Genomic DNA, 57671 nt, shown 5'->3' with positions numbered 1-57671 from the left:
ACAGGAGCCTGCGCTTCTCTAGTAGCAGGAGTGTTGACTGAGCAATGCGATCGCACCGCCACCGTCGAACTGCCTGGTGGACCCCTGTTGATCGAGTGGTCTGCTCAAAACAATCGGGTCTATATGACCGGCCCTGCTGAGAAAGTATTTTCTGGACAAATGGAGCAATAAGGGGCTCAGTTGAGAGAAAAGCCAAGGGAGAAGGCAATACAAGCAATCTCTTGCTTTTTCATACGGTCTTGCTTTTCAGATCGGCACAAAAGGTGCAGGGAACACAAATGTTTGAAGTTCATATAGCGGCTGCATTTGAGTCAAGTACCCCCATTTCCTGCTCCCTATTCCCTATTTCCCATTCCTACTCTCTATTCTCTCTATTCCTCATTCCCTGCCCCCTTAAGACACTGAAACGGACTTAACCAAGCTGCACGGGCTACAAATCCTGAATTAATCTGAGCTTTTTGCTATGGCACTGATGATATTGCTAGGCCATTATCAAGACATCCTGTAGACTCGCGTGTGATTCTGAGCGACGGGTTGAAGTTACTGACAGGTTGCTTCAGCCCGACTTTTTTTGTTCAGCTGTTGCGAGGGCAATTGCTTTCAATAGCTTCACGCCTGCTCACTTCACAGGCTTATGACTTGTGCGGCGAAGTCTTACCGTAATGCCAGTTTTTACTTTTGAAGCTTTACTCAAGGCAACACGCCTCTGTAAGGCTGGTATTGAGCAATCACATTCGCCGGCCATCATCGTCAATCAGGCGTAATGGTTTCTACCTCAATGATGTATCCCGAAGAACTTACCCCGTGGCAAGCGCTTAGACATAGTGTGCGTATGGTGGCAAGGGCTGCCCCCAAGGAGCTAAGACGGTTAGCCTACATTAACTTATTAACTGGTGTTGGTCCCTCTGTTTCTTTGTTACTCGGCAAGATTGTTATCGATGAAGTGACGGCTGTTTTTGAGCAAGGAGGAGTGGATAATCCCTTTGAACTCATTGTTAGTAATGAAAAGCTATTGTGGAGCGTTGTCATCGCGCTAACGCTCAACTTAGTTGTCGATTCAGTGGATGCTGTCGGGACTAATCTGTTTGCTTCTTTACGCGATCGCGTCGAAGGTTTTGTGAGAGGCAAAGTTCTGGACAAAGTATCCCATTTCGATGATATTGCTCTCTTTGAAATGCCGGAACTTCTGAATCTGCTGGAATTGACCGAAAAAGGACTTGGCCGAATTCAGCGCTTGTCCTTCATCATCGCGGCGACCTTCGTTGGCGTTTTCACGTTTATTCCATCTGTCGTTGTTTCTGCTTCCATTGGTTGGTGGGTACCTTTTATTTTGATTGCTTCGGCTGCACCTTCCATCTTTGTAGAGATGCGTCACCATCGGAAAAGCTGGCGAGTGGAGGAGACTCAGTCTGGTGTGAGTCGCAAGATGGGAATTTACAGCAAGGCAATTACCAGCCCCGATTTTGCCAAAGAGATTCGTCTGTTCTCTTTACAGGAGGTGATTTTAGGTCGATGGCAGGGGCTATTTCAGACACTATTTAGCAATATGGAACAGGTGCGACGAGAGGGCACTGCCACTGTGATGCTGTGGTCCCTGGTGGGTGGTTTGGGGGTAGCAGCTCCCTACGTCTATGTGGTGGCAGGCGTTTTAGAGCGGACCTTTACGGTGGGTGACTTGGCGCTTTACACGGGCATTATTCTGCAGCTGCGTCGTAGTTTGTTTATTCTGATTGCTCACACAGGTGATTTGTATGACGTTTCTTTGGCGACAGCTCCCATCTTTCAGTTGTTGAATCTGAAACCTCAGCTGCATACTGGGACTCAGCGAATAATGCCTGCGTCAAGTTGCGATCGCCTCCAGCAGGGCATTATTTTTGATGAGGTTTCTTTCCAGTATCCAGGAGCTGATCAACGGCCTGTTCTGCAAAACTTGACTTTTCAGATTCAACCTCAGGAAATGGTTGCTCTCGTAGGAGAAAACGGTGCTGGCAAAACGACGCTAGCAAAGCTTTTGGTGCGCTTGTATGATCCAACATCGGGACACATCGTTTGGAACGGTCAAGATTTACGATCAATTGATCTAACTGCTTTGCGATCGCAGATTGCTGTCGTAATGCAGGACTACGCGCGTTTTCCGGCTACTCTACGGGAAAACATTGGTTGGGGAGAGTTGTCTAACCTCCACGACGACAGGGCCATCCAAACCGTGCTGGAAGAAACCGGTATTGACTATTTGCCAGACTCTCTGACTGAAGGGTTGGAAACGCCTTTGGGACGGCAACTTGAAAATGGTCTTGATCTTTCTGGTGGGCAATGGCAACGGGTGGCGATCTCCCGTGCTCTAATGCGACTGAAAAACGCAGAGCTGCTGGTCTTTGACGAACCAACTGCTGCTCTGGACCCGAAAAACGAGCAGGACATCTATCGTATCTTTCGCAAGATTGCCCAAGGACGAATGACAGTAGTAGTAAGTCATCGGCTAGCTTTAGCAAAATTGTGCGATCGCATTATTGTTCTAGAGCACGGGCAAATTTTGGAATCGGGTACTCACGATGAGCTAATGACGTTGAAGGGGCGCTATCATGATATGTTCACTCGCCAAGCAAGTAGCTATCACGATGAACTAGCCTACGCTGAAGCTTGAGCAAATAGCACCTGATTTCAGACAGCTTGCTGGCCGTTTTGTGGAAATGCTTGATGTCGTCTAATGCGATTTCGGCACCAGATAGAACGGTCAGCGATCTGGCTATGCCTTAGGTTACCGACCTCTTTCTCTGAAAATGGCGATCAGCAATATCCAATTCAAAAGGAATCTCCAAACTAGAGCAAACATTATTTCTTTTGACAGAACATTTCAAATGTAAAGAACGTTAAGTTATTAACATCATTTACAGAGAGGGAAAACTGATATGCAAGACCAAAACATCGAACAAAAATTTGGCTTTACTCGTAGTGCAGAGCTTCTAAATGGTCGCCTCGCAATGATCGGCTTTATCTCTGGCATTATTGTTGAGTATTTGACTGGTCACGGTATCTTGCAGCAGCTAGGTATCATGTAGTTTGTGTTGCGGTATTAATGTCTCTGACACGTAGCCTGAGCGATCTGTATCGGATGCATTAATAACAGGTTTCCCCGAGCAGATTAATGGTTTGCTTGGGGAAAGTTTTGACAACTCAAAGTTTCTGAAACTGACATCTTACATTCAGTGCAATATTCCGCATTTGCCGTCTAAATTCACTGAAGCCGGGAAGTTTGACCTTGAAATTTTCTGAATCTGGAAGGCAAGAGGCAAAGCAGGTAGCACAGGCTAGACTGCAATATCTAGATGAAATAGATTTTTTTCAATGCCAACGCTAGATTTTTTTGAAAAGAGCTAAGCGCATGAATCTCCCTATTAATGTCTTGCCTTAACTATTTTTCCAAGTTCCATCATGGCAAACATCTATCTTTTTCAATGGCTGAAAAAATCATTCCGTGCATTGAAAGGTGCAAAAGTCTGAATATCTCTTTAAGTGGCTTAGCGGTAGCCGTTTTTATTATCTTTTCTTGGGGTGCAACCCTAGCCGTAAGTCTCAAAATTGATGTTTCTCATACTTCCGTAGTGCTTGTTGGTTTTACAGTGCTTTTAAGAACCTTCTTGCATACGGGTTTGTTTGTTACGGCCCATGAGGCTATCCACGGCGTTATTACTCGAAATCGCTCGATTGATGATGTTATTGGTAGCGTTACGGCGATTCTTTATGCGTTTCTCTTATATCAAAAACTTGCAAAGAACCATCGGTTACATCACCGATTTCCAACATCAGAAGGCGATCCTGACTTTTGCCAAGACAATCCCCAAAATCCCTTCTTATGGTATGTCAGCTTTATGAGACGCTATCAGGATGGGAAGCAATTTTCTATTTTATTTTGGGGAATGACAGTTGTGTTTTGGGGACTAATGCTGCTGCATGTTCCAACCGAAAATCTGATTCTCTTTCTGGTATTACCTATCTTCTTGAGTTCTCTTCAACTCTTTTGGTTCGGTATCTATTTACCACATCGACCCTTAAGCCAAGGATACCGCGATCGCCACTGCGCTAGAAGCATTCCCTATCCCCCTTTCTGGTCGCTGCTCAGCTGTTACAACTTTGGCTATCACTGGGAACATCATCAATATCCTAATCTTGCTTGGTATCAGCTAGCGTCCGTGCGGGCAGAAAACACTAATTCTTTTCTGCGTGAAGTTCGGTAAAGGTAGACTCTTAGACTTGCGATTGCCTGAGAATGAAGCACTTTTAGGAGGTATCTATAATTAGATACACTTATGCTTTCTAAAAGTGCCTTTAAGTTGTAGCTTTGGCCATTTAGTCGTCGGTCAAACTTGAATTTTTAGGTTCGATTCCTGTCAAAAAAACTAACGTATTCCTTGCTGACATCGGTTTACTCTGCAAGAAGGCCCACTGCATCATGGCAAAGATATGTTCACCATTCAGAATGTTGGGAAAGCCCATCTGTCTTAGTTTTGTAGAGCTTTGCTATTCTCGCAAAGTATTCTGAATTTTGTAGGGCTTTGCCCTTCCCGTTCGCCTTTGGCGTTCTTGAATAGTAGGGTATTTTGAATTCCGCGTAGCGGTTAGCGGTACTAGCCAAATAGTTCGCCGTCTTGTCTTAACAGAACTAACGACGGCTATACGGTGAATTAAGACCTGCTGGTTTCCAACGCGGCTTTTTCTAGACGGCAGTTAAGTAACCCCGAAGCTGCCCACGATAGTGTTTGAGCCGATTGAGGGCCTGTTGCTGAATTTGCCTGACTCGTTCACGGCTGATATTAAGGCGCTTACCAACTTTGGCTAAAGATAGCTCCTTGCCATCTTCCAGCCCAAATCTCAAGGTCAAGACTTCTTGTTGCTGAGGTGTGAGATGTCCAAGCAGTCCCTTCAATTCAGACTGTAGGAAGCTTTTTGTCGTAAAGTCTTCTGGTGATTCACCGTCGGCCTCCAAGATGTCAGCCAACTCAGTGTCTTGATTGTCTCCAACCCGGACTTCGAGAGAGAGCGTCTTGCGGGCATGTTGTAGACAGTCCCGTACTTGCTCAGGGGTGATGCCTAACTGCTCTGCAATTTCTTCGGTTGTTGCTGTACGACCTAGCGTTTGCGTTAGCTTCCGCTGGGTCTTCTTGATCTTATTAAGGGTCTCGGTAACATGAATTGGGAGGCGAACAACCCGACTTTTTTCAGCGATCGCCCGTGTCATCGCTTGACGAATCCACCAGTAGGCATAAGTGCTAAACCGATACCCTTTATAAGGATCAAATTTTTCGACACCCCGACTTAGGCCAATGGAACCTTCTTGAATAAGATCTAAGAGGTCAAGGCCACGCTCAGTGTATTTCTTAGCGATAGAGACGACCAAGCGCAGATTGGCCTGCACCATTTTGGCTTTGGCTCTTTTTCCTATGTGAATCGCCTTCTTTAGGTCGGCAGGAGTAAGCTCGGTCCGTTCAGCCCACTCTTCCCAATTTGGCTCTCGACCTAATTCCTCAGCTAAAGAAGCTTTCAACGTCTGTAGCGCCATCATTGTTTTGACCTGTTTACCCAGGCTGATCTCTTCTTCGTGAGTCAAAAGAGGAATTCGACCAATAGATTTTAGGTAAGATCGCACTGCATCAGAGGATTGGGTAATTGGCATGAGGAAGTATCTCTCGGGAATAAACGAGGTGTCATACTAAAATCTAAAAAACTTTAGATTCGCGAATCTTTCTGATGGAAGATATCGTTGACTTGAAGCGATATCAAGACATAAACCATTTGTCTAAACAAGTTTAAGGCCATGATTTTCAATACGTCGAAAATAACCCTATAGAGGACTGTTCACCGGAAAATTCTTTCCCGAAAATTTGGAAAAGCCTTTTGGGTTCCTGTTTTCAGATGTTTAGGGAAAACCGCTGCGAAATTCTTCCATGAAGGAATTAGGGCAATTCTTTAAAGAGTGTATTGCTGAAGAATACTCAGTTATTGCAAGGGGTTTGGTATCCTACACATCGAAACTGAAATTCTGCTTCGTCTCTTCAGCGGCTGATTGAGTTGCTTTCAAATTAAGCTATTTTTTTAATCGTATCTATAGTTCTCTTCGCCAAAAATACTCTTCTCATAGGTTGGCGAAAAGATATCAAATTCAACATCCTAGAACAGAAGATGCCATTCATTGAGGGATGTTTAGAAGCTGCATCCCTCAATGAATGGCTGTGCCGGTAGGTTTTGGGATCCGTCTACGCCCTTCCGGTGTTGTTCACGGCATGGCGGAAATCCCGTTTGTGATGGGGTGTTTCAATCCAGAAGGCGATGGAAAGAAGAAACCCGCATGTTAAGGCGATCGCTAAACCAACTCAGTTACACCCATTAAGTAGCGATCGCACTCACGAGCAACTCCACGACCCTCGTTGATAGCCCAAACGACGAGGCTTTGACCGCGACGACAGTCTCCAGCGGCAAATACACCTGGAATAGACGTGGTGTATTGATCATGGTCGGCTTTGATATTGCTGCGACCGTCTTGCTCCAGACTTAAAGCGTCAATGATCGGCTGCTCGGGACCGAGGAAACCCATCGCCAGGAGCACAAGTTGGGCCGGAATTATTTTTTCGGTGTCGGGAATGTGTTGGGGAGTGAAGCGTCCTTTTTCATCCCGCATCCATTGAACTTGAACGGTATGGACGGCGGTGAGTTGACCGTGATCATCCCCTTCAAATTTGGTGGCGGTAGTGGTGTAAGCGCGAGGATCGTTGCCGAACATGGCTGCGGCTTCTTCTTGTCCGTAGTCCACGCGATAGATTTTGGGCCATTCCGGCCAGGGATTGCTGGGAGCACGGGTTTCTGCGGGCTTGGGCATAATCTCTAACTGAGTGACGCTGGTGCAACCGTGACGGATGGAGGTTCCCACACAATCGGTTCCGGTATCACCGCCGCCGATGATGACAACATCTTTACCCGCAGCAGAAATGTAGTTGCTGCTTGGGGTGCCATCGAGTACAGCCTGAGTGTTTGCCCCCAAGAACTCCATCGCAAAGTGAATGCCTTTGAACTCACGTCCTTCAATCGGCAAGTCACGGGGACGAGTGGAGCCAGTACAAAGAACAACTGCGTCGTAGTCGTTGACCAATTTCTCTACGGGCAAGTCTTTGCCAATTTCGGTATTGCAGACAAAGGTGACGCCCTCGGCCTCCAGCATGTTTAGGCGGCGCATGACGACCTGTTTTTTATCCAGCTTCATGTTGGGAATGCCATACATAAGCAGACCACCAGGGCGATCGCTGCGTTCATAGACGGTCACCCAATGTCCGGCAGAATTAAGCTGTGCTGCCGCAGATAGTCCTGCTGGTCCTGATCCGACGACCGCCACTTTCTTCCCTGTACGCTTGCTAGGAATCTGAGGCGAGATCCAGCCTTCTTCCCATCCTTTCTCTACAATCGAGTATTCGATGTTTTTGATGGTCACTGCTGGCTCGATCAATCCCAGCACACAGGCGCCTTCACAGGGGGCAGGACAAACCCGTCCGGTGAATTCTGGGAAATTGTTGGTCTTATGGAGGCGATCCAGTGCGTCTTGCCAACGTCCTCGGTAAACCAAGTCGTTCCATTCAGGAATCAGATTGTTGATCGGGCAACCGCTGGCCGCACGGTTCATTTCCATCCCGGTGTGGCAGAAGGGAGTGCCGCAGTCCATACAGCGAGCACCCTGCGTTTGCAGGCGATCGTCGGACATCGGCAGGTGAAATTCGTCCCAGTTGCGGATGCGATCAGCAGGGGCAATTTCGGTTGCCACCTCGCGCAGAAATTCCATGAAGCCAGTTGCTTTTCCCATGATGTTTGTGGTTGGTTGGTGGTTATGAGTTATTGGAAGAGAGGAGTATGGACTCTAAAATTTCTGGGGTTGAGCCTTGAGACTGAGCGTATGCGCTCATAGAATCCATTAATTTTTTCGAGCGATTGCTTCGGCGTAGTCGGTTCGCCTAACTGTAGGCTCAACAACGCTTCGAGTCTGCATCGTTCTTCTTCCAATGCAGCAAACAATTGTTCTGCAACATTTTCACTGACTTGAATTTGAAGTGTTTTCATCATCATGGTTTGGCATCTCTGTCCAAAGGTAATGGGAATACTTGGTTAGAATTTGTTCATATGCATATCGGGGAGCACCATGCAGATACCTGATAATCCGAGTAATAGCGATATTCGTGATGCACTTGTTCAGTTACGAGAGGGTATTGACATCGTTCGCCACGAACTAAGTGCAGAAATTAGCAGTGTCCGTGAGGATCTAGGCAAAGACATCAAAGCGCTTTCTGAAAAAGTGGATCGTCAAGATTACAAGTTTGATGCCTTTCAGCGCGGTACTGACAATAGGGTGCGTATGGCGATCACGATTATTATTGCTACAGCTACTGTGGTTGTCCTCCCTAGTTTGAGTCCTGCGATTGTGGCTTTGATGGAGGCTTTTGCCCAGTAGCCACGCGGTTAAGGTGGGCACTGCCCACCCTACCAGTGACGACCCATTAACTGCCGCTGATGCGGGCGATGTCGCGGGCGTTTTCTTCGAAAGCGGCGGTGAGGGCGTCGTCGCCGCTGAGGCCATCGGCCAGGGCTTTTTGAATGTGCTGGAGCACCCGCTTATAGTCACGGGGCATGACCTTGACGAATTTGTGGATAAGGGTATCCCAGTCAGCGAGGATGCGATCGCCCTTGTCGCTCCCTGTCAGCTTTACATGGGTCTGAATGAGGTCATGAATTTCCCGAATCTCCTCCGGATTGTCTAACGGTTCTAAGTCCACCATTTCTCGATTGCACCGAGTGGCGAAGTCCCCTGCTTCATCTAAGACATAGGCAATGCCGCCGCTCATGCCGGCTGCAAAATTGCGTCCGGTAGGACCAATAATGATGGCTTTGCCGCCAGTCATGTATTCGCAGGCATGGTCACCAACGCCCTCTACCACTGCGTGGACGCCGGAGTTGCGGACGCAAAAGCGCTCTCCTGCCAACCCCCGAATATAAGCTTCACCGCTGGTTGCACCGTAGAAGGCGACGTTGCCTGTGATGATATTTTCCTCAGCAATAAAGTCTGAGTCAGTGGGGGGATAAAGGATGATCTTGCCACCGCTTAACCCTTTACCCATGTAGTCGTTGGCATCTCCTTCTAACTCCAGCGTGACGCCCTTGGGAACGAAGGCTCCAAAGCTCTGTCCGGCGCTGCCTTGGAAATGGAGATGCACGGTGTCTTCTGGCAGTCCATCCCAATGGCGTTGGGTGATCTCGTTGCCCAAGATGGTGCCGACAACGCGGTGGATGTTGCGGATGGGCAGCTGAGCGCGAACGGGGTCGCCGTTTTCAATGGCAGGACGACAGAGGTTAAGCAGGGCCGTCATATCCAGAGACTTCTCCAACCCGTGATTCTGAGGAATCTGGCAGTAACGTCCGACTTCAGGCCCAACTTCTGGCTGATGGAGAATTTTGGAGAGGTCAATGCCCTTGGCTTTCCAGTGATCGATGGCCTTCTTCGGCTCCAGCACATCCGTCCGTCCGACCATCTCATTAATAGTCCGGAAGCCCAGTTGCGCCATGATCTCTCGCAGTTCCTGAGCGATAAAGGTCATGAAGTTGACCGTGTGTTGAGGATCGCCCGTGAAGTTTTTCCGCAGGTCAGGATTTTGGGTCGCCACGCCAACGGGGCAGGTGTTTTTGTGGCAAACCCGCATCATGATGCAGCCCAGGGAAACGAGCGGCGCGGTGGAGAAGCCGTATTCCTCTGCCCCAAGGAGGGTGGCGATCGCCACATCCCGCCCGGTCTTCATCTGACCGTCTGTCTCTAGGGCAATGCGACTCCGCAAGTTGTTCAGCACCAAGGTTTGGTGAGTCTCTGCAACCCCCAGTTCCCACGGTAAACCCGCGTGCTTAATGGAGGTCTGAGGCGATGCACCCGTGCCGCCATCAAAGCCGGAAACGAGGACAACATCTGCATGAGCCTTGGCAACCCCTGCTGCAACGGTTCCGACGCCTACTTCCGATACCAGCTTGACACTGACCCGAGCTTTGCGGTTAGCGTTCTTCAGGTCGTGAATCAGCTGTGCTAGGTCTTCAATGGAATAGATGTCATGGTGGGGCGGTGGCGAAATTAGACCCACGCCAGGGGTGGAGTGTCGCACCTTGGCAATCCAGGGATAGACTTTCTTGCCGGGAAGCTGACCGCCCTCACCTGGTTTTGCACCCTGGGCCATCTTGATTTGAATCTCCCTGGCCTGAGACAGATACAAACTGGTGACGCCGAAGCGCCCAGAGGCCACCTGTTTAATGGCGCTGTTCTTAGAGTCGCCCTGTTCGTTTGTCCAGGTATAGCGTTCGGGATCTTCGCCACCCTCGCCAGTGTTGGATTTGCCGCCGATGCGATTCATGGCGATCGCCAACGCCTCGTGGGTTTCCTTAGAGATGGAACCATAGCTCATTGCCCCCGTTTTAAAGCGGCTCATGATCGCTTCAACGGGTTCCACTTCCTCTAAGGGCACAGAATTACGGTCTCTAAACTCCAAAAGGTCGCGTATGCGGAAGAACTGCTGGCCGTGGGTGTTAATCTTGGCAGCGTACTTTTTATACAGTTCGTAATCTCCAGCCCGCACGGCCTGTTGCAGCAGGTGAATGGTTTCGGGGCTAAATAGGTGGGCTTCGCCTTCCTTGCGCCATTGATAGTCACCCCCCACGTCTAGAGTTTGATCAGGCGTATCGCGATCTGGGAAGGCATGGCGATGACGCAGTACAGCCTCCTGAGCTAGCACCGCTAAATCTGCCCCTTCTAACCGTGATGCTGTCCAAGTGAAGTAGCGATCAATGACTGAGGAGTCTAGTCCGATCGCTTCAAAAATCTGTGCGCCTCGATAGCTCTGGATGGTTGAAATACCAATCTTAGAACCAATCTTAATGACGCCCTTAGTCACCGATTTAACGTAGTTCTTGCAAGCTGTCGCATAATCAACCCCATTCAAGACGCCCTCATCGATCAGGCTTTCAATCGTCTCGAAGGCTAAGTAGGGATTAATCGCACAACAGCCGTAGCCCAACAGCACAGCAAAGTGGTGCACCTCACGGGGTTCGCCAGACTCCAAAATCAGGCCGACGCGGGTACGGGTGCCGTTGCGAATGAGGTGATGGTGTAGTCCCGAGACGGCCAGGAGAGCCGGAATGGCTGCGTGGTTCGCATCGATATCGCGATCGCTCAGCACGATTAGATTAGTACCGGATGCGATCGCCTTGTCTGCTTGACGACAAATGTCATCAATGGCAGACCGCAAGCCTGCTTCGCCAGCGCCGGGATCAAACAACATCGGCAAAGTGATAGTCGCAAAGTAGGGACTGTCGATGTCCTTCAGCTTTGCCAGTTCTTCATTACTGATGACGGGCGTTTTGAGCTTGATGAGCCGGCAGCTTTCTGGCTCAGGTTTCAGCAGGTTACGTTCGCTGCCGATCGTGGTAATAGGTGAGGTGATAATCGCTTCTCGAATGGAGTCAATGGGAGGATTGGTGACCTGAGCAAAGAGCTGTTGGAAGTAGTCGTACAGCAGTTTGGGTCGATTGGAGAGGACTGCCAGTGGTGTATCGGTCCCCATTGCGCCGATCGCCTCAACTCCGTTTTCTGCCATCGGCGAAAGCAATAAGCGGAGTTCTTCGAAGGTGTAACCAAAGGCTCGCTGTCGCTGGATAAATGGCGATTGGGACTGGGGCGAGCCGCTATGTGCCCCTACAGGAAGTTGGGTAAGGTCTACTAAATTTTGATCGAGCCAATCGCGATAGGGCTGTTCGGTGGCAATGGTCTGCTTAATTTCCTCGTCGGCGATAATGCGGCCCTCGCTCATGTCTACGAGGAACATACGACCGGGTTCTAAGCGACCTTTTTTCAGGATATTTTCAGGAGCGACAGGAAGGACCCCGGCTTCTGAGGCCATAATGACGCGATCGTCCTTGGTGACGTAGTAGCGGGAGGGACGCAGACCATTACGGTCCAACACGGCTCCCATCATGGTGCCGTCGGTGAAAGCGATGGAGGCGGGACCATCCCATGGCTCCATCAAACAGGAATGGTATTCATAGAACGCCTGCTTCTCGGGACTCATGGATTCATGTCCGGCCCAAGGTTCAGGAATCATCATCATGACCGCATGGGGTAACGAACGGCCAGACAGGGTGAGCATCTCCAGAGTGTTGTCGAAAATGGTGGAGTCGCTACCTTCGACATTGATGATGGGTTGAGCTTTCTTTAAATCTTCGCCAAATAGGTCAGACTCGAACATCGACTGGCGGGCATGCATCCAGTTGATGTTACCGCGTAGGGTATTGATCTCGCCGTTGTGAGCAATGTAGCGGTAGGGGTGCGATCGCTCCCAGCTGGGAAAGGTATTGGTGCTGAAGCGGGAATGTACCAGTCCTAAAGCGCTCTCCATATCGGGATCACTGAGGTCAGGATAGTACTGCTTCACCTGCACAGGCATTAGCATGCCCTTGTAGACAATCGTACGGCAGGAAATGCTGGCAGGATACCAGTGTTGATCAATGCCCGGATGGCGAATTGCCATGTGGGCCTGCTTGCGGATGATATACAGTTTGCGCTCAAAAGCCAGGTCGTCTGCCAAATCAGCACTGCGACGAATGAAGACCTGCTCCATGAATGGTTCGCTGGCTTGTGCAGTGGCCCCCAGTGAAGTGTTGTCAGTTGGAACATCACGCCACCCAATGACCGACTGCCCTGCACTTTTGACAATGTCCTCAAAAATCTGCCGACTCTGCTGCCGAATCTCTGCAACAGGCGACGAATAGATCATGCCAACGCCATACTGCCCTGCTTCCGGCAAAGTGAACCCTTCAGTCATTGCCACCTTTTGCATAAACCGATGGGGCAGCTGCATTAAAATGCCGGCTCCGTCTCCGGTATTAGGTTCCGCACCGACTGCGCCGCGATGATCCAAATTGAAGAGAATGGTCAGCGCCTGTTCAACAATGTCGTGGGAGGCATCCCCTTTCATCTGCACGACAAAGCCGACTCCACAAGCGTCGTGCTCAAATTGCGGATCATAAAGACCTTGCTTAGATGGCGAAGTTCTACGGGTCATTCTGTTTATTGGCCTGAAAACATCACAGGAAAAAACACCACGATGATGAATTTTAGTGTTCGTGGTTTACGCAGCGATCGCTAACGTTTGCGTGGATTATCTGTCGAAAAAAATGCTTTTTACGCTGCCCTTAAGAAAATCGTCAGATATTCCCCAGAAGCTTGAATTATTTCTTAGTAAAGCCATGACTTCTTGAGATTTATCGTCAATTTTTAGGCAAAGATAGGCAAGGATTTGATATGACGTTCATGAAAATTCATCAAAATTCAGAAGCCATTTACTGTTAGACAGGGGTATTCGCTTCACGGTGCAGCTAACAATCGGAATAAGACGAGGTTAAAGAAATTGAGCAGTGTTCTTAACAATTCAACCGATAACGCTTCAAAAATTCTCAAGCGCCGTGAACAAACCCATCAATTTTTTCGCAACTGTGACGGTTCGTCTCCGTAGCCAGCCTCAGGATCAAAACTGAAAGACAATAGCGCAGACCCTAAACGGGTCTGAATAATTAGCCAGTCTGAGTGAATTTCATGCAAAGAGACTTCGGATGGGAACACTCAAGGCATCTTCGCACTCTAGAATGCAGGCTAGCTATTAGCGACCTCTGTTCCCTGGCTAAATTTACTCCAAACGATAGAGGACAATCTTATGACTCACACTCATCTCTCTCCAGATGAAGTCTATGAGAACTTGAAAAAGTTAGATCAGGCCGATACGACTCATAGTGCTGAATATCGGCAGAGTGCTGTTGAAGTCCTTGCGGACTTAGATATCGATGTTGAGGTTAGACAAGCGATCGCTGATCGCCTTGATGATGCTAACCATTTGATGACCTTGAAGAATGTCGATTCTGACGATAGCTATTAAGCAGCTGGTCGATTATCAACAACTGCCTTTTCTGACCATAAAGAACACCGCAGCGTTGAAGTACGATGCTGCGGTGTTCTTTTATCTGTGAATGAACGGGCCTGTCATCATTTAGATCTGCAATGCTTCAGCACCAAGGGTTTCAGTCCCCAGTTTATGAATCTGAGGCAGGCGCGGTGATGCTTATTCCACAAGGCTCTTGGCATCAATTGACGATCCGCCCTAGAACAAGACAGGTTCGCGAGTTTCCTGAACTGTCGGAATCCGTCGTCCGATGGCTGTAGCAATGGGATGCAGACTATCTACCAAAGCTGCCATGTCTTCCAATGACAGCGCTTGGCGGGCATCCGACACTGATTCCTCAGGAACAGGATGGCACTCAATCATGAGGCCATCGGCACCTGCCGCGATCGCCGCCCGCGCTAAATCGGGTACCAACTCTCGCTTTCCAGCCGCATGACTAGGATCAACAATGACGGGCAGATGAGTGAGCTGTTTCAGAGCTACCACCGCTCCCAAATCCAACACGTTGCGGGTATAGCTATCGAAGCTGCGGATACCTCGTTCGCATAGAATCACATTTGAGTTGCCATGGCTCATGATGTATTCAGCCGCCATGATGAACTCCTGGATTGTTGCAGCAAGCCCACGCTTCAGAACAACAGGCTTATCGACTTGTCCTACCGCTTTGAGCAGATCGAAGTTTTGCATGTTGCGGCTACCAATTTGCAGCACATCAGCATGGGCTGCGATCGCCTCAATTTGATGAATAGCCATCACCTCAGTAATGACGGGAATAGAGTAGAGACGCCGGATGCGGTCCAAAATGGCAAGCCCCGCCTCTCCAAGTCCCTGAAATGCATAGGGGGAGGTGCGGGGCTTGTAAACGCCGCCTCGGAGAGCCTGAATAGTTGTGTTCCCGAGACGAGTTGCTATAGTCTCCATCTGTTCTAGGCTTTCGACGGAGCAAGGCCCGCCAATCATCAAGAGATCGTCACCGCCCACAGTGACGCGATCGGACAAAGCGATGACAGATCGATGAGCGGTATGTGATTTGACGGTGAGCTTTGCATCTTGCATGGATTCGGTTCCTTATTAATTAGTGTGGAATGATGTTGGGTAATCCAGAATGAACTTTGGTGTTACGGCTGTCGCCAGTTTCGTTAGGGCAAGCCGGCGAGCCATCTGGCCATGGGGCAAACACCCGGATGCTGTTGGGCGCCTATTAAAAACCCCCCGGTCGCTTTGGCGCTCCGGGGGGTTGCAGGGCCATATCAGCCTAGTCACCCGGAGCGTGTCCCAGTGAAAAAGTAAAAGCTAAAAAACCAGTAGGCCAAGGCGGAGAAACACATGATGATGACCAAAATTGCCATGAAAACGAAAAAACCGCAGAGCGTTGTCTGCGGTTCACCAGAGGATTTCAGCAAAAGCTAACTCACCACTGGTGAACCTCCTCAAAAAACCAAAAGTAAAACTGCTCTGCGCTGAAAAGCATATAGCTATCAAATTAAATGTGTGTTACTTAAGGCTAGCAGGTGAATTTGAAGGCGTCAACGTCTGGAGTCTAGTACACGACGGCAGAAATAGGCTCACCATTCAAAACACTAGGAAAGCTGATCTGCCTTATAGCCCTGTGCAGCTGGGTTCAAGTACATCTCAGTGTCTTAAGGGAGCAGGGAATAGGGTGTGCTTGATGCAAGTGCATGCCGCTATAGTTTTGAATTCTCAATTTTGTAGGGCTTTGCCCTTCCCAAAGGGTATTTTGAATTCTGCGTAGCGGTACTAGTTAGACCTAGCGGTAGTCCACAAACCAATGATATGGCTGTCGCCAATTCCATTAGGCCAAGGTAACCAACCATCTGGCTGTGAAATTCAGGGGACTATATGTAAGTTGTAGAACGTCCTACACCCATCCTCTCAGATGAAGTGTGGAGTTTATTTAGCGGAATTTTGAGTGGCAAGAGGGGCTAGTACTGTTAGGGCTTTAGGTAAGCATTCAAGTTCAACTGAGGGGGCAGTCAAGATCTCTCCATCAACAACAAGCTTTTGCGGTGGTTCAGTCGTGATCTTAAGACGTCGGGTCCGGAGACGGATGATGTCATCTCGCTGAGTGGGCGTATTCACTAAGGCAGAGGCAAATAGGCTAGTGATTGCGTTGAGTCCTTGAAGTCGTGTTTTCAGCGTAGCGATAGTGACATCTAACAGACCATCATCGAAGACAACCTCTCCAAAGCCTTGAGCCAAAACAGATGTTGCAGGTGCAGCATTGGCAACGGTGATAGTTCCTGTTTCTACTTCGGTTAGCTCGCCTTCAATATCAATGACTGCCTTGAAAGCTGTCTGCTCTTGAAACTGTTGAACGCCGGCAAACAGATAGGCGAGAACACCGAGTCGATTCTTCAGTTCTCGATTGGCGCGATCTACCATTTCAGCTTCGAAACCAATACCGGCCAACAAAACATAGGGTTTGCCGTTGCAGCGAGCGGCATCGACGATGAGAGTATTACCTGCAAGAATGGTGCCACAGGCCGAGCGAATATCAGTAGGAATGCCCAGTGCATTGGCAAAGGCATTAGCTGTGCCACGCGGAATCAGGCCTAAAGGAATGTCGGTTTCGGTTAAAGCTGCGGCTACCGCAGAAACTGTGCCATCTCCTCCAGAGGCAACAATCAGTTCGGCTCCTTTCGCGATCGCAGCTTTGGCTTGCTCAGCGGGATCTTCATTTTCGTTCGTTAATACGACACTAAGCTGTACTTGAGGTTCCAGCAATCGCCGAATGACGGTTAAATCCTGATCAGGATTTCCTTGGCCTGATACCGGGTTGAAAATCAGAGCACCTCTGCGGAATTTCTGTAATTGTGTAAGAACGGCCTCTGCTGTCGCTATGTTAGTTGCCAGAGGAACGTTGTAGACTTCACACACTCTCAGCAGAGCCTGAATATCTGGCTCGTGGGGCTGAGCATTAAGCGGATCAAGGAGAAAGATGACCGCAGCTACATCTCCGTCCACAACTTTGGCAGAAACCTGAATATCCCCACCTAATGGCCCTGAAACCATTTGCTCAACGTCTAGCTCAGTTGCTTTATGAATGCGCTGCCCAGTTGTTCCCGTCGCAATTAGACGATAGTTGGCAAAAGTGCTGTAGCGTCGATGTACCAAAGCCACCATGTCATCTTTCTTGCTGTCATGGGCGATGAGGGCAATGTAGTTAGACATACGAAAATGCTCGACATATAGGAGGTGTAAAGCTTCCCAAAATCATAGCGACCTATTGATTGCGATCGCCCATACGGGGGTTAGCAATCTTCGTCTACCCATAGACATATATGGGCATATGCATAGGGATCATAGCTTTAACCCTCTAAGCTCATGCATCCGCTGCATCCAAGTGCCTAGCGCATCACCAGATGGTTCGCCGTCTGACCTAACGGAACCGGCATGTGATGTAATGTTCCGTTCACAACCATCAGTTCAATCAGCTGAAGGGAGCTTACGGATTAGGCATCTATCCATAACCTGAAAAAATTCCTATGGAACGGAAACAGCCTGAACATTCCTGGCTAGAATCAACCAGCGACGCACCCTTTGAGGATCTCCTATGAATGACAGACCTCCGCTTTCTCGCTCTAATCGAATGTTGCTGACTACGCTGGAGGGTGTTCCCGGTCATACGATTGTGAAGCATTTAGGGCTGGTGCAGGGAAGCACCGTTCGCGCCAAAAACGTGGGGCGTGACATTGCAGCAGGGCTTAAAAACCTGGTTGGGGGTGAACTGAAGGGCTATACCGAACTGCTGCAAGAGGCGCGTAACGAAGCAACTCAGCGCATGATGCAGGATGCTAGCAAAAAAGGGGCTAATGCGATCGTCAATATTCGATTTGCAACGTCTTCTTTAACTCAGGGCGCAGCAGAACTCTTTGTTTATGGCACCGCCGTGCAGATTGATTAGCGCTCATGGATACTTTATTAATCTTCTCTGTGCTGTTAGTGGTTGGTTTTTTTGCTGGTACCTACGTCGAGAAGAAGCATTTCGATGATTTGAGCGATCGCGAATATCGTACCCGACAGCTGCCCGTTATTAGTATTGGCGCCAAGACCCCGATGCCTGAAGCGGATCGGGCTAAGTTATTTGTTGGTAGCGTCGTCGTATCGTCTGACTATTTCAAAAACTTCGTAGCCTTCTGGCTCAATCTCTTTGGGGGACGTATTAGTGTTTACGAGACGCTAATGGAGCGAGGGCGCAGAGAAGCCGTTTTACGAATGAAGGAAGACGCCATGAAGTGGGGAGCTAGCCAAGTGGTCAATGTTCGTCTAGAAACCTCAGAACTCGGAGGTCAAACGGCGAATGGAATCGTAGCGTTTGAAGTCATTGCGTATGGGACTGGCATTCAATAGTTCACTATTCTTCTAAGAGGCATTTGTTTGTCCGCGTTTACTGAATTGTGCTTACTGTTCCAAAACGTGACTGGAAAAAGACTCGCGTGGTAGGGAGAACTCGTCAAGACGCTCCTAGCGCCGATTTCTAGATTCTTAGCCATAGCTCAAATTTCAATAAGTCTTACTCGATAAGACTTGCAAAACTTAAATTCAGCACTAAGAAATTGGTCCAAAGAGAATGTGTGAAACTCAAATCATCTACAGAGAACTGTGACTATTGAGGTCGTTGTTCGTCGATGTCTAGAAGTGTTTGCTTAACGAGCAACGATGCTACTAAACCGTCATCACTCTGTGAAATATAGAGCGTAGATACTTACGACCTCTGGAAAAGCGTTGGCGAAGCGTCGCTTCGGAAATGTCTTGTCCCCCATTTTCGCGGGTATAAATAGACTGGATTTCCTGCCATGACAATTCCTCAACCACTCGCTGATGAATCAGCCGGTAGATATCTGGCTTTTCCTCCTGAAGCTGGTGAACAGCTTGAAAGACAGCTAAGATCTCTTCCTCCAAAATGGCTCGTTCCATTGGGCTATCATCCTCATCAGAGAACATAACCTCCATCAATTCAGGAGCATAGGCATAAGTCTTTTTCCGCTTACGGTGCTTCTCACGTGCTAGGTTATAGGCTGTGCCTTTTAGCCAAGCTTTGGGGTTGCGAATTTCTTTACCCTGCTGCAAAGCTTTTTTGCCGTGGAGATAAGCATCAAACAACAGCCCGTGGGGCTCAACGTCGAGCTTAAATTGTCGGATTGTTCGTTTGATGGCTGTAAATACTGAATAAGCCGCTGGGTTTTCCTTTCCCAAAATTGATTCGATCGCCTGGTCAAAGCAATCTTGCTCCTCTTCAAAACCAGGAAGACGATGCTCCCTATCGTCATTAGAGTTTCCAGAGTGGGACATAGTATTTTCCGATGCTAGATTCCTACCAACTAAGTGGTACTCATCTGAGATATGTGACAGTTCTTCATCAAATTGATGGCACGCATTTACAAACAACAAGAACTGCTCAAGTTACGGAAATTCCCCTAGGAAGGTTTGAGATTATCCGAGATAGTAATAACAAACCATAGAAATCATGTGGATTTTATAAAGACAGTCTTCAATGCGATCGCGCCTACAACCCGTGATTGGCAACGGAATTCAAGTCTGTTGTCCACAAGTCCATACCGGATTGTTGGTTTTCTATAACTTATCCATTATTTCGGTATGACTTTTTTGTCACAAACTTCTTCTGGAAGACACAACTACACAGCGAGTTGTGCCTTCACAACCCAAGAAGACGGGAACGCACCTAGGAATTTAACAATGACGAACACTACAGATATTTACTCAGAGGCTTTTGATGATGACATTGCGGATCCAAGCCTGTCTGCTTTATTAACTGAATCCGACCTACACAAGGATGTTGTTTTAGAGTATTGCCAATTAGCGCTTAAGCCGACCTTGACTGATGCTGATCAGGATCGGATGGCCGAGATCCTTGACATGGGAGCTGAAAATGCAGTCTTAAACTTCTGGCTAGAGGAGGGAGACCATTTGGTTGCTCACCGTTTGGGACTCATTGATGAAAGTTTCATCAAAAATCAACAGGACGAATTTCGACGCTCGGTTCGTCACGGTTTGATTAAGAGTTTTTGGAATGATTTGCAGAGCAGAAACAAGGTCTTACAAGCTTATCTGCATCGCCAAGGGGTTTATCACGGTTCCATTGATGGCATCGTCGGACCATCAACGAAGGAAGCCTTGCGCCAGCTTCAAGAACAACAGCCCAGTGCTTTGAATGCCCTAACCGAGTTCAGCTTCACCTAGTCTTGCTGGGATTATCGGCAGTTTGCGTATTGCTCGCAGACCTACCTAAAAGCCCTACAAGGCTACGTTGAAAAGCAGTCTTGTAGGGCTTTTACAGGGCTTATATCGCTAAGAGAAAGGTTTTCTCAATAGCAAGTGTTTAGCGGAAAGGCGGCGAGTAGAGCAGGCCCCCTTCAGTCCACAGTGCATTCTGACCGCGATCCAGGTTGAATTGAGATTCTTGGCCTAGATTACGCTCGTAAATCTCACCGTAGTTACCAACGTTGGTAATGGCTCGCTTCATGAAGTCGTTGGGAAGACCCATGTCCTCACCCAAGGTGCCTTCTTCGCCCAAGAATCGAGCGATGTTGGGATCTTCGCTGCCTTCAAATTCGGCAATGTTTCCAGAGGTGATGCCCATCTCCTCAGCTTGAATGAGGCCGTAGGTAACCCACTTCACAACATCAAACCAAGCAGAATCGTTGTTGACAGTCAAAGGTCCTAGAGGCTCTTTCGACATAGTGACTTCTAGAAGGACGTGATCGTCTGGAGCTGGGAGCGTACTACGACGAGCAATCAGCTGAGACTTGTCAGAGGTCATTCCTTCGCAACGGCCTTCATCATAAGCAGCATAGGCTGCGTCTGCATCTTGGAAGACAACCGGCTCAAAATCAACGCCTAGCTTTCTCATTTGGTCGGTCAGGTTCAGCTCAGTGGTTGTTCCTGTCTCCACACAAACTGCTTTGCCTGCAAAGTCCTCAAGACCAGCGATGCCGCTATCTTGGCGGACCATCATACCCTGACCATCATAGAAAGTCGTGGGCCCGAATTCCATGCCGACTTGGGTGTCTCGGCTTAGAGTCCAAGTGGTGTTTCGGGAGAGCATGTCAACCTCACCACCCGATAGAGCGGTGAAACGCTCAGTAGAATCTAGACGACGATACTCAACTGCTTCCGGGTCATCAAAAAGTGCAGCAGCAACAGCGCGGCAAACATCTACATCCAGGCCAGAATAGTTTCCACCTTCGTCTACGAAACTGAAGCCGGGAATACCACCATCTACACCGCAGACAAGTTGTCCACGCTCTAGAACGGCATTCAGGCGGCTGCCTCCTGCGGCTGTTTCGCTACCCGCATCAGCACCATCGCCACTATCGGCAGCAGTATCGGTTGTTGTCCCTCCGCTACAGGCAGCGGTCAGGGTAAGGGCCAATGCTAGCCCAAGGAAACCCCATTTCTTCATTGGTTACACGCCTTAATAACTCATCACAATCACAGTTTTCATCAGACCGCCTCTAGAGGCAGTCCCCCTACCACGGGAAAGTAGGTCGATCTTCGCCTTACATTCCAATGCATAAGGAAATATTTTTGTATCACAAAACACACTTCGATGGCTATATTGGTGATTAATCCTAAACAATAAGGATTTGGGGCATCATCTATCGTGAAAATAGACGTTTGAAAGACGTTTGCCGAAGACAAGTGAATGGAAGTAGTTGTAGGTCTACAGTCACCGTATGACGGCCTATTGGCGATCGCAGGACCGCACTCCATCCTTAAAGCCTGCTCTTTATAGTGGTGATACAGGACCGTTGGATAGGTGGTGAATTAATGAAGAGAGATGCCATCCCGGGCAAATTAATGTGGTCTGTTGTCGAGACTAGCCAAGAGATTCGTTCAACATCGTCCGAACACACATTATCCGAGCACTACGCACAACTTCGAAGCGTAGGTCAACCTTAGTAGCCCAGACAGCTTTGCGGCGATCAAGGAAAATATCACTCAAGCTCCCTAGAGGATTTCTGAGGACGACTAGGGTTTGCGTTGAAAGGATGTAAGACAAGCACGACTTTAATTCTGAGCGATGTCTCGAATCAGGGGAATACGGCTTCGAATATAGCCGTTGAGATAATCTGTCTCCGCAGGATTGAGTATTCTTTCACCGGAAATTTGCTCAACCAAACATTGAACAAGGCTATTGTCATCTAAACTCAGGATCCAGTTGTCTTGAGAGCCTTCGATTAGCGACCACAGCTGACGCAGCAGATGAGGGTTCATACGCTCCAAACTCTTAATCTTTACTTTATGTTTCGCTGATTACACATTACTGCATACGTTGACAAGCTGCAGGAGAAAGCGGTGTTTGTTCATCTTTGTCGGCAAAGCGTAACGTTTCGATAGGCTTGGGGAGGCGACAGAGATGAGCAGAAATTGAGCCGCAAAAAAGAGTATGGAGCGATCGCTCCATACTCTCTCTCAAACTTAATTGGCCTAAAGCCGATCTAGGACTCTGGGACGAGCTGAACAATTAGCGACTTGGTATCTAGAGACTGAACCTTGGAGACGGTGTCTAAGTCTTGAACAATCCGCTCTAGTAGTTCACGTGCCCGATCTCTATGCTGGTGTTCACGCCCTCGCAAACGAATCTGAAACTTAACGTGATTACCTTTATCAAGCCACTGAGTTGCCCGCTGAATCCGAATGTTGTAATCAGAGTCGTCAACATTTGGACGCAGCTTCACCTCTTTCATCGTAGGCTTGGAACCCTGCTTTTGGCGTTTCTTCTGCTGATACTGATGCTTACCGTAGTCGAGAATCTTTGCAACTGGCGTCTCTTTGCCCTCTGAGACAACAACCAAATCAAGTCCGACTTCTTCAGCAAGACTAATCGCATCCCTGGTATCAGTTACGCCACGATTTTCATTCTCGTGATCAATTAATAGCACCTGCTGTGCTTTGATATTGCGATTAATATTTGGCTGCTCGGGACGACCACGACGGTTATCAAACCTCTTTCTAATAATGGCGGTTTCCTCCGGAACTCAATAGAGAGATAATATCTTGGTGACAATAGGATAGCTCAAGCTTCATACTGTCGCCATCCTGCACTAGATGGATGAATCCAAGCTTGTTCAGTAACTCTAGTCTGCGACACCTTTGATGTTTGTCTTAAGAAGATGAATTGAAACGTTACCTTTCTTTGGCTGATGTTGCGTTGGTTTTGCCAAAAACACTTTGAGGACAGACAGTACTGCGTTTACATCGCGAACTTAGGTAGAGACGACCTCACGGAACTGGCAACGGCTACAACGAAACTGACGACGGACTATACCGTTGAAGCCTGAGTTGGCTGCATCTTGGTATCCTAATGAGGCTTTCTGTCAGTTTCTGAGCTTAGATAGGGAAACAGATGGATGTCACTCAAAAAACAGCGCTCATGGAGTATCTAGAAACATTTGTGACTCCGGAGCGACGGGCGAAAATTGACGCTGTGTTAGCACAGAGAACTCGCCATATCACGGTCGTTGCTGAGGACTTCCATAACGCCCACAATGCCAGTGCTATCCTGCGAACCTGTGAGGGGTTTGGCATTCAAGATATTCATGTTGTCGAGAATTTTAATACGTTTAAAGCGCGACGCGGGGCTGCTTCGGGTTCCGAAAAATGGGTGGCAATTTCTCGTTATGGCAGTGACCAGGAAGACAACACTCGTCAGTGTTTGAGCAAGTTGCGATCGCTGGGCTACCTCATCGCTGCCACCAGCCCTCACGAAGGAGCGGTCGCTCCAGCAGCCATTCCTCTTGATCAGAAGCTGGCCGTTTGGTTTGGCAGCGAGCGGTATGGCGTTTCGCAAACCGCCCTTCAAGCAGCTGACTTCAAGCTCAAGATTCCGATGGTGGGATTTATTGAGAGTTTGAATGTCTCTGTTAGCGTGGCACTTTGTTTGTATGTTCTTACTCAGCGGCTATATCAAATGGAGATCGATTGGCATCTTAGCGATCGCGAGCAACGGGATTTGCGCCTAGAATGGCTGCGGCAATCTGCTCGACATGGCGATCGTCTAGAGCAGCATTTTCTAGCCCAACAGGGGTGGTAGTGCTTGATGACTAAAGCGTTCTTGATTGCTCTCATGCGGCAGATGAGTGTTGTGCCGCTCCTCCCCTTCTCGGTGAAACTGAGCTTAGCTCAGCGATACCGCCACTTGCGATTTTTTCTGCCGTCTGGAGAGCAGTTCGTCTATGATGCGTATCTCGACCGTTTTAAGGTCAATATCGATACGACTTATCCGATTGAAGTTGAGATGGCAACAGGACACTACGACCTCACAACCAGTGCCATCATTCGTCAATTTGTTCATCAAAAAGATACGGTTATTGACGTAGGCGCAAATGTGGGCGCATTAACTCTGCTCATGGCCTCTGTTGCTAGTAGCGGTCGGGTTTTGGCAATCGAACCAGGACCCAGCACATTCACCCGACTGAAAGACAACCTAGAGTTGAATCCTCAGCTCAAAGCCATTGTGCAAATTTTTTCTCTGGGGTTAGCTGACAAGGCGGGAGAGCTTTTCTGGCAGGAAGATCCGAATGTGCCGGGCAATGCCGGTCTTCTCAATGAAGGTGGGTTCCGGGTCAGTGTCAAAACGCTTGATCAATTTGCTGAAGAACAACGGCTCAAACGATTGGACTTCGTCAAGATTGATGTTGAAGGCATGGAATACGAGGTGATTTGTGGAGGCTTGGAGGCGATCGCTCGTTTTCGTCCAGTGCTGTACTATGAGACGCTTGAATCGTTTCGCCAGCACCGGGGTTTCGATATTTACAATGCCATCTTCGACCAACTTTGCCAGATGAACTATCGGCAGTTCTATGTGCTGCCAGACGGCAAGCTTTCTGAAGCCAAAGATTTGACTACCCTAAAATCGCCCAACACCTTGGCTGTCCCTGCCGAAAAATGCAGTGGACGTTTCTAATTCTGAGCGGGAAAATCGACCAAAGTTAGGAACGGGAACTTATTTAAGTATCAACTTTGAGCTTTGGATTCGCTGATAACTCAATCATTCAAAACTCAAAACTGAGAACTTAAAATTCATTCATTCCTTAGTCAAAGCCAGAAGTGACTACTTGCCCGTTTTCCAACTCATATCTTTCAAGTAGCTTTCTAGAAAGGGCAGTCCGCCAACGGCAGGCAGAAAATAGCGTGAAGTACACAATAACCCCAGAGCAGCTCCGGTCGCGGCGTCAAAGTAGGGTGCATAGAGGAAAACAAGGGCTGCGTCTCGTGTTCCAACGCCAGCAAAGGTGAGAGGCAGCAGTCCAGCCAAAATCGCCAGCGGAGACAGCGCCAAATTGGTGATGAAGGGTGTCCAGGCGTTCAGCGCTAGGATAAAAAACCAGATCTGCAATAGATGCAGCAGCCAGATGAAAACGGACATGCTGGTGATTTTCAGAAGCTGACGCTTATCTCGCCAGAAATAGTCGTGCATTTCTGCCCAAGCTACCTGAAGCTGTTTGAAGCGTAGCTTGATTTTCTTGGGGCCTAGTATTTGACCTAATTGGAAAAAAAGGTTAGCAAATCGAGTGGAACTTAGCAGTAAAATGCCTGCGGTTAGTCCTGCCAAAATGCCTAACGTTATGGCCCAGAAAAAGAGTCCTTTTTGGGGATAAAGCCACAGTCCAAATAAGCACCAGAGCAATAGCGAAAGCATATCGCAGGCTTTTTCAAAGACTACTAACGATAGCGCAAGGGACCCGTTTAGGTGACCGCGATCGCGCATAAAGTAGGCTTTGGCAATATCCCCTGCTTTGGCAGGCAGCACCATATTGAGCGAACTGGCTGCAAGGATTAATCGATTGGCTTCCCAAAAGCTCAGGGTGCTTTGAGGCGGCATCAAAAACTGTAGTCGTTGAGATGTAAATAAGGTGATTGGGACTACCATTCCTAGACTAATGACCATCCAAGCTGCATTGGACGTTCGGAAGACCTGAATCAGTCCCGTGAGGTCAATTTTCCAATAAAGCAGTAACAGAATGAAAAGACTAACGGCAATTGAAATAAGGCGTTTCATAGGATGCTTTTCTACTATTTTGGAAACTAATAGGTTCGCTCAATCGTTAAAACTTGACCAGGATTTAAACGCTTGATTCGGTTTGTTAGGTCTATCCAGGGCTGCAATTGACTTTCTTGAAATACTCGACTGACTACAACATAAATAGACGTTTGATGGCCGCTAATGCCAATTGTTTCCACCGTATCCCATGTCTCTGCTTTCAATTCATCTGTAACATGCCATTGGCCGTCATGCCAATCTAGCTGCCGGAGAAATTGAACAGGAGCCTGTTGCTTTCCGGTAATAAGAACTTTCTGCAAAAGGCTGCGAACCAGATTCGGTGAAAATCGCCCCAAAGTCAGGTTAACGAATCGCAAAACGAGCAGCTTGAGTGGCGTCATTTGGGTCTGCTTAGCCCAACCTAAATGACCTCGAACCACAATTCGATTCTCATCTATTTCAAAGTCGTAGTTGCCAAGGAGATGGCCCACCGCATTTTTGTGCTTTTGACCTTGCTGAATTTGAGCTGAGATCTGAGTGTCAGATACCACTAACTCACCGGCTCGAAATAGCTTAAAGACGCCTCCTTTGTTAAGAGCAATGTACAGCTCTGTTTCCTGGCGGCGATCTACTAAGATGCCTGCTTGTTTGAGCCAAAATCGCTCTGTGGGTCTGGGTTGGGGGAGAGGGCGATCGCTCACAAAATCTTTCCATGCCAACCAATAATTCCAAACGTGATGCCCAACAATATGGTCGTCGGCATAGCAGGGTTGTTTTCCTTGCTCCAGGCCCTTGAGGAAGGCATCGTTAACGCTGAGTGCCTCTGGATACCACTGCCCCACTAATTCAAAACCATGGGGAAAGAAGTTGTAGGTATTGCGACTGCCGTATTCCCCACCAAAGGACCCGTCTGGATGAACAAATTGAGCAGCAAGATCGACTGCTTGGATCAAAATTTTCTTCAAATCGTCCCGAGGTTGCAGGCTGTGAAGTCTTGCCAAACAGGAGATTGTAAGAGTGTGATACCCCGGATCAAATCCTCCATATTCTTGGAACCAACCCTCATCGCTTTGCCAACTCAACAGCCGCGCTAGGCGTTCAGATTTTTGAGCTTCCCATTGGGTTGTCTGAAGTAGTTCTCCTAATAGATGTAGGCACAGTACAATCAGGGCCTCATGGTTTGCCAATTGTCCACTTTCACGGTGATTCGCTAGCCAGGTGGCTCGGGTTTCAAAGAAGGCTAAGAGCTTCTTGTCTTGTAGATTCAGCAGCTGATAGCTCTCTAGAAATGCATAGAGGGAAAAAGCAGCAGCACCGCTGGCTCGCTCAAAAGGGAAGTAATCATCGCAGGCACCGTCTTTGTGGGCACTTTTAGCCGCGTAATGGATGATGGCCTCAGTCCAGTCCTTGATTGCAGATTGCTGATGAAAGGGATTTTTGGGAAGGTCTAAACAATAAGCCAACGCTAGCGGCAACGCAAATTCCTGGGACATGCCGCTGGGAAAATCGATGATTTTGTATTGCCAAAAGTTGCGATCGCAGCAACCATATGTGGGGCTATGGGGGTTGCGATCTGTCAGGGTCAAGATTTTGGGGATCTCGGCTAGGGCAGACTGGGCAAATAAGTTACGACTCATGGGAATTAGAATTAGGCTGAGTCCAGTTGAGACGACGAAAGTGGAGTTGGTTCTCTTCTAAAATTTTGCGATTGACGGCCAGCAGGTCGGCAACAAGGCCCAGAATCCAAAGCTGAAAGCCCATTAGCATCAAGATGGCGCCCAGAATCAAGCTGGGAACGTGCGATCGCGGAGTGCCTGAAAAATACAGAATCAACCAGCGAATACCGATCAAAAAGCCCAAGCTAAACGGAACGGTTCCGGCATACAAAAAGAACCGTAGAGGGCGATAGGTCATGAAAATGCGAACGATGGTGAAGAGCGATCGCTGCACATACGCTGGAATACTTTTCACTAGCCGAGACGGTCGAAGATAGCCGTTGGTACGAATCGGTACGGACTCTACCTTCATTCCCCGTTGACCTGCTTGAATGATGGTTTCAAGAGTGTAGGTGTATTCGTTGAAGACATTGAACTTCAGTGCCGCTTCACGGCTGAATGCTCGAAAGCCACTAGGAGCATCCGGTATTTTAGTGTTGCTGGCTTTTCGGACAACCCAACTACCAAGGCCCTGCAACTGCTTCTTGATAGGAGAAAAATGCTGGATATCTTGGATCGGACGAGCACCGATCACCATATCGGCCTCTCCTTTCAAAATAGGCTCAATGAGTTTGGGAATATCGGCAGCACAGTACTGATTGTCGGCATCGGTATTGACAATGACGTCGGCCCCGGCTCGAACAGACGCCTCTATGCCTGCCATAAATGCTTTAGCGAGTCCCTGATTGTAGGGAAATTGAACAAGATGTTTGACCCCACAAGCACGAGCAACATCTACCGTGTGGTCGAAGCTGCCGTCATCAATAATGAGCCATTCTATCTGGTCAACTCCAGGAAGACTTTTGGGCAGTTCTGCCAGCGTCAAACCCAGCGTTGCTTCTTCGTTGTAACAGGGAATCTGGATGATTAGCTTAACCATTCAAACTATCACCGAGCTGGCCTACAGGAACCGACATTCTACAGAAGAGAGAACAAACCGTTCTCTATCGAAATGCTCTGTTCAGCATCTATCATCGCTTACTGTAGGTCATTCAGCGGCGATCGCGCAGAAATTAGTGGATCAAACCCCAAAATGCTGTGTGTCAATAGTCCCTAGTCAGTTAAGGCTAAAAGACTCCAAGAAGTTTGTTGAAGCTGCGTCGTCATTGTCGTCTTCTGGCATGACGACCAAGATTTGATAGAGGCGATTCTCCACGAGGTAAATGCGGGAATCAATCACTGCGGGTTCGCCAGCGTTGACGTCGGTGCTAATGACCAGCGATCGCCCAGGATTTCCCTCAAGGTCAATAGCCTCTTCACTGACCAATGTTCCGCCTAGGTTGTTGATAGCCCCGTCACGGCTGCTGTCGAGGAGTTGGTCAGGATCAGTCTGCTCCACAATCTCAGGTGGATAGTCTGAATAAGCTACAACATAGGCAGCGTCATCTTGTTCTGCCGTAAAGGTGTAAATCTCAATAGGACCAACCGGCGTATCTACTGATTGCTGCGTCTCCTCCAGTGGTGCAGGGGTTGAAATGCTGAACTGCCCTGCTTCAGAGGAAAAGTCCTCAGTTATGGCTTGATCCTGGTTGCAGGCGGTGACCAAAAGCGCAGTCATTATGAGAGAACCACCAATGAATTGTTTCATAATGCCTAGGGTTAATACATTAAATAGAGGACTTCAGGCAGAGGATGCTAAAGCGTTCTGAGTCATCAGAATCAGGATGTCAAAGTGCGTCAGAGGTCTGAATATAGGTCTTCTTCGTCAAGGGTATCCAAGTTTTTTAAATTGTCAGTCAATTCGTATCGCAAATCTTCCAAAGACTGCTTGCGGCTGCGACGAGAAACTCGACGGTGTTTTTTGAGCTGTAGCCGAGGTTCTCGTTGAACTTGACCCTCGTTCGTGATTTTGATTTTGAAGGCTTCGTCAGGATCGGCTGAGTCGTTGACTGACTGAGTTTGATTAATGCAGTCGTTCAGTAGTTCTAAATAGTCGGGATAGCGCTCCCAGTCATCTGAAACGGCACAGCCGGGTTCTCCCCGGTGCAGGCAGTCTGTGAATTGGCAGGCATTATGCTGGAGACGATCGCGAATCTCAGGAAAGCAGTTGCTCAAGGTTTCAGGCGCACAGATAATATCGGGTTGATTAAATCCAGGGGTATCTGCCAGCAGCCCTCCTCCAGGTAATTCAAATAGTTCAACATGTCGGGTAGTGTGCCGCCCTCGCCCGAGTTTGCCAGAAACAGCGCTAACGCGCAGTTCAGCTTTGGGAATCAAGGCATTGATCAGACTTGATTTACCGACTCCGGATGGACCTGAGACAACCGTAATCTTATCTTTCAAGGCTTTTGTCAGTATTGGCAGAGTGTCGTCCTGTCTAACGCTGATGATAACGGGAGCGTAGCCCCAGTCGGCTATGCGGGTCTGCCAAGAAGTCAAAGTTTCGGCACTGACCAGATCTCGTTTGTTGAGACACAGGCAGACGTCCAAACCTGTCAACTCTGCCTTGACCAGAAAGCGGGTGAGTTGGTGCACGTCTAGATTCGGTTCAGCCAGTGCGAAGATCAGCAAAATTTGATCAGCATTGGCAACCGGAGGGCGATCTAGCTGAGTCTTTCGAGGATCAACGGCAGCGATCGCAGCTCGCTGTCCTTCCCAGTCAGGTTCTTCGAGCTGAACGCGATCGCCCACCATGACCTGCTGTCCAACTTTCTTGAGGCGTGCTCGACGAGTGCATAGCAGCATCGAAACAGGGTACGGAATACCTGTCCACTCCTCCAACCGCACCCAGTAATAGTTAGCCTGAACGGAGACTACTGTGCCCCTCAAAGGGGCGTTCATGGGCAGTTCAACCGCAGAAGAAGAAGTCATAGAAGCATCATGACTGGGAATTTCGAACTTGTAAGGCATAGTAACTGCCTTGTTCAGTCAGTTGCTCAATGGAATAGCCATCCATCTTCAAACTATCCGGCACTTGTGCCACAGGTTCCCCTGCGTCAATCCAGACTTCAAGGAGTGCTCCCTCCACCATTTGCTGCAGCTGCAGCTTGGTCCGTACAAAGTTGATTGGGCAAGGTGTGCCGCGCAAATCTAAAACCTTGTCTGGTGATGCAGATGATGGAGAAGTGGGGTTGGCAGAGGTCGGGACAGATTCACTCATCCTCGGAATAACCCCCCTAAGAAACCCTCAATTCCCCCGCCTTTGCTGACGCGATCGCCCCGCATTTCCGCTAGCTTTTCCACAAGTTCACGTTCTTCTGGCTTCAATCGAGTTGGGATCTGAACTTGAACTGTAATCAAATGGTCGCCTCGACTGACCGGGTTGCCCAATTTAGGAACACCATGATTTTCCATAGTTAGTACCGTATTGGGCTGAGTTCCCGCAGGTACACCGAGGCTCACCTTCCCATCAACAGTATCAACCTCAATTTTGGCTCCCAGGATGGCCTGAAGGTAAGTGATTTTCAACTCCGAGAGGATATTAATGCCATCTCGACGGAACTGAGCATCTTCTTCTACGAAGAGATAGACGTAGAGATCGCCTGAGGTGCCGCCCCGCTGACCAGCGTCCCCTTCACCTGAGACACGCAGCCGAGTGCCGTTATCAACCCCAGCAGGAATGGTGATTTTCAGCTTCTTACTTTCCTGAAGATGACCGCTACCACCGCAGGTCTCGCAGCGATCTTCTACCATCTCACCGGTTCCATTACAGGTCGGACAAGTCGATACCTGAGCAAAGCTGCCAAATGGAGTGCGCGTAGTGCGGCGGACTTGTCCACTACCGCCACAGGTGCTACAGGTGACAGGACGAGTACCCGGTTTAGCACCGGAGCCATTGCAGGTGTTGCACGTTTCAAGATGGCTGATCTTGATCTCTTTCTCACCACCAAAGACGGCTTCTTTAAAGCCGAGCTTGAGATCTAACCGCAGATCGTCACCCCGTATGGGTCCACGACGGCGACCAGCTTGTCCTGCGGCCCCACCAAATCCACCAAAAAAGCTCTCGAAGATATCGGCAAAGCCCATATCGGCAAAGTCTTGGAAGCCCCCTGCCCCAGCAGCGGCTCCACCAACACCCGCTTCACCAAATCGATCATACCGAGCGCGCATCTCTGGCTCTGAAAGAATCTCATAGGCTCGGTTGATTTCCTTGAAAACCTCTTCAGCACCATCCTCTTTGTTCACATCAGGATGATATCTGCGAGCAAGGCGACGATAGGCTCGTTTTATCTCCTCTTGGTCGGCGCTGCGAGAAACACCAAGCACTTCATAGTAATCACGGGCCATAGGCGTCTGTTAGCAATGCTGAATTTACGTTACGGTACATTAATCCATTCTATGGGACGTCGCATCGGATGAGTAAACAACCCACTTATAAATCGTCTAGATTTAATCAATCGCTTCATAGTCAGCCGTGATTGTAACGTCGAGCGTGCCGTCTTCATCACTACTGGTACTGCTGGCGTCAGCAACACTGTTAGCGTCAGCCAAGGCATCTTCTAAGGATTGATCTTTAGTCTCCGACATTTGCTCGGTAGGCATTTCAACGTTGAAGTCAACTCCTTCTTCGTCAAGCTCAGATTGGTCATATATCGTTGAAGTCATCTTGAAGAAGGCTTGCTGGAATTCCTCAATGGCGCGACGCAGTTTATCTGGGGTAATCGCCTTGTCTTGCATGGCGGCGCGAAGTTCAACAGCTTTTTCTTCAGCGATCGCCCGCAGGGTGTCATCAATGCTCAAATCACTGGTGTCACGCAGGGCTGCCTCATAGCTGTAAAGCAGGTTATCAGCCTGATTGACCAGATCTGCAACCTGTCTGCGCCGTTCGTCCTCATCGGCATAGTTCTCAGCATCCAGGCGCATCTTTTGGACTTCATCCTGGCTAAGACCCCCCGTATTCGTAATGCGAATACTCTGCGCTCTGCCCGTTCCCTTATCTCGGGCGGCTACCTGCAAAATACCATCAGCGTCGATTTCGAAAGACACTTCAATTTGAGGGATACCTCTAGGGGCTGGTGGAATACCGGTGAGCTGAAACTTACCCAGACTTTTGTTGTCCTTGGCCATTGCTCGCTCGCCCTGAAGCACATGAACTTCAACAGAGGTTTGACCATCAGTTGCTGTTGAAAAGACTTGCGTTTTGCTAGTTGGGATAGTCGTGTTACGCTCGATAATCTTTGTGAATACTTCCCCTAGGGTTTCAATGCCTAAGGACAAAGGCGTGACATCCAGCAGTAACAGATCTTTGACTTCTCCACCTAAAACGCCTGCCTGGATTGAAGCCCCTAATGCCACTGCTTCGTCTGGATTAACCGAGCGATCAGGTGCTTTGCCGCCAAAAAATTCGGAGATGGCCGCTTGAACAGCCGGGATTCGGGTAGAGCCTCCTACAAGCAGAATTTTGTCAATTTCTTCAGGCGAAAGCTCCGCATCTTTGATGGCCTGCTGTACCGGCTCTAGAGTGCCTTCGATGAGTGTCTTAGCCTGCTGCTCAAATTGGGCACGGCTGAGACTCATTTCCAGATGCTTCGGTCCTGTCTCATCAGCCGTAATAAACGGTAAGTTGATGGACGTTGTTTGCATCGTAGACAACTCAATTTTGGCCTTTTCAGCCGCTTCGCGGATGCGCTGAAGTGCCATACGATCAGCAGAGAGATCAATGCCTTCTTGTTCGCGAAAAATTTCAATCATCCATTGGGCAATACTGTTGTCAAAATCATCACCGCCCAAGTGATTGTTTCCCGATGTCGCTTTAACCTCAAAGACCCCGTCTCCTAGTTGCAATACGGAGACGTCAAAAGTCCCTCCGCCTAAGTCAAATACGAGAATCGTCTGATCCTGATCTTGCTTATCTAATCCATAAGCCAAGGCTGCTGCGGTTGGCTCGTTGATGATACGTAAGACTTCGAGGCCTGCGATCGTGCCAGCGTCTTTTGTGGCCTGCCGTTGAGCGTCTGTAAAGTAGGCAGGTACCGTAATAACAGCTTGAGTTACCTCTTCACCGAGATAAGCTTCCGCGTCCTGCTTCAATTTCTGCAAGATCATGGCAGAAATCTCTTGGGGCGTATAGGCTTTGCCCCGGACTTCAACATCGACGGTACTATCTCTTCCTGATATACATACGTAGGGAACTCGGGATCGTTCGTCCTCAGTATCGTCCCACCGTCGTCCGATGAATCGTTTGATGCTGTAGACCGTATTTTCCGCGTTTGTTACTGCTTGTCGCTTAGCAAGTTGTCCAACTAGGCGCTCTGCATTCTTGCCGAAACCAACAATACTGGGAGTTGTCCGTCCTCCCTCAACATTAGTGATTACAATCGGCTGACCACCCTCTAGAACGGCCACACAGCTATTAGTAGTTCCGAGGTCTATTCCGATTACTTTACCCATAACTCGCAGCTTCTAACGATTCGGATGAACATCTGGGAGCACTTGCGCAACTCAACGTTAGCTTATCTTCGAGAAAATCACCTAATTATTAGAAATTCCCGCTTAACTACTCCTTGATGTTCAGGGTTCCCAACTAGTTACCTTAGCCTCAACTCTCTGCAAATATTTTTCTACAACGATGCGTAGTCAAGAAGATCTAGCTTCAGTCATTTAGGCCAATACACCGGTGCTTAGCGTGTAGCCGGCTGGCTCGTCGCCTCGTCTTAACGGCACTGGCGATGGCTATAGAAATCAAACATGAGGAGATATAAGGCTGAAGGAAGGCTCTTTGTAAGAGAATAAAAGGGCTGCTGGGAAGGATACCTGGAATGGCTGCACTCATTCTCTTTACGGACTTGGATGGAACGCTACTGCATCCTCAAAGTTATGACTACGATGCTGCACTGCCGGTAATTGAGCGGATGAAGCAACGGGGAATTCCTGTGATTCCTGTGACCAGTAAGACTAGAGCCGAGGTTGAGACCTTAATTCAGCAAATCGGGTTAACTGATCCATTTGTGGTGGAGAACGGCAGCGCGATCTATATTCCCCGTGATACCTGTCCCTATCCGCTACCAGAAGGGGATGACGATGGTCCGTATCGAGTGGTGCCGTTGGGCGTGAGCTACGTCATGGCTCGGGCAGGATTGAAGGCGATCGCCCAAGACCTTGGACGACCACTTAAGGGATTTGGCGATCTCTCTATCGAACAAGTTCAGCAGCTGACCGGCTTGAACCCAGAAGCTGCTCATGAGGCAAAGATGAGAGAGTTCACCGAGCCTTTTTTGACGCCTAAAAATACAGCTTCAGAAACGTTGGTGGCGGCTGCGCAGGGTATGGGATTCAACGTTGTGGTGGGCGATCGCTTCTCTCATCTAATTGGTGCTGAAGCGGGAAAAGGCATTGCAGTTCACACATTAGTAACGCTGTATGAACCTATTTTGGCTGATGGGGGACCGCTTGTGTCTATCGGATTGGGTAACAGTCCTAACGATCTTGACATGTTGGAAAACGTAGACCGAGCGATCGTTCTGCCAGGAGAAGCTGGGCCCCACCCGAGGCTGGCAGAACGAGGCTGGCAAATAGCTCCCGATCTGGCTCCAAAGGGCTGGGCGATCGCTGTTACGGGTGTTTTGGACGCGATAGCTTGAGGCTGTTTGCTTGATATGCCTTATCGAGTTTTCAATTCCAGATGGGGGTGATGAAGCCGTAGAGCGTCTCGCAATGCCTGTAGCGTAACGGTTGAGCGCTGACGTTCTTGCAAATCGAGTTGGATAGTTTGAGCGATCGTCTGAATGTCTCCGCCTGTGAGGGGGAGCTGTTCGGCAAGCTCAGACCAACTAAGCCGTTGAGTGTTGAACTCAGGTGCAAATGACTGCGCCCACAACCGACAACGCCCTTTTTTATCAGGGCGTGGAAAGTGCAAGATACCATCAAATGACTGCCGCCAACTGGGACGTACCGTTTCTAGGCTTTTGACAGACACCAAGGTTAAACCGAACTGTTTGCGCCATTGCCACCACTGATGCAGCCAACTTTGGTCAACCTGCGAGTTCCGACCAAACCAGTGTTTTCCTTGTTTGATCAATAGCAGGCTGGAGTTTTCGTTGGGCGAATCAGTTAAGACGCCAGGGTATTGTTCGGGTGATAGGGTTGCCAAATCTACGCAGGTTAGCGCCTGGTTGATTTGCGAAGCGATCGCTGCGGCAGCAGTTGTTTTACCCGTGCCTGTATCGCCTACTAACAAAACAATTAGGCCCATCATTGGACCCTGCTGACGCTGTACAGTTTGACGACCGAGGTGCTGTAGCTGATGGATAAGCTTCTTGGGGAGCACAAGCGTTTCCCAACTCACTTCGACTTGGGAAGACAGGGTTGGGTTTTGGGGTTGACCAGAAGACTCCTCTTCCAAAGGTAATTCCGAACTGGTGGCTGACGCTTGCTCAGCTGTCGAGGTCAGAATGCTATCTGATATAAATACGTTGTCTTCGATGCCCGTCTCTGCCAAAAGACTGCTTAATACTTTTTCACTGGGATGATCTGACAATAAAAAGCGAGCTAACGGATCGCTTACCCTAACCTGCTGACTCAACAACGTGCCGTCTTCATCGCCGATCCACTCAACCAGTCCTCGATGAGCTAGAGAGTGAGTCGCAGTTAATTTTGCTCGTGTTTGCTGCCAATCATTGTCGTTGCGACAAAGAATGCGAAGACAGAGATCGACGGTAGGCAAATCTGCCAATGCTCCCTCTTCTTCTTGTAAGTAATCGTAAAGGCGACCGTAACGACGATTGATTTCGGGTGCGATCGCCATCAACACAATATTTTTCTCAACTTCGGATAAACCCAAGCGATCTCGCAGTAGGGGCAACGCTAGGATTATCTTTGCTTCGTAGCTTGCTTGAATTCGTGCTTCTAATTGTTGACTGTAGCTGGCAGTGGGTACGGATTTCGCTGGGGACTTAGGGGGTGGGCCTTCTCGGTCGTCAATGCCTCTGCTGACAGAGATAATGCCCTTCCACCAGTGACTCGTAATTTTATCTGCTGAATTGTTGGCAACTTGATGAATAGTTTTATCGTCTTGACGTTTACGAGACACTGCCATCATTAGGACGCGATCGAGCCAGCGCAGCTCTACTTTCAGATATTCCCAATTGTTCTTGAAAGGCTTTGCCCCGCTACTGCTCATGTTTCATCATCCGCAAAAACTCCAAAGGTAAACCGTCTGCATCTGCAACAAACGCAACCTCATAGACAGAGGTCCCAATCATTTGCTGTGTTGGAGGCAGCAAAATCTTGAGCGGTGTAACACCGTCAGGAGTGTTCTCGTGAGCTTCCGCAAAACGTGTTTCCAGCGATTCTAACCAATCCGGCAAACTATCGGTGACTTCTGTTAAATCAAAAGACAGATGGTAATAGCCAGTGTAATGTTCATCATGAAAACAGTCTGGCGTTGCCTTTGGCTCTGGAATTTGCAACAGTTCAATGCGTCCCGTCAGTCCCGTCATCCAGCAGGCCAAAGTGATGCCAGCGGTAAACTGCTCTTCCATTTCAAAGCCTAGTAGCTGATAGAAGGTGATAGCTCGGTGAATATCAGCTGTACGGATAGACGCATGGTGCATTGCGATCGCAATTATTCAAACAATCGAAAATATGGATAACGGACAGGTACACCCGGCTCTTTCTCAAGATTGAAGTTGATTACGTTCCAACAGGGTTCCTCATCCGCTGAAGGACTAAACTCTACCGGCAGGCCATAAAGTCTGGGGGATCCCCCTTCGCTATTTCCTCGCCAAGGAGCACTGCGTTCTAAATAGGCCTTCACAAGATCCTGGTAGCGTTGAGCGATGATCACCCGCGTTGCCCGAAAGCCTTGAGTATATAAACGGTCTAATGCTTCATGAATCTCGAAGCGAATACCGTCTGGATGGGTGTGCTGACGATACCATTCGCCTTCCCACTGGCGCCAGTGACGCCCCGACTGCAAGTGTACAAGTTCCTTGCTGGTGGGATCTGCCTCAAAAGCTCCATGTCGGGGACACAGATAAGTATCCGTCAGGGTCAACGCCGGAATCGTTTGACGGCAGTGAGGACACCTGATGTCTGGGCCAAAAATAGGGTGTTGTAGGGCTGGGTTAACCATTGAGCGATAGCCGATGGATGCAGTCCGACGGGTTCCGGTAGCCGTATTATAGCGGGGGGAACAGCCCGATTTATGTTCATTCTGTATGAAGTTCTTAGTGATGACTAACTTTCAGACCCCGATTTTGTCTCCTGGGGGAAATTTTTGGGATTCTCCCGACGTATCTCAGGCCGCTTTTGTTGCTCCGGGGGCAACTGTAATGGGGGAAGTCACCCTAGCTGAAGGCTGTAGTGTTTGGTATGGAGCAGTCTTACGAGCCGATGTGGAATCTATTCAGATTGGTGCCTATAGCAATATTCAGGATGGGGCAATCTTGCATGGTGACCCAGGCCAACCCACAGTTTTAGAGGCGTATGTCACGGTGGGGCATCGAGCGGTTATTCACGGTGCCCATATTGAAGAGGGCTGCTTGATAGGGATTGGGGCGATCGTGCTAAATGGAGTGCGGATTGGAGCAGGCAGCATTGTTGGGGCAGGCGCACTAGTTACGAAAGATGTGCCGTCGCGATCGCTCGTTGTGGGTCTTCCTGCCAAGCTCATGCGAGCAGTCTCGGAAGAGGAGGCCGCTGACCTGATTGACCACGCTAAAAAATATCACCAGCTTGCGATCGTCCATGCAGGACAAGGGACCTCTTTGGGATTCAGATAATTTTCTTGGATTTGAGAAGAAATATGAAACAGGTTTCGAAAAATTATGAGAGAATTATCACAAACTATTAAACAGGCTTTTAGGAGATATGGTCATGGATTGGAGAATCGTGGTTGTGTTGGCTCCAGTTGCACTGGCTGCAAGTTGGGCTGTTTTCAACATTGGTAGAGCTGCGTTGGGTCAACTCCAGACTTTCTTAGACAGTCGGGAAGCTTAGGCTACCAAGCTAAACCAATAGAACACAATAGAGAGCTTGCAGATGAACCTTTTCTGCAAGCTCTTTCTATTGACACAAAACGGCTACTGCGAGAGCTGCGGGTGAAGGATGATGGCCATCTGTCTTGGTCTAACAGAATTGGTGATAGCTATTAAGGTTCTTGTTTCCCTTGAAGTTAGGCAGCGACAGGCATCCATCATCAAAGCTTATTCAGAGAAAAAAAACGGAGTCAGGCGACCAAACCTGCTCCGTTTTCAACTTGGAGTTGAAGATGAAATTTTTGTGGATCTAGACAGCTCTAATCTTCCTAGTGCTGAGTACTCTAACAAGCGCCTCGACGCTGTAGAACAGCTAGAACTGTTTTTAGAATGAGCCTAATGTCGTAGAGTGCTGACCACCGCTCCTGATATTGAAGATCCATGCTGACGACATTCTCAAAGTTATCTATGGAGGAACGACCGCGCACTTGCCATTCACCAGTAATGCCTGGTTTAACCTCTAACCGTTGCCAATGATGAGGCTCGTATCTCATAACCTCATCAATGGTGGGTGGCCTTGTCCCCACCAAGCTCATATTGCCGACAAGAACGTTCCAGAACTGAGGAAATTCATCAAGACTTGTCTTCCGTAAAAAAGAACCAATGCGAGTAACTCTCGGATCATTTTTATTCTTAAAAATTAGCCCCTGAGCTTCGTTACTAACCAGGTGCTTAAGGGCATCCGCGTTGACTACCATAGAGCGAAACTTCCAAATTCGGAACGTTTTTCCTCGATAGCCGCATCGCACTTGACTGTAAAAAATAGGACCGGGGTCGTCAATTTGAATATTGATAGCAATCGGGATAAACAAAATAGCGGTAATCAGTAATCCGATCAGTGCACCAACAATATCAATACAGCGTTTAAGAATACTTCTTACCGAAGGATGGCCTGATTCCATGCTCGGTAAATGGCAGAATAATGGGTCACTAACGATTTGCGGCGCTGCGGTCGGCAGGGCAACATCCATGGCAGCGGTAGACTGACTCTGAATCCTGATCACAGGAAAGTTGACTCCTAGATTGGTCCTTCTGATTTACATAGAATATGGGCAACAACGATTTACGTGGAAGTCCGGATGACAGTATTCACCAAAACTTCATCGAGGTTTTTGATCCCGATAAAGATCAATGACTTAAACCCTTGAACAATGCCTACGCAAGGGTTTTGAGCGAACGTTGAGAGCTTATAAAAAGCTCGAATTTCACCCTTTATAGACTTGACATTAATACCCTTTGGTTCCGAAGAAAAGCTACTAATTCATTGAAATATCAAACAATGTATTGAGATATCAAATTTACTTCATTGAAATAACAAGATAGGGTGATACATATCGTTCAAGATTTTTGCTTGATTGACTCACTGACCAATATTGATGAGTCAGTGATTGCTTTGTAAGCGCGTCCAATACTGTTGGAGTGACCAAACGCCACCCACACAGGCAGCACCGACCCAGGCAAAACGACCACTTTGGAGATGCCCTGTGAGCAGAAGGAATCCCCCCGAGATCACTAAAACAAGCGTGAATCCCCCTGAGATCACTAGCATTGCCCGGATCGTTTGAGTCGTGATTAGAATTTGGGCCGCTAAATCGTCGCTCGCAGAGATTTGGATGTTAGCTTTTAAGGCTGCTTGAAGGGACTGATATTTCGCCAAGTCAACTTGGTAATAGGTCCCCAGGTCAGGATCCCTCAAACTGCTCACGGAATAAAGGCCCAACTGTTTGGCATGAGCGATCGCGCTACTGACCTGACGCTTAGTCGCCAAAGACTGAAAAGCCTCGAATATAGACTCTCGATAGACCCCCGTTTTAGCCATATCCAAAATACGCTGACTGAGTTCTGTTTCAGAAAGTCGGGGAGCAATCTCAGGCATGTCTTTTAGGTTGGTACATTCCAATATTGAGTAATGTCGAGGCAGCTTATTCAACGACTAAGGCCATGACGCTCAGAAAAGATGATTGAACGCCAATGTTCGCTTTAATGGTAATTTTGTACTGCAAGAAGTGAGGCTCTGTCAAGTTTTATCAGTAAGCAAACCCCTGCTCTGAAGTAAGAACAGGGGTATTAGGAATGTAAGTTTAGCCTCTAAATTCCATTGTATGAAACCCTCTATCTCAACAAAGCTTATAAGCATGAAGCTGTTTTACAACAGTCGTAAAAGATAGCAACGCTTAGTCAGTGATTGTGACAATTCTGAGTCGTGCTCTGCTGCAGGTAGGTATGACTTATGGTTTGGAGGATAAGGTGCGATCGCATAGCTTATGTGGGCAGTGGACGGAACTAGCAACGGCTATGGAACGGGAACTTATTTAAGTATCAACTTTGAGCTTTGGATTCGCCGATGACTCAATCATTCAAAACTCAAAACTGAGAACTTAAAATTTATTCATTCCTATAAAACTATGGATACTCATTTGGTTAAGCTGCTTTGTCTAATTTTGGGGCAAAACTTTTCAGGTCGAGATTAGGCGTCCAATAGCTGCCATCGGGAAGGCGTGTCTTTCTGCTGAATCGAGCACAACTGAAGTCAGCGTCTTTGAGGTTGGCGGAATATAAATCCGCATCCTCCAAGTTAGCTTCTACTAAATCTGCATCCTCCAAGTTAGCAGCAACTAGATTTGCTTTAGTTAGATTTGCTCTCCGAAGGTTAGCGTCTTGCAGATTTGCCTTGGTTAGCAAAGCTTCTGATAGATTTGCTTCAAACAAGTCTGTCTCTGAAAAATCACATTCGGTTAAATTCACTCGCTCTAAGTCGATCTCGTATAGCCATGCCCTTGTCAGCAGATTTTGCTGATTCATGCGATCAATGACTTTTTGGCGTTTCTCTACGCTGTAGGATCTTCTCAACTGATTGACAAAATGCTCCTTGCGGCGCATCTGCGCTTGATCAAGACGGCTAGCCTCATCTCGCTGTTGATAAATAACCAGTTCAACTAGCAGAATAGTGACAGCAGCCCCCAACATTTCTGTGCCAACATCTTGCAACCAATTTGCCCACCAGCGTAAAGCATTGGTCGTTGTACTCATCGAAAACGACCAATAGCCTGATAATCCTCCAATGATTGCCAAGGTTAGGGCAATGCTGAGACCTAGAATGCGTAAACGGCTACGGGGACTTTGATAATTATTCACTCAGTACCTCACACATTCATTCTCGTAGAGTGGCAACCATTCGCCGTTATTCATGGTGACTCAGTTGATAAATCTGAATCTTTTTACACATACTCTCTACGGCTAACGTTAGAGACCTCATCAACTCTGAACCTTCTTGGTAGTCAGCAGGTGCCAAATTAATGACCCGCTGATTCTGACTAGGCTGATAGTGTTTAGCCCATTCTTCAGGGCTACTGTTTCGGTAAACCCCGATCGCCATACCTCCTTCCTGATTCAGCATGGCAAAGCAAGGAATGTCGGAGGTCCCATCACCTACATAAATAATTTGATCAAGAGGAATTGTGAGTTCTTCTGGAGGAACATCTTTGTAGACAAAGAGTAAGTCTTCGTCGTCGCTGTAGTTAATTCCTCGCGACAGATAGTATAGGTATCGAGGTTTTTCGGGGTGGCTGAGCGATCGCTTCAAGAACTCAATTTCACCCGATTCTGAGTAGTGAAACTCACATCCCCACATTGCCTTAAAGAACTTAGCAATGCTGGTTTGCCGAGCAACTTCTACAAAACCACTGGTAATCAGATAAAACTCAATACTGATTTCGGGAGCAATTTCATTGACCCGCTGCTGGAGTCGAGTAAACATATCTGAAACGCCTTCAAACGGCTGTAAAGATTTCCCAAACTCCATTAGCGTTGATCGAGTAATTCGTTTTTCAGGCGGCTGAGCTTTAGAGTATTCGATCAAACTGTAGAAGCGGGCTGGAATGGCATCCCAACCCGCTTGTTTCCGGGATTCATATTTAGCTTTACGAAACTCAGCAGGATCTAATCCTAAAAACGAAAGAAAGTGGTCAAAACTATCAGGAACAAGAGTGTCATCAAAATCGAAAACAACCGCAATCTTTTGGGCTGCAGGATGAGTCGCTTTAGGCATTCACTTGCTCCGGCTAAGAATAACAGAGATAACGAAAGTTACAGAATTTGAATGCAAAATAAATCTGCTAAACTAAACGTTTCAGTAGTTTTTAAAAGTGATGTTGTGTCTGTAAACAGACGCAGAGCCCACTTTGTAAATCTCATCCTCTAAATCTTTCAACCAAAACTAGGATAAAGATATAGGGTGAGAACTAAAAGTGAGCATGCTGCTACTTTTCTTTTGTCTGTAAAAGTATTGTACGCATGAAGGACAGGAAGCTAGGGGAAACTTTCCTGTCCCTCTTTGCTCATTAGCGAGCTTCAGTTCCCTGGTTAGGATCACCGGGAATATCGGTATTCTTATCCCCAGGAGCCTCAGGCTTTGCACCTTCCTTCGCATCTGTAGAACGTACGTCGCTACCTGTCCTACGCTGTGAAGGATCAATGGGTGTCTCTTGTCCCTCAGATGGGAAGACGTCCGATTTTTTGTCTACCATGATTTACTCCAAACTCGAATGCTTGATATTCAAAATCTCTGCAGAGTGATCTGGAATAAGCCTATTCTGTTTGCAGCTAAAATTCACCTACCCTATGAAGTAAGTCAAAAGATATAGAGCAGTGAAAAGTCCATGAGTCGATTGAAGCCACAGCGTTACAGGCCATAAAATGCTTATGAGGTCTTGCCGCGATCGCTACTTGTGCGAGTAGTTTGATTATTGATTCAATATAAGAAAAACCTACAGTTCAACAGCATTTCAGTCAAAATTAGCACTAGTAAAAAGGCTATACCTGCTCCTTAAAACTCTTGTCAGAGCTAAATTAAAAACATTTTTTTCTAAAAGAAAATTACTTTATTCTGGGTAGAAAATATTTGGATTTTGAGTGCTAAGAAATTGATTTCTTTCAAATGACCGATGTTTTCTTTTGACCTGAAGACGCATAATCGACTTGTGTTAAGAGATAGGAGTTAATCATGAGTAACAACAATCCAAGAGTTCAATCTGATACCTATGATCCCCATATTGTTCCTGCAGAAACGGCTGCTCGGGCTGAACGGGAGCAGGAGAACTACAAGCAGGTTAAAGAGTCATCCAAAGGTGATCTAGATACTAGTGGTGGATACACAGTGGATCAGGAAGGGCTAGCTAACAACTACGCCATTGAACCAGAGATGTACGTTGACGAACCTGGAGACCTGAGGGAGGAACAGGCAGAAGAGAAAGAAGCTCGTGCATCTGAACTTCAGAATATCAATCAAACTGATGAGCAGGGCAATCTAACTGTTGAATCAGACGATCGCAGTAAAGGTGTCGGTCAGATTTGACCCGTTTTTTGTTGGAGAAACAGCTACAGACTTTGAACAGTAATGGTCAACCTGTAGAGGTTTTTTAGGCAGTAGTTTCTTCAAAATGGGGAACTACTGCTTGCTAGTGGTTAACTTTCAATATTCTCTATCCGATTTAGCTAGCTAGTCCCATTGGAACAAGACGACGAGTCGTCCGGTGATTGGAGAAGCTAATAAGCTAAAGTGCTGTACAAACCAGCTGCATATTTTAATGACTTGCCTCAGGTCTGATTAGGGGAAGCGTCACCGTGAAGGTTGAGCCTCTGCCGACTTCCGAAAGCAGCTCAATTTTTCCATTCATCAAATGGATGATTCGTTGAACGATCGCTAACCCCAACCCTGTTCCCGCAATTTCCTTCGTTTGTGAATTGGAGCGCGCATAAGGATCAAAAATTTGCGATCGCGCATCTTCTTCAATCCCAATTCCGGTATCAGACACCCTGATTTCCCAAGTGTTATCGTTTATCAGCCGAGCTATTACTTGGATACTTCCTGTCTCGGTATAGCGGATAGCGTTTCCAACTAAATTGGTTAAAAGCTGTTGTACCCTTAGCGGATCAGTTATCAGCAACTCGGGTAGCTGACTAACTTCAATCGATAGCTCCAACTCTTTTTCGTCAGCAAGTGGTTTTAATCCGTCTTCTATCATTTCACGAATCAAGATACCAATACTGACGGGCTTGAGATCTAAACGAATTTGCCCTTGGTTGTAGCGTGAAATTTCGAGCGTATCGTTGACAATCTGAAGCAGTCTGCGACCATTTCTTAAAACTCGCTCTAGCTGATTGAGGTTAGTTGCTGTATCTTTTTCTTGAAATTTTTTGCGCTGTTTTTGAAGCAAAATACTGGAATGCCCAATGATTGAAGTTAGTGGCGTTTTCAACTCGTGGGCCATGTAAGATAGATTATCCTGATGGACTTTTACAAGTCGCGTGAGTTCTTGATTCGTTAGTGTCAGTTGCCCCTGTAGCTGCCTTAATTCGACTAGTCTCGACTCAATATAGCTTTCCATGCTGATCGTGATGATTCTGTCGAATACATTGTCAATTAGTCGAATAGAGTGTAGAACTTCCGCAGAAGATCTTGGCAGTAATTCAGGCTCTAAAATTGATAGAATCACTTGTCGAAGTAGCCGATATTCCCGAGTCACTTCGGCTGTATCGTATCCCTGTTGCGCCCGAGTCTCTCCATGGCATAAACTCCTTGCTCTCAAATCTGAAATGTTTTCAGCAACCTCCGAAGACAGCAATTCGGCTAATTCTTTCAAAACTTCTGGAAGACTATTTCTTACAGCTTCATAGGATAGTTGCTTGGCGCTTTCGATCCGAGAATCCTGATGAACCGCGTAAATCCATCTTTCGGTAATAATCTCGACTTTGTCTTCTAAAACTTGACCTAAGTCGTTCATGTTTTCATTCCAATCCGAAGAGAGATTTGGGTTCAAAGTACCGCGCCTGTACTAAGTTTGGATTATTTTATCAGCTAACTGAACTGCGACACGATTTCGTCTGTGATCCACTCTGCAGTAAGTCCAAGGTTACGTTCTGGCGTTGGTACTAAATTGAGATAAGTTGCTTGTCGAATTAAATGACCCGCATGCCCTGAAATTCGGACACGGTCTAATATTTCGGCTAGCCCTTCTTCAGCACCTAATTTCATTAATGTTCCCCGAAGCTGAATTGCACTAGGCTTAAGCTCATTCCCCTCGATCATAGCTTGGATGTTGCGAGCGATCGCTTTCCCTTGTTGATAGGCTACCTGGGCACTCGTTGGTTTAGGTTCGTGCACATTGACGCTACAATCCCCCCCCGCAAATACGTTGGGATGGCCAATGATTTGGAGAGCGGCTGTGAGATAAGGACGTCCTCTAGAATCCCTATGGTCATCTGCAATAGGTAACTGCTTGACTAGAGGATGGGTGACCGAGCCTGCGGTCCAGACCGTTGTGGCAGTGGGTAATGTCTGTTTCTCATCAGCACAGGTGTAGGTCAACGAATCGGATGAAACAGAATCAACCGATGAATTAAGTCTTAAATCAATCGTTGCCCGTCGCTGTTCAAAGGCATCGAGGACAATTTCTCGAAAGGCAGAATTTGCTATATTGGGCAGAATTTTGGCCCCTCTCTGAAGCAGAACGACGCGAATTTCGTCAACGTCTCCTCCTAATTTCTCATACCACTGGGGTAGTAGGTCTGCCAGGGTGACTGCCAGTTCCACACCCGATGCCCCAGCACCAACAATCGCGACTGTGAGTAGCCTCTGTCGCTCGTCCACCACCGTTGTTTGGGCTGCTTTCTGCAATTTTTGACGTAGCTGTTGAGCAAGACCTGTAGCATCATCTGCCGTACGAAAAGTAAAAGAATGCTCTTGAGCGCCTGGGACTCCAAAAAAGCCAGGACTGTCGCCCAAAGCAATGACGAGGTAACTGAATCCGTAGGTTAATCCTGACTTCAGTTCAACCTGCTGATTGTCAAGATCAATGCGCTGAATGTCGCCCATAACATAGGTGACATCTCTATCTCCTAATAGCTCATCGTAATGGGGCCAGGCAAGTTCAATTTGAACTTCATTACTGAGAAGTTCGTAAAGCAGTGGTTTGAAAATAAATCTTGTATTCCTATCAATTAGTTTGATGGGTAGCGGACACTTTAATTCACAGAGATGAAGGGCGGCGAAAAGACCTGCAAAGCCGCCTCCCAAAATCAGAATTTGTTCATTATTTTGAGAATTCACTGCTTAAAAAGTTCTCCTAATAGTGAGCTATTTAGCTTCAAAATTTTGGCTGACTATGCTCTAAGAAAGGTGCGTGCGATCGCAAAACGAACATCCTGAGACCACTTCGTGCCTTAACAACATCACAAGCCTTCTCAGGATTTCAGCAACTCAGTATTAAGCTTTGAATGACGAAAATGTGAGTGGCTTACAGACTAATACTGGCGACAGATCCTCCATCAACACGATAATTTGCTCCAACGACAAAACTAGAGTGCTGAGAGCACAAAAATGTGATGACCGCTGCAACTTCCTGGGCTTTTCCTCGCCGCTGGAGTTCTAGATGGGGACGTTTTTCTTTGAGGAAAGTAGCGATCGCCTTATCAAAGTCAACACCTAGCTTTTCAGCCCGTTGTTGCATCATGGCATCAGTCATTGGCGTAGCGATGAAAGCTGGTGAAACAGAATTGACTAGTACGCCATCCTTGGCATAGGCTTTGGAAAGATTTTTGGCAAAGTTTAAAAGTCCTGCCTTAGCCGCGCAGTAGGGCATTTCATCGGTGTAGGGCTGCACGGCATCTTCAGACGTTACAAGAACGACTCGACCCCAACCCGATTTTTGCATCAGAGGAATAAACGTTCGACAAATGCGGACAGCCCCCATCAGATCGACTTCGATAGCTTCGTGCCAATCATCATCGCTAATTTCCATGAAATCTCCCGTGGCTCCTGTGATGCCAGCACAGTTCACAACGATATCGACCGTACCGTAGTGATCAACAATTTGGTCTCTGGCAGCTTTGACAGCAGAGAGGTCTCTCAGGTCTGCCTTGACAGCAAAGGCTTCGCCAACAGTTTTGACTTCATCGACGGTCTCTTGCAGTTGCTCAGTCGTTTTATCTAGCAGTGCAATTTTGACCCCTTCATCAGCCAATAGTTTAGCGGTTGCTCTGCCCATGCCAGAGTCTCCCCCGGTAATGAGTGCAACCTTGCCCTTGATTCCCAACTCCATGAGCTTCCCCGCAGTTTTTCCTGTCAGGATATTAGGAAAGAATGAAGATGGAAGTATCTATCAACTTGCAGACTTTGGTCATTCCCTCTGAAATTTGGTAAACAGGAGTGAGCTAAGAGACATTTCCAGCTAAAGTTCTTTTCATTGCTAGACATGTATTTGGATACCTCTGTACTGTAAGAGCGCTCCAAAATTTCTGGGAAAAAGTAAAATGCAGCGAAGATTGTGCTCGCTGTGATAGGACACCATTGGCAGCTTTAGGTATCCTTAACGTGAATCCCGTTTCTTTAGTGTCATGCTCGATGCCAATATCCCTCAACCAGAGCAATCCTCATCTGCACTCGTTATTGAAGATGTAGAAGACGACACCCCGTTGGAAATTGCCCCTGAAAAGCGACGGGTTAAGACGGAGAAGCAAGATCTACCGGTTGAAACGTTGGTGAGTTGGGTCAATCGAGGCAAATTAAATTTACAACCCGATTTTCAACGCAACTTTGTCTGGAATAGCAGCAAAGCCAGTCGGTTAGTGGAATCTTTGCTGCTAGCAATTCCCATCCCAGTCATTTATGTCGCGGAAGAAGCCGACCGGACCTTTTCCGTGGTGGATGGGCAGCAACGGTTAACCAGTATTTGCTCATTTGTAAACGGCGTCTTTCCTAATCAGCAGAAGTTCAAGCTATCGGGGCTCCAGGTCTTGAAAGACCTCAATCGAAAAACGTTTACCGATCTGCCATCAGAACTGCAAGAAGAAGTCCTCAATTTTATCCTGCGGCTCATCATCATTGAGAAGGACTCTGATCCTGACGTCAAGTTTGAAGTGTTTGAGCGACTGAACTTAGGAGCTGAAAAGTTAAACGATCAGGAGGTTCGCAATTGCGTTTATCGAGGCAATTACAATGAGCTGCTGCGATCGCTCTCTGAAAACGAATTTTTGCTGAGGATTCTACAGTCCAAAGAACCTCACAGTCGAATGGTAGACCGTCAACTGGTGCTCCGTTTCTTCGCGATGTGGCGCAATACTCATCACAATTACAAAGGCCCAACGAAGCGGTTTCTGAATACCGAAATGGAACTGCATCGTAATTTGCACGAAGACGAGCTAACTCAAATGCAGCAGACTTTTGAAAAGTCGATTGAGATGGCTTACGCCGTTTTTCAAGAACGGGCTTTCCGGCGCTACTACCCTGGCAATGCCTATAATCCCAATGGCACCTGGGAGAAATCTCGCCTGAACGTTGCCCTATGGGACACAGTTCTCTATACCTTCAGCTACTACGAACTCGATCAAATTTTACCTATCAAGGACCATATCCGCGAAGAGTTTCTAGATATGGTCACGAACGATAAAAAGTTCGTGGAGTGCATTAGCACGAGTACTGATCGTGTTGATCGCATTCACTATCGAGCTGATATCTGGCGAGAACGGCTTGATCGGTTGATCGGGCTAGAGACCGGAAAACCTCGCACCTATTCTTTGGAATTCAAGAAGACCCTATTGGAAAAGCATCCTACCTGTCACATTTGCTGGAAGCCCATTCAACACGTGGATGACGCTACGATCGCCCATATTTCTGATTATTGGCGAGAACCTAAGCAAATCCCTGAAAATGCTCGCCTTGATCACCGCTTTTGCCACCGCGTTCGATGGCAGGCTTGATGTTTGCTCAACAAACTTGCACAGTGGCATAACGTGAAAAAGCCCCGTACGGCGTGCACGTTCACGCTTCATACAGGGCTTTGATGAGGTTGAAGACAAAACTAATAAGCAGGATGGGCATCACGACCAGTAGAAGCACGAGCACGTTCTTTGGCCTTAGCTGCACTCCGCTTCAGAGCATCCAAACGCTTGATGTATTGGTCACGCTTGCGCTTTTTAGGGGTTTGTTCAATCAGAGTTTTCAGAGCGCTACCTAAGCTTTTATAAGCGTTAGGCAAGGTATACCCAAAACGAGTGGCGATCGCGATCGCTCGCTCGTCGGCATCAATGGATTCCTCAACGGCTTTGACGGGATTATTGCGCTTGTAAAGCCGCCAGCCAGAAAAGCCACAAAGCGCTAATGCCAGCATGAGCAACAGACCATCCTGCACCCATAACTCACCAATGGCGCCGCCCATACCAATCGCTAGGGCAGCCATCTCCCAACCGTCACGGGGAATGGTGTCGTTTTGCACTCGACCGACCTCATGCCAAAACAGTAGGTTCCGTTGGTCAAGGGCAAAACTTTCCCACTTCGCCAGATCAATTTGGATTTCAATCTGGTCTTTGCCCAGTTCCTCACTGGTAATCAAAGGAGGGGTTACATCCGTAGCAGCTTCAACCGTTACCCAACTCTGGAGTTCTGGCGGCAATAGACTGCGAAGGCGTCGTAGTTCTCCCATATCGGCTCTAGCGGTGGATGTTGCGTAGGATGTCATGAAAACTCAAAAAACATTCAGGTGCCCCATAGTCGCGCGTCCGTAAGGTCACACCAAGGGCGTATTGCATACCATATTAGCCAAAAATCAGAAATACTATCTAGGTCTGTCGAACGATCTATGAAGCTATTACCTTAAAGAGTCGCTATGGGTGCCTTTCGAGCGTATTCGGACTGAAGTCGATGCCCATACCGTGTAGCATGACCTTCATCCTTGAGGCGGGCGATCGCATCCTCCAACAACTGCTCACCTTCTGACACTGATTCAATTCGGCAAAGGGCATCTCGCAAGTCGGCAGCTCCAGCAAACCCTTTGACATACCAAGTCATATGCTTACGGGCTTGGCAAATGCCTCGATAGCCTTTGTAGTCAGCAATGAGCCGTAAATGCTCTTGAGCACAGAGCAAGCGATCAATCATGGTAGGAGAGGGCAGGCGATCGCCTGTTTTCAGATAATGATCAATTTCACCCACTAAGAAGGGATACCCTAATGTTCCTCGTGAACACATCACGCCGTCTGCCTGGGTTTGCTCCAAACAGCGAACTGCTGCATCTACGGAATCAATATCGCCATTGGCAATGACTGGAATTGACAGCGCCGCTTTGACCCGACCGATCCAGTCCCAGCGGGCTTGTCCTGTATATCCCTGAGCACGAGTGCGACCATGGAGGGTCAGCATTTGTGCGCCCGCGTCTTCCATACAACGAGCAAACTCAACCGCATTGATATGACCATCGTCCCAACCAATACGAGTTTTGACTGAAACGGGGACATCAACTGCCTCAACAAGGGTCTGCACTAGCTGAACTGCGGTTTCGGGATCCTTGAGTAGTGAAGAGCCACCGCCTTTCCGGGTGATTTTATTGACCGGACAGCCCATGTTGATATCAATAGTGTCTGCGCCTTCATCCACTGCACGTCGGGCGGCATCAGCTAGGAAATCGGGCCGACAATCAAACAGTTGAATGCTAATGGGATGCTCGTCGGGATCAACCTCCATAATTTGAGGCAGAGTATCCACATGACAAACGCCAGCCGCATGCACCATCTCCGTATACATCATGGAAGCGGGTGCATAGCGCCGGACTAAACGCCGAAAGACTTTGTCGGTCACTCCGGATAAGGGGGACTGCAAAACCCGGCTATTGACCTCGACTGAACCAATTTTTAACGGCGTCGAAAGTTGGTGATGTAAAGCGGCAGGGCACAAAACCATAGAGCTGCAAAGAACGGTTTTTTCAGTATGCCAGAGGTTAAAGCGGGTTTTTACGACCTGTGAGCCAATAGCTCTGCATTTGTCCTCTTCCCTTCACCAATACCGATCCCCGCAATTCAAAGTTGTAGCGATTGCAAAGACGCTCGTAGACTTCTGAGGTCACTTGAATCCGTCCCGCGACACCGGTTGTCTCCATTCGGCTGGCAATGTTAACGGTATCCCCCCATAGATCGTAAGCAAACTTCCGCATGCCAATGACTCCGGCAATGACCGACCCTGTGTTGATGCCAATTCTGAGCTGAAAGGGCTGACCATCGGGGCGAGTGAATTTCGCAATTTCTTTTTGCATATCCAAAGCCATCAAAGCGACCGCATCAGCATGATCGGGACGCGGGACGGGCAAACCGGCAGCAGCCATGTAAGCGTCCCCAATGGTCTTGATTTTCTCTAAACCGTGTTTTTCGGCTAGGCGGTCAAAGATTGAAAAGACATCGTTGAGCATCTCAACCAGTTCCTTAGGAACCATCTGACCGGAAGCCGCCGTGAATTCGACTAGGTCAGCAAATAAGACGGTGACTTCGTCGAAGCTTTCAGCGATCGTGCGGGCTCCGGCTTTCAAGCGAGCAGCAATCTGATACGGCAGGATATTCACTAAGAGGCGATCAGCTTGCTGGCGCTGCTGGCGCAACTCCATCTCAATCCGTCGGCTTTCAGTGATGTCATGAACGATCCCTTCGTAATAAACTGAGCTATCACCGTCGTCATAAACTTCGCGGATAGTTTCACTAATCCAGATTTTGGTTCTGTCTTTGCGATAAACCTCTGACTCTGCCCCAACAATTTGTTTGAACTGCTGTAGGTAAACGACAAGCTCGTCTCGTCGCTTGGGCTGTACATAGAGCTGTGAGCCGATATTGGTGAGGTTTTCCATCAAATCTTCGGGAGAATCGTATCCAAAAATTTGAGCTAGGGCAGGATTGACGCTGATGTAAGTACCATCTTTGCTGCTCTGAAAGATTCCTTCGGTAGCGTTTTCGAAGATTCGACGGTATTTATCTTGGGTTTGCTGTAGCGTGTCTTCGACTTGCTTGCGTTCTCGAACTTCTTCTAGAAGTAGCTTATTCTGATGGCTTAGCTGTTGCCGTCGGCGATAGCGCATCAAATGATGGTGAACCCGAGCTGTGACTTCTTCGGCCAGGAAAGGCGAACTGATGTAGTCACAGGCCCCCGCTGAAAAGGCGGCTGCAATGCGCTGGGGATCGCGATCGCCCAAAACAATCACAGGAATGTCCCGGGTAGCTCGCTTGTTTTTCAGGCTATAGCAGAATCGATAGCTATGGCGCTCGAAGAGCTGAGTCTCCAGCAGGATCAATTCAATCTTGTTGTCTCGTAAAAACTCAGGAAGGATATCTAGATGATTCAGAACCTGAAGACAGTACGACGCATCTTTTTCTAGCAGGTCAGATAAAGAACGGACATCAAATGCATCGGTGTGCAGCAGGAGCAGATTTTGCTGCCCTACCTTACTAGCATTAGTATCAATGGGTTCTGCACTGGTATTCAAAACTCGCAGTTCCTTAGCGCGTTTGGAAGCTTTTTTTCATCAAACTGCCCCGATGGTTTAACAAACCCCGTCCTAATCGGACTTGAACGTAAAAATCGAAATGCGACTCTGAAAGATGTCTAATTTCCTTGCAGAGTAGGTTTACAGCCGAGTCGTCTGGTGACTTCTTCGTTTGCAGTAAGACTAGGGAGAGAGACCTTGCAACTTTCCAACTTGAGTCTCGCCTATCGGCATCTTTGAAAGGTGGCTACATTACAAAAGATCAGGCACGATTTAGTAATCGTCAAGCTTTATTTTGTCAGTTATGTAAATCCTCCGAAAAATGATCAGAAACTTAGGACTTAAGTGGTTGTCTTCCCTAAGATTCCCTAATTCCGCAAAAATTTTTAGAATCTACTCTCCCTTAGCACCCTGATCAGGAAGCTGAGTTCCGATTCAACCCTGCAAATTCTCGAATAGAGGAGCGGATAACGTGGGTCTTTAAGAAACACAACTCTTCTGGCGAAACTAGCCCAAATATCTCCAAACTGCACGGCTTTCGCGATTTCCTTCAATCTAGGGCAGCCTGTTTAAGGATAGAGGGGCTATCAATGATGATTCAACACTAAGCTTTACGGGGTTGGGTCGTAGCTTCAGGAAGAGAAAGCGCCAATATCAAATTTTCTCTCACATGAGAAAGATCGGTGACTCTGCTGCCTGCTTTCCACGGAACTGAGCAGGCGGTAATATAAAGATTACATCGTCTTTTCGTTATAGAAATCCACAAATCATGACACCTTCTTTGACTAACTTTTTGCTGAGCCTTCTCGCAGGTACGTTGATTGTCGTTATTCCGGCTACTGTCTTCCTCGTTTTCATCAGCCAGAGAGACAAGATTCAGCGCTCATAATTCGCTGCTCATAATTCGCTTTGATAGCGATCGCTAAAATCAAATACGTCAAAAGGGGAAAGGCTCTAAGCCTTTCCCCTTTTTGATTCGTCTTCATCTGATCCCAGCAGATTTCAAGGCTGGCATCATCGCCATAGCTCACTCAAGCCAAGACAATCATGAACCATTGTGGACGCTAGATTGCCTACTGGGAACAGGATCAATTTATCAAGCTATTTTACAGGTTCAGCTACAGCCCTTGTCTTTTCAGCCTGAGCCAAGCGGCTTGGTTGGCCTTTATTCGTTGATTACTCTTGTGTTTGCTGAGCTTCTTCGGCCTCAATCTTCTCTCGCATCTCGTCCCAGTAAGCGCTCACGGTGATCACTTCTTTGTCGTCCTGAATTTCTGTTTTCCAACGGTAAATAGTCTTTTTGGGATTTACTCCAACCTCAATTAGCTTGGCTCCCATGTAATAAGTCATCGAATCACGAGTCCGTTTCTTCTTGAACGGAGAGTCGTTCTTGAGCACAGTGCGTGATAGGTGAGCTTGAGTATGCTTGGGTTTGGGCATAACAGGTTAACGAAAATCAATCGGAGTGCTCTTCATATTAATTTGAAACTCAAAGTACCGGATCGACCTGACGGAGCAGAACTGCCCCGTTATCGACACTAGTCGGCTACCTTATCAGGACTAACAAGATTGACTCGTTGAAGAGGATCCCCAAATTTGAGGAGTCCTGAATTGAATCCGGCTGCAAGAATTGTGAGAAAGGCTTTGAAAGTCCGTTAGCATATGACAAGCGGCGTTACGCTACTTGCCCTGCAAATGTGAAAGGCTACTGCCTGCGGTGGGTGCCATGATATCTCGCTCATCACTGGACACCTGCCTATCATTCTGCGCTAGCCTTTTTCAAGGTTAGACTTTTTGGCGCTAGATCTCTACTTTGAGAGGATTCTTCTGTGAACTTCGGTACGCCTGTTCCCCTATTAATTGGTATCGTTCTGATTCTTGGAGCGGTTGCTCTGTTTTTCCTGGATAGATTTAAGCCAGGTTATGGGCGAGATTCTGACAAGGTGTATTCGATTCTCTGGTTGATTTCAGGGGTCTTTCTCTTGGGGCATCTCAACATGGAGCTGTTAGCCTCTTTTCAACAGCTGATTATGGCAGGAATGCTCATTGCCATCACCATTGACAATGTTTTGTCTAGGGTGCCAAAGGAAGACCGCTATGTAGCGCAAGGTCCGGGAGATGTGCCTCCACGTGGCGACTACTACCGTCCCAGTCGAACACCCGATTACCGAACTAGCTCTCGCATGAATGTTAGAGCTGAGCTTGATAATGAACCTCCTTATCGGCCACGATTTCCCGAGGATCGGCGCATGTTGAGCGGTCGGGAAGAGGCTACCCGTCGTCGCTCGGATTATTACGATGATAGATATCCTGAGCGTTATGATGACAGCCAGGATCGATATACGGACCGAACTGCTCCTACTAACAACCGTCCTGTTGAGCGCCTTAACCCGAGTGGCGATCGCATTCGCCGTCGTCGTCCTAAATCGATTGATGATCGTTACACGCCAGGAGCGCCCAGCAGTGCATGGGATGAATCTTCCACAGGATATGCTGCTAACTCAGATACTTATGGTGATGGCGGGTACAGTAGCGGTTACTCCTCGTCATCAGAACCGTCCTATCCCAACCGCAATGGGAAGGATGACGACAGCTATGTCGATTATCGTCCGATTGATTACACCAAAAAGGATGATTCTCAATCCGACAACCCCTCTTCTGATTACGGTAGCCGCTACTGATTGATGATTCGTTTTTAGGTGATGGGTCTTCAGGTAATGGGGCGCTAAAAGCGACTTGCGGCGGATGGCTGCGATGAAGCGTCAGAACTGCTGTCTGTTGTGAATATCAATAAAGGGGTGCCAGAAAGCCAAAAGAGAGCATTCTAGACGGCTCCTGCTAGCTGCATACGACTTAAGAAGGTGCGCAGGCGATCGCTTTGGGGATTGGTAATTACGTCGTAGGCCTTGCCCTCCTCTTCAACCAGTCCCTGATTGAGAAAAATAACGCGATCAGCAACGTCCCGCGCAAACTGCATCTCATGGGTGACGATCGCCATCGTCATTCCTTCTTCGGCTAGCTGTTTCATAACCTCTAGCACTTCACCAACAAGTTCGGGATCAAGGGCACTAGTCGGTTCATCAAACAGGATGATGTCAGGCTCCATACAAAGGGCGCGGGCGATCGCGACACGCTGCTTCTGCCCGCCGGATAATTGATCAGGATAAGCATGCCCTTTCTCCACCAAACCAACTTTTGCTAGAAAGTGGCTCGCGAGTTCTTGACTCTCCTTAGTGCTCCGTCCTAAAACTTTTTGCGGTGCTAGGGTCAAGTTTTCTAGCACAGTAATGTGGGGAAACAGATTGAACTGCTGAAAAACCATGCCGACTTGAGCCCGCAGACGTTGAAGCTGCTTTCGAGAAAGTTTAGGGTTCGACAGGTCCATGCCGTTAACAAGCAGTTTACCGCCGTTGATCACTTCCAAACGATTGAAGCACCTGAGCAACGTGCTCTTACCACAGCCAGAAGTACCGATGATGGCGACGACCTCGCCAGTGTTGATAGCCCCACTCAAGCCTTTAAGGACCTCTAAAGATCCGTAACTTTTGCGAAGCGTGTGAAAAACGATAGCGGGCTGATTATCTGGCATGGCTAACGGAGCACGTTCTGTAATGGTTATGTCATTCGGAAAATACTTGGCAGCCTATCATCGGTAGGCTTGCAGTATCGTATCGTGTATATCTAGATTGTGGTGAAAGGAACATTTGTATATGACGATTAAACGTTCATCATTTCTCCGAAACATGGCCTTTGGGCTTAGTGCCTCCTTCGTTTTGGCCGCTTGCGGTGGTGCAGGCACTGAGACAGCAGAACCGACCGATGGAGAACCCATTGCTGAAGAAACCACTGAAGCAACCGAAGGAGGTGCGGGTGCTCTCACGGTGGCAACTGAACCCGCCTTTCCTCCGTTCGAGTTTCAAGCTGAGGATGGAGAACTGCAAGGATTTGACATCGATCTGATGAATGCGATTGGTGAGACGGCAGGTCTAGAAATCCAGTTTGAGTCCTTACCCTTCGATGGCATCATTCCAGCCCTTCAAGCAGGCACTGTGGATGCTGCCATTAGCGGTATGACGATTACGGAAGAGCGTCTGGAAACCGTTGATTTTTCTCGCCCTTACATCAAAGCGGGCTTGGCGATCGCCGTCAAAGAGGAAGACACCGATATCAATGGTTTGGCAGATCTAGAAGACAAGAGGATTGCGGTACAAATCGGCACAACGGGTGCCGATCAAGCGGCTGAAGTTCCAGGCGCTGAAGTCAGCACCTTCGACTCCGCTCCTCTGGCACTCCAGGAATTGTCCAACGGCAATGTTGATGCGGTGATCAACGATGCTCCTGTGACGCTGGACGCGATCGAGTCTGGCAATATTGAGGGGCTTAAGGTTGTTGGCGAACTGCTGACAACTGAGTTCTACGGCATTGCTTTGCCTAAGGACTCCGAAAATGTTGAAGTCATCAATGATGCTCTGATGACCATGATGGAAGATGGCACCTATGCCGAAATCTATCAGAAGTGGTTTGGTGATGAGCCACCAGAGCTGCCTGAATCGGCTTTCTAGTTTGCTTGTGGAGTGACATGGGACGTGATATATCGCGTCCCTGCACAGGATTGATATCCTTAGACGGGGCTGATTTTTAGATGTTAAAGCCGTGTCGAGAAGGTTATTCAGTGGCGATCGCGATCGCGATCGCGGCTGGTT

Annotated in this window: 53 protein-coding genes (1 of these 53 running past the window's edge); 20 read left to right on the top strand and 33 right to left on the bottom strand. The window is 48.0% G+C overall.

All coding sequences use genetic code 11. The features are described 5' to 3' along the window. The 4 genes from dapF to PN498_RS00845 all read left to right on the top strand — a co-directional run. On the top strand, positions 1-171 hold the final stretch of the coding sequence (dapF, locus tag PN498_RS00860; protein ID WP_272060783.1) for a diaminopimelate epimerase. It extends 687 nt beyond the left edge of the window; the window shows 171 of its 858 coding nt (coding positions 688-858); its start codon lies beyond the left edge, outside the window; it ends in the stop codon at positions 169-171. 592 nt (positions 172-763) lie between these two features. Further along, on the top strand, positions 764-2644 hold the full coding sequence (locus tag PN498_RS00855; RefSeq protein ID WP_272060776.1) for an ABC transporter ATP-binding protein: 1881 nt from the start codon (positions 764-766) through the stop codon (positions 2642-2644). A 265-nt stretch (positions 2645-2909) separates the two neighbouring features. Further along, complete coding sequence (locus PN498_RS00850; RefSeq protein ID WP_272060775.1) at positions 2910-3059, top strand: chlorophyll a/b-binding protein; 150 nt, start codon at positions 2910-2912, stop codon at positions 3057-3059. A gap of 339 nt (positions 3060-3398) precedes the next feature. After that, positions 3399-4235, top strand: coding sequence for a fatty acid desaturase (locus tag PN498_RS00845; protein WP_334312206.1), 837 nt, complete (start codon positions 3399-3401; stop codon positions 4233-4235). Between the two features lie 479 nt (positions 4236-4714). Here PN498_RS00845 and PN498_RS00840 read toward each other — a convergent pair whose 3' ends face one another. After that, a complete protein-coding gene (locus tag PN498_RS00840; protein WP_272060773.1) occupies positions 4715-5671 on the bottom strand; it encodes an RpoD/SigA family RNA polymerase sigma factor in 957 nt (318 codons plus the stop codon). 687 nt (positions 5672-6358) lie between these two features. After that, positions 6359-7843 carry a glutamate synthase subunit beta gene (locus PN498_RS00835; protein ID WP_272060772.1) on the bottom strand — a complete coding sequence of 495 codons (1485 nt, stop codon included), beginning with the start codon at positions 7841-7843 and terminating at the stop codon, positions 6359-6361. A gap of 333 nt (positions 7844-8176) precedes the next feature. On the opposite strand from PN498_RS00835, the gene PN498_RS00830 reads away from it, so the two are divergent. Further along, complete coding sequence (locus PN498_RS00830) at positions 8177-8485, top strand: hypothetical protein (RefSeq protein ID WP_272060771.1); 309 nt, start codon at positions 8177-8179, stop codon at positions 8483-8485. A 46-nt stretch (positions 8486-8531) separates the two neighbouring features. On the opposite strand, the gene gltB is transcribed toward PN498_RS00830, so the two are convergent. Further along, complete coding sequence (gene gltB, locus PN498_RS00825; protein WP_272060770.1) at positions 8532-13124, bottom strand: glutamate synthase large subunit; 4593 nt, start codon at positions 13122-13124, stop codon at positions 8532-8534. Positions 13125-13772: 648 nt separating this feature from the next. Between gltB and PN498_RS00820 the strand changes: the two genes are divergently transcribed. Continuing rightward, positions 13773-13991: a hypothetical protein gene (locus tag PN498_RS00820; protein ID WP_272060769.1), complete on the top strand. Its 219-nt coding sequence runs from the start codon at positions 13773-13775 to the stop codon at positions 13989-13991. A gap of 222 nt (positions 13992-14213) precedes the next feature. Here the strand turns inward: PN498_RS00820 and aroF are convergent, their stop codons facing one another. Further along, entirely contained in the window at positions 14214-15071 is an 858-nt protein-coding gene (aroF, locus tag PN498_RS00815; protein WP_272060768.1) for a 3-deoxy-7-phosphoheptulonate synthase, read from the bottom strand. An 855-nt stretch (positions 15072-15926) separates the two neighbouring features. Further along, positions 15927-17207, bottom strand: coding sequence for a methylglyoxal synthase (gene mgsA, locus PN498_RS00810; RefSeq protein ID WP_272060767.1), 1281 nt, complete (start codon positions 17205-17207; stop codon positions 15927-15929). A 382-nt stretch (positions 17208-17589) separates the two neighbouring features. On the opposite strand from mgsA, the gene PN498_RS00805 reads away from it, so the two are divergent. Together PN498_RS00805 and PN498_RS00800 are read left to right on the top strand one after the other, a co-directional pair. Beyond that, on the top strand, positions 17590-17940 hold the full coding sequence (locus PN498_RS00805) for a YbjQ family protein (protein ID WP_272060766.1): 351 nt from the start codon (positions 17590-17592) through the stop codon (positions 17938-17940). A gap of 5 nt (positions 17941-17945) precedes the next feature. Then, entirely contained in the window at positions 17946-18386 is a 441-nt protein-coding gene (locus tag PN498_RS00800) for a YbjQ family protein (RefSeq protein WP_272060765.1), read from the top strand. Between the two features lie 315 nt (positions 18387-18701). On the opposite strand, the gene PN498_RS00795 is transcribed toward PN498_RS00800, so the two are convergent. Then, on the bottom strand, positions 18702-19328 hold the full coding sequence (locus tag PN498_RS00795; protein WP_272060764.1) for an RNA polymerase sigma factor: 627 nt from the start codon (positions 19326-19328) through the stop codon (positions 18702-18704). A gap of 405 nt (positions 19329-19733) precedes the next feature. On the opposite strand from PN498_RS00795, the gene PN498_RS00790 reads away from it, so the two are divergent. Beyond that, a complete protein-coding gene (locus PN498_RS00790; protein WP_272060763.1) occupies positions 19734-20237 on the top strand; it encodes a peptidoglycan-binding domain-containing protein in 504 nt (167 codons plus the stop codon). A 139-nt stretch (positions 20238-20376) separates the two neighbouring features. On the opposite strand, the gene PN498_RS00785 is transcribed toward PN498_RS00790, so the two are convergent. The 3 genes from PN498_RS00785 to infC form a co-directional block, all read right to left on the bottom strand. Beyond that, entirely contained in the window at positions 20377-21459 is a 1083-nt protein-coding gene (locus PN498_RS00785) for an amino acid ABC transporter substrate-binding protein (protein ID WP_272060762.1), read from the bottom strand. A 608-nt stretch (positions 21460-22067) separates the two neighbouring features. After that, entirely contained in the window at positions 22068-22274 is a 207-nt protein-coding gene (locus PN498_RS00780; RefSeq protein ID WP_272060761.1) for a hypothetical protein, read from the bottom strand. Positions 22275-22498: 224 nt separating this feature from the next. Continuing rightward, positions 22499-22969 (bottom strand): translation initiation factor IF-3, encoded by a 471-nt coding sequence (gene infC, locus PN498_RS00775; RefSeq protein WP_272060782.1) that lies wholly within the window; start codon positions 22967-22969, stop codon positions 22499-22501. A 234-nt stretch (positions 22970-23203) separates the two neighbouring features. Between infC and PN498_RS00770 the strand changes: the two genes are divergently transcribed. The 3 genes from PN498_RS00770 (at position 23204) to PN498_RS00760 (ending at position 24966) form a co-directional block, all read left to right on the top strand. Beyond that, entirely contained in the window at positions 23204-23341 is a 138-nt protein-coding gene (locus PN498_RS00770) for a hypothetical protein (RefSeq protein ID WP_272060760.1), read from the top strand. Between the two features lie 65 nt (positions 23342-23406). Then, on the top strand, positions 23407-24093 hold the full coding sequence (locus PN498_RS00765; RefSeq protein WP_272060759.1) for a TrmH family RNA methyltransferase: 687 nt from the start codon (positions 23407-23409) through the stop codon (positions 24091-24093). 6 nt (positions 24094-24099) lie between these two features. Beyond that, positions 24100-24966 carry an FkbM family methyltransferase gene (locus tag PN498_RS00760; RefSeq protein WP_272060758.1) on the top strand — a complete coding sequence of 289 codons (867 nt, stop codon included), beginning with the start codon at positions 24100-24102 and terminating at the stop codon, positions 24964-24966. Positions 24967-25113: 147 nt separating this feature from the next. On the opposite strand, the gene PN498_RS00755 is transcribed toward PN498_RS00760, so the two are convergent. From PN498_RS00755 to dnaK, 8 genes are all read right to left on the bottom strand, one after another. Further along, positions 25114-26061 carry a lysylphosphatidylglycerol synthase transmembrane domain-containing protein gene (locus tag PN498_RS00755; protein WP_272060757.1) on the bottom strand — a complete coding sequence of 316 codons (948 nt, stop codon included), beginning with the start codon at positions 26059-26061 and terminating at the stop codon, positions 25114-25116. Between the two features lie 26 nt (positions 26062-26087). Further along, a complete protein-coding gene (locus PN498_RS00750) occupies positions 26088-27680 on the bottom strand; it encodes a hypothetical protein (RefSeq protein WP_272060756.1) in 1593 nt (530 codons plus the stop codon). Beyond that, positions 27670-28638, bottom strand: a complete 969-nt coding sequence (locus PN498_RS00745; RefSeq protein ID WP_272060755.1) for a glycosyltransferase family 2 protein — start codon at positions 28636-28638, stop codon at positions 27670-27672. Before PN498_RS00745 ends, PN498_RS00750 begins: the two co-directional genes overlap by 11 nt. Positions 28639-28815: 177 nt before the next feature. Further along, the gene (locus tag PN498_RS00740) at positions 28816-29316 is read right to left on the bottom strand and encodes a hypothetical protein (RefSeq protein ID WP_272060754.1); all 501 of its coding nucleotides are present in this window, start codon (positions 29314-29316) and stop codon (positions 28816-28818) included. A gap of 119 nt (positions 29317-29435) precedes the next feature. Then, entirely contained in the window at positions 29436-30569 is a 1134-nt protein-coding gene (gene rsgA, locus PN498_RS00735) for a small ribosomal subunit biogenesis GTPase RsgA (RefSeq protein ID WP_272060753.1), read from the bottom strand. Positions 30570-30576: 7 nt separating this feature from the next. Continuing rightward, positions 30577-30858 carry a sulfurtransferase TusA family protein gene (locus PN498_RS00730; RefSeq protein ID WP_272060752.1) on the bottom strand — a complete coding sequence of 94 codons (282 nt, stop codon included), beginning with the start codon at positions 30856-30858 and terminating at the stop codon, positions 30577-30579. After that, positions 30855-31985, bottom strand: a complete 1131-nt coding sequence (gene dnaJ, locus PN498_RS00725) for a molecular chaperone DnaJ (RefSeq protein ID WP_272060751.1) — start codon at positions 31983-31985, stop codon at positions 30855-30857. The genes PN498_RS00730 and dnaJ overlap by 4 nt, the downstream gene beginning before the upstream one ends. Before the next feature lie 102 nt (positions 31986-32087). Then, a complete protein-coding gene (gene dnaK, locus PN498_RS00720) occupies positions 32088-34088 on the bottom strand; it encodes a molecular chaperone DnaK (protein WP_272060750.1) in 2001 nt (666 codons plus the stop codon). A gap of 368 nt (positions 34089-34456) precedes the next feature. On the opposite strand from dnaK, the gene PN498_RS00715 reads away from it, so the two are divergent. Continuing rightward, the gene (locus tag PN498_RS00715; RefSeq protein ID WP_272060749.1) at positions 34457-35278 is read left to right on the top strand and encodes an HAD-IIB family hydrolase; all 822 of its coding nucleotides are present in this window, start codon (positions 34457-34459) and stop codon (positions 35276-35278) included. A gap of 20 nt (positions 35279-35298) precedes the next feature. Here PN498_RS00715 and PN498_RS00710 read toward each other — a convergent pair whose 3' ends face one another. From PN498_RS00710 to PN498_RS00700, 3 genes are read right to left on the bottom strand one after another with little or no spacing between them, the layout of a single operon-like run. After that, complete coding sequence (locus PN498_RS00710) at positions 35299-36816, bottom strand: hypothetical protein (protein WP_272060748.1); 1518 nt, start codon at positions 36814-36816, stop codon at positions 35299-35301. Continuing rightward, a complete protein-coding gene (locus tag PN498_RS00705; RefSeq protein ID WP_272060747.1) occupies positions 36806-37249 on the bottom strand; it encodes a VOC family protein in 444 nt (147 codons plus the stop codon). The genes PN498_RS00710 and PN498_RS00705 overlap by 11 nt, the downstream gene beginning before the upstream one ends. A gap of 11 nt (positions 37250-37260) precedes the next feature. Beyond that, positions 37261-37770: a TIGR02652 family protein gene (locus PN498_RS00700; protein WP_272060746.1), complete on the bottom strand. Its 510-nt coding sequence runs from the start codon at positions 37768-37770 to the stop codon at positions 37261-37263. Between the two features lie 100 nt (positions 37771-37870). On the opposite strand from PN498_RS00700, the gene PN498_RS00695 reads away from it, so the two are divergent. Together PN498_RS00695 and PN498_RS00690 are read left to right on the top strand one after the other, a co-directional pair. Further along, positions 37871-38419 carry a gamma carbonic anhydrase family protein gene (locus PN498_RS00695; protein ID WP_272060745.1) on the top strand — a complete coding sequence of 183 codons (549 nt, stop codon included), beginning with the start codon at positions 37871-37873 and terminating at the stop codon, positions 38417-38419. Positions 38420-38513: 94 nt separating this feature from the next. Next, positions 38514-38636: a photosystem II protein Y gene (locus PN498_RS00690; protein ID WP_272060744.1), complete on the top strand. Its 123-nt coding sequence runs from the start codon at positions 38514-38516 to the stop codon at positions 38634-38636. 322 nt (positions 38637-38958) lie between these two features. Here PN498_RS00690 and PN498_RS00685 read toward each other — a convergent pair whose 3' ends face one another. The 5 genes from PN498_RS00685 to PN498_RS00665 all read right to left on the bottom strand — a co-directional run bounded on the left by PN498_RS00685 (position 38959) and on the right by PN498_RS00665 (position 43200). Beyond that, the gene (locus PN498_RS00685) at positions 38959-39678 is read right to left on the bottom strand and encodes a sugar transferase (RefSeq protein WP_442951393.1); all 720 of its coding nucleotides are present in this window, start codon (positions 39676-39678) and stop codon (positions 38959-38961) included. Positions 39679-40055: 377 nt separating this feature from the next. Then, on the bottom strand, positions 40056-40550 hold the full coding sequence (locus PN498_RS00680) for a hypothetical protein (protein WP_272060743.1): 495 nt from the start codon (positions 40548-40550) through the stop codon (positions 40056-40058). 545 nt (positions 40551-41095) lie between these two features. Beyond that, the gene (locus PN498_RS00675) at positions 41096-41809 is read right to left on the bottom strand and encodes a pentapeptide repeat-containing protein (protein ID WP_272060742.1); all 714 of its coding nucleotides are present in this window, start codon (positions 41807-41809) and stop codon (positions 41096-41098) included. Positions 41810-41855: 46 nt separating this feature from the next. Next, complete coding sequence (locus tag PN498_RS00670) at positions 41856-42722, bottom strand: haloacid dehalogenase-like hydrolase (protein ID WP_272060741.1); 867 nt, start codon at positions 42720-42722, stop codon at positions 41856-41858. 292 nt (positions 42723-43014) lie between these two features. Next, positions 43015-43200: a hypothetical protein gene (locus PN498_RS00665; RefSeq protein ID WP_272060740.1), complete on the bottom strand. Its 186-nt coding sequence runs from the start codon at positions 43198-43200 to the stop codon at positions 43015-43017. Between the two features lie 476 nt (positions 43201-43676). Here PN498_RS00665 and PN498_RS00660 point away from each other — a divergent pair, with 476 nt between their 5' ends. Beyond that, positions 43677-44027 carry a hypothetical protein gene (locus PN498_RS00660; RefSeq protein WP_272060739.1) on the top strand — a complete coding sequence of 117 codons (351 nt, stop codon included), beginning with the start codon at positions 43677-43679 and terminating at the stop codon, positions 44025-44027. Positions 44028-44256: 229 nt separating this feature from the next. Here the strand turns inward: PN498_RS00660 and PN498_RS00655 are convergent, their stop codons facing one another. From PN498_RS00655 to PN498_RS00645, 3 genes are all read right to left on the bottom strand, one after another. Then, a complete protein-coding gene (locus tag PN498_RS00655) occupies positions 44257-45456 on the bottom strand; it encodes a sensor histidine kinase (protein WP_272060738.1) in 1200 nt (399 codons plus the stop codon). Between the two features lie 74 nt (positions 45457-45530). Further along, complete coding sequence (locus tag PN498_RS00650) at positions 45531-46781, bottom strand: NAD(P)/FAD-dependent oxidoreductase (protein ID WP_272060737.1); 1251 nt, start codon at positions 46779-46781, stop codon at positions 45531-45533. A gap of 187 nt (positions 46782-46968) precedes the next feature. Next, positions 46969-47772: an SDR family NAD(P)-dependent oxidoreductase gene (locus PN498_RS00645; protein WP_272060736.1), complete on the bottom strand. Its 804-nt coding sequence runs from the start codon at positions 47770-47772 to the stop codon at positions 46969-46971. 295 nt (positions 47773-48067) lie between these two features. On the opposite strand from PN498_RS00645, the gene PN498_RS00640 reads away from it, so the two are divergent. Continuing rightward, entirely contained in the window at positions 48068-49429 is a 1362-nt protein-coding gene (locus PN498_RS00640) for a DUF262 domain-containing protein (protein ID WP_272060735.1), read from the top strand. A 101-nt stretch (positions 49430-49530) separates the two neighbouring features. On the opposite strand, the gene PN498_RS00635 is transcribed toward PN498_RS00640, so the two are convergent. From PN498_RS00635 to PN498_RS00625, 3 genes are all read right to left on the bottom strand, one after another. After that, positions 49531-50187, bottom strand: coding sequence for a DUF3318 domain-containing protein (locus PN498_RS00635; protein WP_272060734.1), 657 nt, complete (start codon positions 50185-50187; stop codon positions 49531-49533). A gap of 134 nt (positions 50188-50321) precedes the next feature. Next, on the bottom strand, positions 50322-51404 hold the full coding sequence (gene dusB / locus PN498_RS00630; RefSeq protein ID WP_272060733.1) for a tRNA dihydrouridine synthase DusB: 1083 nt from the start codon (positions 51402-51404) through the stop codon (positions 50322-50324). 37 nt (positions 51405-51441) lie between these two features. After that, positions 51442-52968, bottom strand: a complete 1527-nt coding sequence (locus PN498_RS00625) for an adenylate/guanylate cyclase domain-containing protein (RefSeq protein WP_272060732.1) — start codon at positions 52966-52968, stop codon at positions 51442-51444. A 769-nt stretch (positions 52969-53737) separates the two neighbouring features. On the opposite strand from PN498_RS00625, the gene psbX reads away from it, so the two are divergent. Beyond that, positions 53738-53857, top strand: a complete 120-nt coding sequence (gene psbX, locus PN498_RS00620) for a photosystem II reaction center X protein (RefSeq protein ID WP_272060731.1) — start codon at positions 53738-53740, stop codon at positions 53855-53857. A 287-nt stretch (positions 53858-54144) separates the two neighbouring features. Here psbX and PN498_RS00615 read toward each other — a convergent pair whose 3' ends face one another. Then, complete coding sequence (locus PN498_RS00615; RefSeq protein WP_272060730.1) at positions 54145-54408, bottom strand: hypothetical protein; 264 nt, start codon at positions 54406-54408, stop codon at positions 54145-54147. Between the two features lie 389 nt (positions 54409-54797). On the opposite strand from PN498_RS00615, the gene PN498_RS00610 reads away from it, so the two are divergent. Beyond that, positions 54798-55649 carry a Ycf66 family protein gene (locus tag PN498_RS00610; RefSeq protein WP_272060729.1) on the top strand — a complete coding sequence of 284 codons (852 nt, stop codon included), beginning with the start codon at positions 54798-54800 and terminating at the stop codon, positions 55647-55649. 143 nt (positions 55650-55792) lie between these two features. Here the strand turns inward: PN498_RS00610 and PN498_RS00605 are convergent, their stop codons facing one another. Beyond that, positions 55793-56557 carry an amino acid ABC transporter ATP-binding protein gene (locus tag PN498_RS00605; RefSeq protein ID WP_272060728.1) on the bottom strand — a complete coding sequence of 255 codons (765 nt, stop codon included), beginning with the start codon at positions 56555-56557 and terminating at the stop codon, positions 55793-55795. Positions 56558-56678: 121 nt separating this feature from the next. Between PN498_RS00605 and PN498_RS00600 the strand changes: the two genes are divergently transcribed. After that, a complete protein-coding gene (locus PN498_RS00600) occupies positions 56679-57530 on the top strand; it encodes a basic amino acid ABC transporter substrate-binding protein (protein WP_272060727.1) in 852 nt (283 codons plus the stop codon). Positions 57531-57671: the final 141 nt, after the last annotated feature.

Origin of the sequence: Oscillatoria sp. CS-180 (genome assembly GCF_028330965.1) — a bacterium.
GTDB lineage: Bacteria > Cyanobacteriota > Cyanobacteriia > Phormidesmidales > Phormidesmidaceae > Halomicronema.
Note: the sequence above shows the minus strand (reverse complement) of the source record. Positions and strands in the feature narration are given on the sequence as shown.

Excerpts from the sequence above, each read along its gene's own strand:
- PN498_RS00755 (WP_272060757.1), bottom strand. The coding sequence starts at position 26,061 with ATGAAACGCCTTATTTCAATTGCCGTTAGTCTTTTCATTCTGTTACTG.
- PN498_RS00730 (WP_272060752.1), bottom strand. The coding sequence starts at position 30,858 with ATGAGTGAATCTGTCCCGACCTCTGCCAACCCCACTTCTCCATCATCT.
- PN498_RS00770 (WP_272060760.1), top strand. The coding sequence starts at position 23,204 with ATGTTGCGTTGGTTTTGCCAAAAACACTTTGAGGACAGACAGTACTGC.
- PN498_RS00615 (WP_272060730.1), bottom strand. The coding sequence starts at position 54,408 with ATGCCCAAACCCAAGCATACTCAAGCTCACCTATCACGCACTGTGCTC.
- PN498_RS00710 (WP_272060748.1), bottom strand. The coding sequence starts at position 36,816 with ATGAGCAGTAGCGGGGCAAAGCCTTTCAAGAACAATTGGGAATATCTG.
- rsgA (WP_272060753.1), bottom strand. The coding sequence starts at position 30,569 with ATGACTTCTTCTTCTGCGGTTGAACTGCCCATGAACGCCCCTTTGAGG.
- PN498_RS00830 (WP_272060771.1), top strand. The coding sequence starts at position 8,177 with ATGCAGATACCTGATAATCCGAGTAATAGCGATATTCGTGATGCACTT.
- PN498_RS00660 (WP_272060739.1), top strand. The coding sequence starts at position 43,677 with ATGAGTAACAACAATCCAAGAGTTCAATCTGATACCTATGATCCCCAT.
- PN498_RS00795 (WP_272060764.1), bottom strand. The coding sequence starts at position 19,328 with ATGTCCCACTCTGGAAACTCTAATGACGATAGGGAGCATCGTCTTCCT.
- PN498_RS00690 (WP_272060744.1), top strand. The coding sequence starts at position 38,514 with ATGGATTGGAGAATCGTGGTTGTGTTGGCTCCAGTTGCACTGGCTGCA.
- PN498_RS00705 (WP_272060747.1), bottom strand. The coding sequence starts at position 37,249 with ATGCACCATGCGTCTATCCGTACAGCTGATATTCACCGAGCTATCACC.
- PN498_RS00680 (WP_272060743.1), bottom strand. The coding sequence starts at position 40,550 with ATGCCTGAGATTGCTCCCCGACTTTCTGAAACAGAACTCAGTCAGCGT.
- PN498_RS00835 (WP_272060772.1), bottom strand. The coding sequence starts at position 7,843 with ATGGGAAAAGCAACTGGCTTCATGGAATTTCTGCGCGAGGTGGCAACC.
- dusB (WP_272060733.1), bottom strand. The coding sequence starts at position 51,404 with ATGGTTTTGTGCCCTGCCGCTTTACATCACCAACTTTCGACGCCGTTA.
- PN498_RS00715 (WP_272060749.1), top strand. The coding sequence starts at position 34,457 with ATGGCTGCACTCATTCTCTTTACGGACTTGGATGGAACGCTACTGCAT.
- mgsA (WP_272060767.1), bottom strand. The coding sequence starts at position 17,207 with ATGTCTAACTACATTGCCCTCATCGCCCATGACAGCAAGAAAGATGAC.
- PN498_RS00850 (WP_272060775.1), top strand. The coding sequence starts at position 2,910 with ATGCAAGACCAAAACATCGAACAAAAATTTGGCTTTACTCGTAGTGCA.
- gltB (WP_272060770.1), bottom strand. The coding sequence starts at position 13,124 with ATGACCCGTAGAACTTCGCCATCTAAGCAAGGTCTTTATGATCCGCAA.
- PN498_RS00785 (WP_272060762.1), bottom strand. The coding sequence starts at position 21,459 with ATGAAGAAATGGGGTTTCCTTGGGCTAGCATTGGCCCTTACCCTGACC.
- PN498_RS00790 (WP_272060763.1), top strand. The coding sequence starts at position 19,734 with ATGACGAACACTACAGATATTTACTCAGAGGCTTTTGATGATGACATT.
- PN498_RS00670 (WP_272060741.1), bottom strand. The coding sequence starts at position 42,722 with ATGCCTAAAGCGACTCATCCTGCAGCCCAAAAGATTGCGGTTGTTTTC.
- PN498_RS00845 (WP_334312206.1), top strand. The coding sequence starts at position 3,399 with ATGTCTTGCCTTAACTATTTTTCCAAGTTCCATCATGGCAAACATCTA.
- PN498_RS00780 (WP_272060761.1), bottom strand. The coding sequence starts at position 22,274 with ATGAACCCTCATCTGCTGCGTCAGCTGTGGTCGCTAATCGAAGGCTCT.
- PN498_RS00750 (WP_272060756.1), bottom strand. The coding sequence starts at position 27,680 with ATGAGTCGTAACTTATTTGCCCAGTCTGCCCTAGCCGAGATCCCCAAA.
- PN498_RS00840 (WP_272060773.1), bottom strand. The coding sequence starts at position 5,671 with ATGCCAATTACCCAATCCTCTGATGCAGTGCGATCTTACCTAAAATCT.
- PN498_RS00600 (WP_272060727.1), top strand. The coding sequence starts at position 56,679 with ATGACGATTAAACGTTCATCATTTCTCCGAAACATGGCCTTTGGGCTT.
- PN498_RS00805 (WP_272060766.1), top strand. The coding sequence starts at position 17,590 with ATGAATGACAGACCTCCGCTTTCTCGCTCTAATCGAATGTTGCTGACT.
- PN498_RS00820 (WP_272060769.1), top strand. The coding sequence starts at position 13,773 with ATGACTCACACTCATCTCTCTCCAGATGAAGTCTATGAGAACTTGAAA.
- PN498_RS00760 (WP_272060758.1), top strand. The coding sequence starts at position 24,100 with ATGACTAAAGCGTTCTTGATTGCTCTCATGCGGCAGATGAGTGTTGTG.
- PN498_RS00605 (WP_272060728.1), bottom strand. The coding sequence starts at position 56,557 with ATGCCAGATAATCAGCCCGCTATCGTTTTTCACACGCTTCGCAAAAGT.
- PN498_RS00645 (WP_272060736.1), bottom strand. The coding sequence starts at position 47,772 with ATGGAGTTGGGAATCAAGGGCAAGGTTGCACTCATTACCGGGGGAGAC.
- PN498_RS00855 (WP_272060776.1), top strand. The coding sequence starts at position 764 with ATGGTTTCTACCTCAATGATGTATCCCGAAGAACTTACCCCGTGGCAA.
- PN498_RS00695 (WP_272060745.1), top strand. The coding sequence starts at position 37,871 with ATGACTAACTTTCAGACCCCGATTTTGTCTCCTGGGGGAAATTTTTGG.
- PN498_RS00800 (WP_272060765.1), top strand. The coding sequence starts at position 17,946 with ATGGATACTTTATTAATCTTCTCTGTGCTGTTAGTGGTTGGTTTTTTT.
- PN498_RS00655 (WP_272060738.1), bottom strand. The coding sequence starts at position 45,456 with ATGAACGACTTAGGTCAAGTTTTAGAAGACAAAGTCGAGATTATTACC.
- PN498_RS00700 (WP_272060746.1), bottom strand. The coding sequence starts at position 37,770 with ATGGTTAACCCAGCCCTACAACACCCTATTTTTGGCCCAGACATCAGG.
- PN498_RS00665 (WP_272060740.1), bottom strand. The coding sequence starts at position 43,200 with ATGGTAGACAAAAAATCGGACGTCTTCCCATCTGAGGGACAAGAGACA.
- PN498_RS00765 (WP_272060759.1), top strand. The coding sequence starts at position 23,407 with ATGGATGTCACTCAAAAAACAGCGCTCATGGAGTATCTAGAAACATTT.
- dnaJ (WP_272060751.1), bottom strand. The coding sequence starts at position 31,985 with ATGGCCCGTGATTACTATGAAGTGCTTGGTGTTTCTCGCAGCGCCGAC.
- dnaK (WP_272060750.1), bottom strand. The coding sequence starts at position 34,088 with ATGGGTAAAGTAATCGGAATAGACCTCGGAACTACTAATAGCTGTGTG.
- PN498_RS00740 (WP_272060754.1), bottom strand. The coding sequence starts at position 29,316 with ATGACTGCGCTTTTGGTCACCGCCTGCAACCAGGATCAAGCCATAACT.
- PN498_RS00635 (WP_272060734.1), bottom strand. The coding sequence starts at position 50,187 with ATGACATCCTACGCAACATCCACCGCTAGAGCCGATATGGGAGAACTA.
- aroF (WP_272060768.1), bottom strand. The coding sequence starts at position 15,071 with ATGCAAGATGCAAAGCTCACCGTCAAATCACATACCGCTCATCGATCT.
- PN498_RS00745 (WP_272060755.1), bottom strand. The coding sequence starts at position 28,638 with ATGGTTAAGCTAATCATCCAGATTCCCTGTTACAACGAAGAAGCAACG.
- PN498_RS00640 (WP_272060735.1), top strand. The coding sequence starts at position 48,068 with ATGCTCGATGCCAATATCCCTCAACCAGAGCAATCCTCATCTGCACTC.
- psbX (WP_272060731.1), top strand. The coding sequence starts at position 53,738 with ATGACACCTTCTTTGACTAACTTTTTGCTGAGCCTTCTCGCAGGTACG.